The following is a 57,435-nucleotide window of genomic DNA, read 5'->3' on the forward strand; positions in this document are numbered from 1 at the left end:
CAAGGGCCACCCTTGGACAGCAGCGAAAGGTTTCCTTGGTTCTGCTCCCATCAGTGAGTTTAGACCTTTTGAAGGAATAGACGCTCTTATGGCGTCTGATTTTACGCTGAATAAGAATGATGTAGAGGTGCAGCGGGGCAATATTAAGGACATGATCTTTAGTCTTCAGGAAATCGTAGATTATGTAGCACTGCATTATGGACTTGGCGAAGGAGATCTTATATTTACAGGAACGCCTGCAGGCGTAGGACCAGTTAAGTCGGGAGATATGCTAAAAATAAACTTTGCTGGTGAAGATATGGGCAGTATTACGATTAAGTAATTAGATGTATGACAGATGATAAAAAGGAACTAAATAAGGACACGCTTTTGCGACTATCCTGAATCAGCTGGTTGCGATTGCGTGTTTTTTATATGGTCTGATTCATTAGCTGGACTGACTCGGCATGGATCCGCGTGTTATACTATTGAAATATAAAATAGATGTACAGGAGAACTGACACATATGGATTATATATGGGGTACTTTATTTGCACTCCTCGTGGCTGGTGCTGCCTACAGAAAGAAGTCACTGACAGGTTCGGGTTTTGCTGCAGCTGTTGTGATGGGTGCAGTATACTATGGAGCAGGTAATTTATTCTGGTTCGGCACATTGCTGCTATTTTTTATTACTTCAACCCTGCTCTCAAGATATAAGAAACGTGAGAAGCGTGAATTAGAAGCATCCTATGCAAAGAGCGGAAACCGGGATGCTGCTCAAGTATTTGCCAATGGCGGACTTGGGATGATAGCAGTCATTCTATATGCTCTTTTTCCGCATCCCGTGTGGATGTATGTTTTCATAGGGATCATGGCAACGGTTACAGCGGATACGTGGGCTACGGAAATTGGAAGTCTTAGCCGTAGAAGACCGAGATCGGTCATTACACTGAAACCAGTAGCTCCCGGTGCTTCTGGGGGAGTGACATGGACAGGTAATCTTGCATCGATGTCAGGAGCGCTTCTTATTGGTGTGGGAGCTTATCTTTTCTTACATGTAGCAGGGCAAGAGATGCCTTCTTCCTTATTATCATATGCACTAATTGGGCTTATCTCTGGTTTTGCTGGAGCTTATCTTGATTCTCTGTTAGGAGCGACGGTGCAGCGAATGTACCGCTGTAGGGTATGCGGTAAAGAAGTGGAAGTCCATGAGCACTGCGGTGTTAGGACGGTAAAAAGCCGTGGTTTAGGCTGGATGAGCAATGACCTTGTGAATTTATTAAGTTCCTTGTTCGGCGGAGCTCTGGCAGGTATTCTGGGGCACTTTATATTTTAAATGAGTAGATTTACAGGGTGGTGATAAGAATGGATCCAATAGACAAACAGGAAGCGATCTTGGACGCGGGTTATCATCTGTTTGGGATGAAAGGTTTTTACGAAACGAAAATGTCCGAAATTGCCGATGAGGCTGGCATTGCCAAAGGAACTATTTATTTATATTTTAAAAATAAAGAAGCTCTTTTTACAGCAGTGACTCGCAGAGATTGCGATCGTTTTCTTCAGTCAGCCAGAGCTATTTTAAAAGACTCTTCTATGAACATGCAAGATAAACTAATTGTTTTCGCACGGAATCATTTAACATACTATTATGAGCGGCGGCAGCACACAAAGCTGTTCTTTATGACGCCAAATAATGATCCTGAGCTCATAGAGTTTATGAAACGTTTTTTACAGGAGTATATGTATATTGTGCAAGAAATGCTCGCAGAGGGCGGATTACCAGATCCCGAACTGTATGCTGTTTCTTATATTGGTATTTTAGACCGGCATAAAATGGATATTATGGTCAAACCAAATTTTGGGGCAGAGGAACTGGAGAAAAGAGTGAAGTTTGCTAGCAACTTATTCATCAATGGTTGTGGTAAAGAGCTTGCAAGTTCGTACTTCACCTAATAAAAACACTTATAAGATGTATCTAAACTGAAGTAAAGTAGGGAAATTTCATAATGAATATAATGACAGTTGAACATATTTCCAAAAGCTATGGAGAGAAGATTCTTTTCAAAGATGCGTCGTTTGGTATGAACGATCAAGATAAAATCGGTATTGTGGGAGTAAATGGTACAGGTAAATCCACATTTCTTCGCGTAATTGCAGGTAAGGAACAAGCAGACGAAGGGAATGTGGCGATCGGTAATCATGTAAGGATTGAGATGTTAGATCAGAATCCCGATTATGACCCCGATATCACGGTGCTGCAGCAAGTATTTCAAGGTGACTCACCCGAGATGCAGACCGTTCGCAGCTATATGGAAATTATGGAACTGCTAGAACTAAAGCCAAATGATGAAATGCTGCTGCAGAAGCTAACTGCAATTAGTGAAAAGATGGAAGCCCATGATGTATGGCAGCTAGAGAGCGAAGCTAAGACCATTCTCTCTAAACTTGGCATTCAGCAGTTCGATGCAAAAATGGGCAGTCTATCGGGTGGACAGCGAAAAAGGGTTGCGCTTGCTGCTGCACTTATTCATCCATCGGATCTTCTTATACTGGATGAGCCTACAAACCATATTGATAACGATTCTGTCGTTTGGCTGGAACAATATTTACAAAAACGCCGCGGTGCGCTTCTTATGATCACGCATGATCGTTATTTTTTGGACCGAGTAGCGAATGTGATGATTGAACTTGATCATGGACGCCTTTTCCGGTATGAAGCAAACTATACTAAGTTTCTAGAGCTGAAAGCAGAACGTGAAGAGAGAGAAGCATCATCAGAGCAAAAACGGCAAAATTTATTACGCAGCGAACTTGCCTGGATTCGCCGAGGCGCGAAAGCAAGGACGACCAAACAGAAAGCAAGAATTGACCGCTTTGAAAAACTGAAAGATCAGGACATTCTCCATCGTTCTGGCGATCTGGAAATGTCAGTGGCTTCTGCTAGACTCGGCAAGAAGATTTTAGAAATAGAACATCTGTCTAAAAAAATCGAAGATCGCACCTTGGTAGATGATCTAAGTTATATTGCAGTTCCTGGTGACCGTGTAGGTATTGTAGGTCCAAACGGCAGCGGGAAATCAACACTGCTTAATATGATTGCAGGCCGAATTCAGCCAGATTCCGGTGAGATTGTAGTAGGACCTACTGTTAAACTGGGTTACTTTACACAAGAACATCAAGAAATGGACGAGAACCTAAGGGTTATCGAATATATCAAAGAAGAAGCAGAAGTGATTCGCACAGGAGACGGAGAAACCATTACTGCGGCTCAGATGCTCGAACGATTCTTATTTCCTCCTGCAGCGCAGTGGACGTATATTTCCCGTTTGTCAGGGGGAGAAAAGCGCCGTCTGTATTTGCTAAGAGTCCTGATGTCTGCACCTAACGTACTTCTTCTAGATGAGCCTACGAATGATCTGGATATCAGTACCCTAAGTGTTCTCGAAACCTACTTGGAAGATTTCCCTGGCGTTGTTTTTGTCGTATCGCATGATCGGTATTTCCTTGATCGTACGATTGATAAAGTGCTTGCCTTTGAAGGCGAAGGTCAGGTGAGAGTACATGTAGGGGATTACTCTGAGTACGCAGAGTGGCTTGTGAAGAATGGGCAAGAGCTCGGGAAAGAGATGAATAAAAAAGAATCAAGTGTGGAGAAAAAAGATTCTCCAGCTGCATCTGTAAAGTCTGAAGATACGCCTAAAACGAAACTAAAATTTAGTTTTAAAGAACAGCGGGAATATGAGCAGATTGATACAATGATCGAAGCTGCAGAGCAGAAGATAGCAGATCTTACTTCTCAAATGGAAGAAGCTTTTGCGGATGCATCAAGACTCCAAGAATTAATGAAGCAACAGACAGAGGCGGAGTTAGAGCTGGAACATTTAATGGAAAGATGGACTTATTTAAATGAACTAGCAGAGCAGATTGAACAGAACAAGAAGTAAATAACATGGATCATCGTAAGTCTTGGAAGTACCAGAAGGGAGAGAATGTCTGTGTATGAGGAAATGAATGAACGTCTTGCGCTACTAAAGGAAAAAGGCAGATTGCTTCACAAATGGACTTCCCGGGAAGAAAACCTGCAAGAGCTTGAAAAAAGGGGAGAAGAACTCCTTTCTGTTCGTAAAGAACATCTGCGTGCAGAACAAAAGGACGTAGATCAGCTGCTTAAGACTTCTTTGTCTTCTTTATTTTATAGTTTGGTAGGAAGAAAAGAAGAGAAGCTGGAGAAAGAGGAGAAAGAACTTTTAGAGAGCAAAGCATTGTATGATGAAGCATCCCGTGCACTTGAGGATATTCGCAGACAGCTGTCTGAGGTGAGAAGCGAGATTGCAGATTTGTATGAGTGGCAGCACTGGGAACAAGAATACGATGAACTTATGGCTGATAAACAGAAAAGCTTGGCAGAATCAGATGATTTTATTCAGAATTGTCTAGAAAATGAGGTCAAAATCAAAGGACAACTGAAAGAGATCGATGAAGCGCTGGGCGCAGGTAATCGAGTACTCGATAGTCTTGATGAGGCTGCGGAGTCTTTAAAATCAGCGGGAAATTGGGGAACTTACGATATGCTTGGTGGAGGAGTGATCTCCACACATATTAAACACAGCCGAATTGGAGATGCAGAAGATCATGTTCATGAGGCTCAGTCCCATCTTCGTAAATTTCAGGAAGAGCTTCGTGATGTCAATGTAATCCTGGATAGTGATTTTGAAATTGGAGGTATGCTTACTTTTGCGGATTATTTCCTGGATGGATTTTTTAGTGACTGGTTGGTACAAAATAAAATCCATGATGCAGAGGATCGTGTTAGCAAAGGGATGGGTGAGGTGGGCAGAGTTCTAATAAAACTCGAATCCACAAAGCAGAAACTACTCCGTGAACTTATGGATTGGGAGAATAAGCGGAAGAGAGCAGTAGAAGAAGCTTAACGATTTTTAACATTACTATTGAGGTTGAATGTATAAAGCCCTTTCAGCAGTGGCGGTGAAGTGTATTTCGGAGAACATATCGGTGAAATGTCAAGAGCAGCTAATGCCGATTTAAAGGGATATCCTCAAGTGTATGAAATCATCACCTTATAATAATAAAAGAAGACCCCGAGAGGGGTCTTTACTATTGAAGGAGAGTATTAAGTTCGATCCTTTGTTTTATCAGGATGTGTGCTAATCTAAGTTTCAATTCATCTTCATTTTGGAGTCATAAGCAGAGTACCTTATAATTATCGAAGTTGAACGCTTAGAGTAGAGAACCAGAAATTCTCCCCTCTTCGAGCTTTTATGATGTAAGTTATGCTTTTTCAATCAAAAGAAATTTAAGCAGTGATGTAAGCAGCTAACAGTCTAGCTGTATTGATTACTGCTTTTTTGTGCGTACGTTCCATAGCGTGGGAAGCATGTACACCAGGTCCGATCAAAGCCGCACGAATATTGTTACCGCCGCGTAGGGCAGCTGTAGCATCTGAACCATAGAAAGGATAGATATCGACAGCGTAGTCGATGTCAGAAGCTTTAGCCAGCTCAATCAGCCTTGATGTCATCTCATAATCATAGGGTCCTGAAGAATCTTTTGCACAAATGGATACGTCGGTTTCTTTACAAGACAGATCGTCTCCAATACAGCCCATATCTACAGCAATCATTTCATCAATATCACTTGGAATATAAGCCGTACCGTGACCAACTTCCTCATAATTGCTGATTAACAGTTTAACTTGATGTTTAGGCTTCCATTGAGTACTTTTAGCTGATTCTAGTAAGGCAAAGAGAGCAGAGACACTTGCTTTGTCATCCAAATGACGGGATTTGATATATCCGCTGGCTGTAAACTCAGCACGCGGGTTAAAAGAAATGAAATCGCCTACTCCGATTCCTAGATCCAAAACATCTTGTTTTGTTTCTACCATCTCATCAATTCGAATTTCCATATGACTTTCTTCTCGTTTGAACTCTCTAGCACCTGAATAGACGTGAACGGATGGGGCCGTAGACATAATTGTACCCGTGTAGGATTTACCGCTGCGAGTATGAATGATGCAGTATTCATTTTCGATCGAATTCATCATGAATCCACCGATAGATGTTAATTTTAGAGTTCCGTTAGAGGTAATGGAACGCACCATGGCACCCAGGGTATCGACATGAGCACTTAACGCGATCGTTCTGCTGTTGTCCTCACCTGGAAGCGTGATAATTGTGCCGCCTTTTGCATTACGTTCATATGAAAATCCCAGTCTCGACGCTTCTATTTCAATGATTTTCATAATGTGATGAGTATACCCGCTCGGGCTAGGAGTGTTAAGTAATGTATCAAGTAATTGTAAAGTATATTTCTCGTTGATTTGAATGCTCATCGTTCCATCTCCCTTGACCTGTGTGTTATCTAATTCTACTTGAAACTGCTGTAAATCATGGAGAATCCCTTACCGGTGGCGGCAAGGGATTCTAAGTACAACATCTTATTTCGTAAGTTGTTCCATTTGAGTAATTACCTCTTCAAATACAGCCATAGCCTCGCGAATCGGTTCTGGAGAAGACATATCAACACCCGCTTTTTTCAGGATATTGATAGAGTAGTCACTTCCACCGCTTTGCAGGAAACCAAGGTAACGATCTACGGCAGGTTGACCTTCTTCCAAAATCTGTTTGGAGAAGCTGGTCGCTGCAGAGAATCCGGTAGCATACTTATAAACGTAGAAGCTGTTGTAGAAATGTGGGATACGCGCCCATTCCATTTCGATATCCTGATCAACTACCATATCATCTCCATGATACTTTTTGTTCAGTTCATAGTAGATTTCGGAGAGAAGCTGAGGTGTTAAGGATTCTCCTTGTTCTGCACGCTCATGAATGATCTTCTCGAATTCAGCAAACATCGTTTGACGGAATACGGTTGTACGGAACTGATCTGCATAATAGGTGAGGAGATACAACTTCTCTTTTGGATCTGTTGATTTTTTAAGCATATAATCCATCAGCAGAGCTTCATTCGTTGTAGACGCAACTTCAGCCAAGAAAATGGTGTACTGCGCGTCTCTATATTTCTGTGCATGGTCTGAGAAATAAGAGTGAAGGGCGTGACCCATCTCATGAGTTAACGTGAACATGCTGTTCAAATTATCTTTATGATTCAAAAGTACGTATGGATGTGTACCGTAGGCGCCCCAGCTGTATGCTCCAGTACGTTTGTTTTCATTTTCGTATACATCAATCCAGCGGTCATTAAATCCTTCCTGAAGAGCATCCAGGTACTTCTCACCAAGAGGCTTCAAGCTTTCTTTAACCGTCTTCTTCGCTTCATCGTAGGAGATATCCATTTTGTACTCATCGACGAGAGGAGCGAAGAGATCATACATATGCAGTTCATCTACTCCGAGCAGCTTTTTGCGCAGTTTCATATAACGCTGAAGCAGCGGCAAGCTTTCATGGATGGTATCAACGAGGTTCGTATACACTTCGGTTGGAATGTTGTCGCCATAGAGGGACATTTCCATAACAGAAGGATATTTACGAACGGTTGAATAAAAAATGTTTTTATTTACGCTCGCGCTAAGCGTAGCAGCGATGGTATTTTTATTTTTCGCGTAAGTGCTGTAGACCGCTTTGAATGCTCTCTCACGCACTTCACGATTTGGATTCTCCAGAAACTGAATATAGCTGCCGTGAGTCAGTTCAACTTCGTTTCCATGCTCATCCTTAATTTTCGGGAATTTGAGATCGGCGTTATTCAGCATACCAAAAATCGTCTGCGGAGCTTGAGACAAGTTACCAACTTGCGCAAGTAAAGCTTCTTCCGCTTTGGATAGAACATGTGCTTTTTCGCGTTTCATCTCTACTAATGTGAATTGGTAAGGCTTAAGAATAGGATTTTCGATAAAAGCATCGAGTTCCTTGTCGGGTAAAGCAAGAATTTCCGGAGTTACAAAAGATAAAGATTCGCTGACCTGCACACTCAACTTTTTCGCCTTTTGAGAAAGTGCTTGATATGTAGGATTTGCCGTATCTTCATCATGATGCATATGAGCGTAAACATACAGACGTTCTGTTTTGAGGGAAATATCATCTTCGAGTTCAAAACAGGATTTTACAGCTTCCGCTTGACTCAGTTTGCCTTGGAATTCTGCTGCTTTTTTGGTCAAAGTTTTGACCTCTTCATATTCTTTATCCCAAGCAGCTTGATTCTCAAATAAATCCTGCAGGTTCCACTGATCTTCTAAAGGTACTTCACTTCGTTTCACTACTTTACTCATATTCATCCTCCTTTGATGATCATTAAATAAAGACGGGCCGGAACGGTCAGCTTGTGCATGAGCGGCACCATTTGCAAATATAAAACTGACTGCAAGCACTAAGAGCAATGTCTTTCGGGCATACAATAGCGGTTCCTCCTTAATGTAAGGCACTAATGCATAGTATGACCGTTCCGGTAATGAAATATTTGAAAGGAAGTAACCGCGAGGGTACCAGGTGAGCGGTTAGCTGCCCATTGTCAACAAACTGTACATAATAAGGAAGAAGGCAAACGCAATCAATAGAATAGAAATAATAGCAAGCGGTCTGCGAAGTCTTTGTGGAAGCGAATCTTTTTTCACAATAACGACAACGCCGAGCAGGAAGGCAGAAACAATAAAAATAAGTATGTTACTGCTGACATCCATATATTCTATACCTCTTTGAAAGCAGCCATGATTTCAGCCCATTCTTCTTCTCTGTCTACAAAATCTTCTTTAGGGAATCGATTCTTTGCCCACTGCATAAGAGCAGGTCTGCTCATAAATGTATGAGTATCTTCTCCCCATTGATCAGAGATTTCACGAAGCACTATATAACGACCTTGTACCTCTACAGTCATCATATTCCATTTGTCTTTTTTATATATTTGATGTTTTTTAATCATGTGCATTTCTCCATTTGCGGTTTTGGTAAAATGATACCTTACCCGAGTTCCAGAAGCAAATTATTTTATAGGTTTGATCAAAACAGGAATTGCATTGTAAAAACTTATGCAGTATAATATAGACATTCGCCATAGATGGCGGTATTTTTAGGAGGTTGTTCATTTGAAAGGTACAGTTAAATGGTTTAATGCAGAAAAAGGTTATGGTTTTCTTCAAGTTGAAGGCGGCGACGATGTATTCGTTCACTTCTCCGCTATTCAAGGAGACGGCTTCAAAACTCTAGAAGAAGGTCAAGCGGTAGAATTCGAAATTACTGATGGAAACCGTGGTCCTCAAGCAGCTAACGTAATCAAACTGTAAGAATTTTTCCGTACTTATCGGATTTCTTATACAAGTTTGTTTGAACCGTGTATTGAAAGCGCAGTTTTCCCGATTTGGGGAGCTGCGCTTTTTTTGATTGTTTCTGTGATTATATTCACACATGCTATAATGTAAATATGATAAAAAATGGGTAGAGGGCTAAAGTTTGATAATATAAATAAGTGACTTAGATTATTTGTACAAAATGGCATGTCATATTATAATGGGTATTGGTTTGAACAGGTATGAATATGTAAAGAACAAAGTGGAGGCACCGTCATTTGATTAACCAAAAACAAAGTTATCGTAATGTTCCACGGGGGCCCATTGGACTAATGAACCGGGTATACAGACATATTTTCCCCGGTGTAAGACAAGAACTTAGTCGCATTAAAATGAGAGCAGAAGAGATTCCGGACCCGGAGCTTAGAACACAGGCACTTGCCAGTATTGCAAGCAAACAGTTTCACTGCGAAGGAGGCGCTGTTTATGCAGCCGCCAATTTGTCGATGAAGGAGATCCTTATTCCGCTCATCGTATCGTACCAAACGATCAGTGATTATTTGGATAATTTATGCGATCGAAGCACTTCCATGGATGCCGATGATTTTAGGTTGCTACATAAATCGATGCTTGACGCGGTTAATCCTGACGCGAAATTAGTAAATTATTATGCACTTCGTAATGAACAAGAAGATGAAGGTTATTTGCATAGTCTTGTATCTACTTGTCAATCCTGCTTAAAGAGGTTGCCCGGATATTCGGCTGTTAAATCTCATGTCCAGGATTTGGTAGGGCTCTATGTTGACTTACAAGTGTACAAGCATATTAAGCCTGAACTTCGTGAACAAGCTTTACTCGATTGGTGGGAACTTCATAAGCAGCGCACGCCGGCATTACAATGGAATGAGTTTGCAGCAGCTACGGGTTCAACACTAGGGGTATTCATGCTTTTCCTTGCTGCTACAGACCCACATCTAGATGATGTTGAAGCTTCCTCTATTCATGCATCCTATTTCCCGCATGTGACAGGACTACACATCATGCTCGATTACTTAATCGATCAGGAGGAAGACAGACAGGGTGGAGATCTTAACTTTTGTAATTATTACGAAAGTGAGAATGAAATGATCGAACGGTTCGCTTATATTGTTGACGAGGCTCGTAACGACGTTTCGCACATTCCCGCCAGCTCTTTTCACCGGATGATTATTGAAGGACTGCTTGCACTATACTTGACTGATCCTAAGGTCAGCGAGCAGCAGGAGGTTCGTTCCGTCTCCAAAAGGTTACTAAGAAATAGCCCGCTAACTAGACGCTTTTTCTTGGTCAATACCAAATGGATTCGTAAACATATGTATGAGAAATAAGAGGAGGAAATCATAATGTCAGCAGTCAAAAAAATTGCAGTGTTAACTAGTGGAGGAGACTCTCAGGGAATGAACGCCGCTGTTCGTGCCGTGGTACGCAGCGGGCTTTACTATGGGCTTGAAGTATTCGGTATTCAACGTGGGTATCAAGGTCTCTTAAATAATGATATTCGCCAAATGGATCTTCGCAGTGTTGGAGATATTATTCAGCGCGGCGGAACCGTGCTTCAATCTGCTCGTTGTAAGGAGTTTATGACACCAGAAGGTCAACAAAAAGGTGCAGACATTCTGAGAGAGCACGGCATCGACGGTCTTGTCGTTATTGGCGGGGACGGATCTTATCAAGGGGCTAACAAGCTGAGTAAACTCGGAATTAATACGATGGCTCTTCCTGGCACAATTGACAATGATATTTCTTATACGGATTACACGATTGGGTTTGATACAGCTACAAGTATTGTAGTAGATGCCATTAACAAACTTCGTGATACCATGTCTTCACATGAACGTTCCTCCATCGTAGAGGTTATGGGTCGCCACTGTGGTGATATCGCACTGCATGCAGGACTAGCATCTGGTGCTGAGACTATTCTTGTTCCAGAAGTTCCATTTGATATGGATGAAGTGGCAAATCGAATGAGATCAAACTTTGAACACGGAAAACGTCATAGTATCATTGTTGTGGCAGAAGGTGTTGGCAAGGGAGAAGACGTGGCTAAAGAAATTATGGAACGCTGCCCAGCATATGAGCCGCGAGTAACCGTTCTAGGTCATATTCAGCGTGGCGGTACGCCAACTCCGTTTGATCGTAACTTAGCTAGCCGTCTAGGTGATTTTGCTGTTCGTAAACTGATTGAAGGTGAATCCGATAAAGCTTGCGGAATTATTAATAATCAGTTGACTCTTACAGACATTGACCTTGTAGTTAATACAAAAAAACCAATTAATATGGAATTGTATGATCTTGCACTTCGCCTTTCACAATAACCTATATAAATTAACCAAAAAGCTGCTCAGTGAATACCTTTTAGGTACACTGAGCAGCTTTTTTACTTACTTGTTAACTTTTGATTATATTTTCGTTGTATTCTAACAAGGCGCCATAACAGGGCGAATGCTCCGAAGCCAAGGCCAACGATTAAACCAATCCAGTACCCGTAAGGTCCGAGAGTTGTATAAGTAGCCGTTATAAACCCGACGGGCAGTCCAATTACCCAAAAAGCAATAAAAGTGATGATAAAAGCAGGGGAAACATCCTTGTAACCTCGTAATGAACCTTGTACGGGTGTGGCTACTGCATCTGAAATTTGAAAGAAAATAGCATATACTAAAAAATGCTGAATCAGACTAATGACCAGAGGGTCGGTAGAGTATATACCAGCAACCTGCTTGCCAAATACAATAAGCACCACAGCAGTAAGTAATGATAGCGTTACAGCACTGCCAATTCCAATGATGCTGTATTTCTTAGCATCCTGTAATCTTTTTGCTCCAACTTCAAAACCGACCAGTATCGTGAGAGCCATACTGATACTAAGAGGAATCATGTATAAGGTAGAAGCAAAGTTTAGGGCAGCTTGATGCGCTGCAATGGTTGCTGTATCAAAACTGCTCATAAGTAAGGTAACCGCTGAGAATACAGAGGTCTCAAAAAAGATCGCAAATCCAATGGGTATACCAATAGTCAAAAGCTCTTTCCATTTACGAATAGAAGGACCATGCCATTTCCGGAAGATGCCATACTCGGCAAAAGGGTGTATACGATGCACAACAACGATAGATATAAAGAATATAATCCAGTACGTACATGCGGAAGCAACACCCGCCCCAACCCCGCCTAGACGAGGGAAGCCAAGTTGACCAAATATCAGTAGATAATTCAGTAAGATATTAATTGGCAAGGAAATGAGCGTAATGATCATCGTTATTCTTGTTTGGCCAAGAGAATCCATAAAGTTACGAAGTACGGTATATCCGAAGAGCGGGATAACCCCAAATGAAATAGCGCATAAGAAATAATAAGCAACCGATTGAACCCGATCTTCAAGACTCATAAATTCTAAAACAGGGCCAATGATGAAACTTCCCACAAGAAGAATAAAAATTGCGATCGTAACAGCAAAATAGAGCGCCTGTATTACATTGAAACGCACATCACTCTTGCGACCGCTGCCGATCAACTGAGATACAATCGGTGTAATTCCCATGAGAATCCCGCTGAGCCCAGTCTGGATGGGCACCCAGAGACTAGCTCCAATCGCCACACCTGCTAAATCTTGCGGGCTGTAGTGGCCTGACATATTGGTGTCAAAAAAAGTGATTGCCGATAACGAAATCTGCGTAATGAGGATGGGGAGCAAAATGATAAGAAATTGCTTCCATTTTTGCGAAGTAGTAAATGTCTGATTCATGTCTATTCTCCATTTATTTCTTGTATAAATTTTGTGAATGCACACAAAGAAATATTTTAATAGAAGTGCCGGAGAATGAACAGAGTAATTTCTTTCTATACGAGTGGAAAAAGAGAAGAAAATTCATGAAAAAATAAAAAACCGCTATGCCAAAGAAATGGCAATAGCGGCGGCGTGCGGTTTTATTGTAAATACATATTGTCTTGCTGTTCACAAATACTGTACTGAATAATTTCCATAGCATCCTCTGGTTCCAAAATTCCGAATCCATCCCGAAGCACAATTAACGAATTGAGTTCATGTTGCCTTAGAGTGGGGAGCATTTCTGGAAACCATTTTGAGACGATATCAGACAGTTTTACCCTTTCCATTTCCACAAATAATCACCCTTTCCTCACTTAGAATCATTCAGCAAAGAATCATTCATTGCCTGGAAAAGCCGTGTGCTTGGTGAAATTACGGATAGACAAGATAAGCTCTTGAGAACATGAGTTGCAATACACGTATGCATTCATAGTATACCACAAGGACCTTAAATATTACACTTGACAAACACCCTAATTCTTCCTAAAAGAACCCATAATCCCGACAGTTTCTACAATGTTAACAAATGCCTTCGGATCGGTATCCTTGATAATTTGTTTAATTTCGTCGAGTTCATATTTTGTCGTTACCGTCATCAGCATATCTTTTTCATGTTCAGTGAAGGCACCTTGTGTTTTGATTTTGGTGACTCCTCGCTGCCTTGGCAACAATTTTTTTAGCATGGTCTCTGTCTCGTTGGTAACGATAAATAAAGTCACTTTTACATGCCCGATATGAATAAGGTCAATAATTTTGCCTGTTATATAAATGGATAATACAGAGATTAAGGCAATATTCCAGTCATCATTCAAATATCCGGCAAGCATAATGATAATCCCGTTCATACACGCCATAATCGTTCCGATAGGAAAATCTCGGTACCGGGTAATAATGGAAGCAACGATATCGAGACCTCCAGATGATCCTCCTGCCCGGTATGCAAGGCCAGTTCCTACCCCTATCAGTACCCCCCCAAATACCGAAGAGAGGAGCGGGTCTACTACGACGGCAGTTACAGGTACTAAATTTAACATCCATGTCGTCGCTATAACATTCAATATGCTAAAAGTGATAAACCTTCTGCCGAGCATAAACCAACCGGCAATAAGGAGCGGGATGTTAAGAGCGAAGTACATGAAGTTAAAATCAAGACTGGTGAAATATCCGATCAGCATGGATACACCAGAAATACCCCCACTAAGAAGCTCATGAGGGATTAAAAAAAGATTGAAGCCTGCTGCAATAATGGCACCGCCTATAAAAACAAGTGCGGATTTTGTTAGTAATTTAAACACTTTCTCACCTCAACAATAATTCATATTATAATGCTAGCTGGTAATTGTAAATCGTTTTGTGATATAATATTGTTTAGATGTTCTTGAGTAGGTCGCTTTTTTCGGAAAAAGCATGTTTTGTTTTCAGCAAGTTTCAATTAAACATCATATGTAGTTTAGTCAATAATAGAGGGAAAGTATTCTCAAAATTATTGAAAAAAGGTGAAATCGTGCAGAAAACTTCGCATGATCCAACAGCCCAATAAATGTAACGCTACTTAAGAATACAGATAACGAAGTGGATCTGTCCACATGTCCACCATATAAAAGGAGTTTGAAAAAATTTGACAACTTTCTCAGAATTTAATTTGGAACCTAAGGTTCTGCAAGCAATTACGGAACTAGGATTCGAAGAAGCAACACCCATTCAATCGAAATCAATCCCATTAGCACTTGGCGGAAGTGATTTGATTGGACAAGCACAAACAGGTACAGGTAAAACGGCTGCGTTTGGTATTCCACTCATCAGCAAAATCGACAGAGCTGACGAAAAAATTCGTGCCCTGATTATGGCACCTACCCGTGAACTTGCTATTCAAGTAGCAGAAGAAATCGAGAAACTTTCTCGTTTTAAAGGGATCCGCACTCTTCCAATCTACGGCGGTCAAGATATCGTTCGCCAAATTCGCGCTTTGAAAAAGAAACCACAAGTGATTATCGGTACACCGGGTCGTTTGCTTGACCATATCAACCGTAAAACAATCAAACTTGAAGATGTACAAACTGTTGTACTGGACGAAGCTGATGAAATGCTCGATATGGGATTCATGGAAGATATCCAATCGATCCTGAAACAAGTTCCAGACGAGCGTCAAACGATGTTGTTCTCGGCTACAATGCCTCCTAACATTCAAAAACTTGCACAACAATTCTTGAAAAACCCAGAGCACGTATCCGTTATTCCTAAACAAGTAAGCGCACCGCTTATCGATCAATCTTATATCGAAGTACCTGAACGTCAAAAATTTGACGCGCTGAGCCGTTTGCTTGATATGGAATCTCCTGAGCTTGCTATCGTATTCGGTCGTACAAAACGCCGTGTAGACGAGCTTGCAGAAGCTTTGCAAAAACGTGGATACTCTGCAGATGGTTTGCATGGTGACCTTTCTCAGAATCAACGTGACGCTGTAATGCGTAAATTCCGTGATGGAAGCATTGATGTACTCGTAGCTACAGACGTAGCAGCTCGTGGACTTGACGTTTCTGGCGTAACGCATGTAGTAAACTTTGACCTTCCACAAGATCCTGAGAGCTATGTTCACCGTATTGGTCGTACAGGCCGTGCAGGTAAAGAAGGGGCAGCTTACTCTTTCGTAACTCCGCGTGAAATTGATCATTTGCACTTCATCGAGCGTGTAACTCGTCACCGCATTCCGCGTAAACCGCTTCCTACACTTGCTGAAGCAATTGAAGGTAAACAACGCGTAACTGCAGAGCGTCTTCTTGAAATTGTTCAAGATGGTGAACTGAACGAGTACAAAGGTATTGCGATTCAAATGCTTGAGCAGTACGATTCTGTACAACTCTTATCTGCAGCTCTGAAACTCCTTACAGGAGACAAAAAAGATGCAACGATCGAACTTACACCTGAGGATCCGATTCGTGCGAAACGTCGTAAACCAGATGTTCGTTCTAGTGGACGTAAGCCTTCTGGCGGTTACGGTGGTAATCGCAGCGGCGGATACAACCGCAGCGGCAGCGGAAGCAGCAACCGAGGCGGATACAACAGTGGTGGACGTAAAGAAGGCGGATATAATCGTGACCGTGATCGTGATCGCAAACCGCGTTCTTATAGCAGCAATAACAGTGCTGGCAACAACAGCAATAACAATAGCGGTGAGCGCAGACCTCGTCGTGAAGATTCTTCATTTGAATAAGATACAAAAAGAAGACGAAGCATATGATGCTTCGTCTTTTCTGTTATTTAACAGAAGAAGGTTTTAGAAATAATGACAAGCAGGATGAATAAAACGAGAATCGTACCTATGGAGAACCATTCAAATCCACCAGTACCACATCCACCAACAACAGGACCGCAGCCGTAAGACATCGCTTTCACCTCCCTACGATCAGAAGAATGTTTTGCTCTGCTACTACACTTTATCCTATGGATGAATTAAGAAATATGACTAGATATATGCCTAAACGTCTAATAAATAGGCTTATACCTTGTTATTTCAGCAAAATATACATTTTTTTATAAATGGAAAGCCTCGTATTTGCCTGAGATGCTAGCTTTTCATTATAGTTATGCGGTATAGTTACTAGTAGAGATCACGAATAACTCTGGATTTTCTGGAGCGGTCAATTTACATTATGAATGGATATTCTTTGCTAACAGAGCTGCGTTTGCCTTGTATTCATACATAATATAAAGCACTACTCGGATTCGAGAATCCGCATCTAAGATGATACATGGGGCTGAATTTCGGAATAAATGAAATTTTTCCTGTGTGTAAGGAGGAGAAAAATTTGGAGTTTAAGGGAGCAATGGGAGGCATATATCGCCTTACGGAATGGATCACTAGATTTGCAGGGGCTAACCTGTTATGGGTACTCTGTGCTTCACCATTCTTTTTCTTTACGATTGTGAAGATTCTCGTATTGGGGCAAGGAATGACGAATGAATCGCTGCAAATGAACTGGGCCATCGCAGTTGTGGCACCGTTTACATTCTTTCCTGCGACAGCAGCCTTATTTGGTGTAGTTCGTAAGTGGGTCATGGGGGATCCTGATGTCCCTGTATTCAAAACCTTTTTTGCCGGTTACAAAGATAACTTTAAGCAAAGTATGTTAGGCGGTATTTTCTATACTATTCTATTTGTTGTAATGTATTTGGATTATACCGTATACATGACACAATTTCAGAATTTGCAGTTAATTGGCATTATTATGCTGATTCTATTACTATTACTTGGTGTTTCTATGTTTAACTTCTTTTCGATGGTGGTTCATTACCACATGTCGATTGGACTCATCATTAAGAATGCTGTGCTCATTACGTTAATCCGTCCCTTCCGCGTGTTCTCAACTCTGCTTGGAGCGGGATTAGTAACTTATATTGGTGCACAGTATCCAGCATTGTTCTTTTTCTTTATTGGCAGCATCATTGCATGGTTTGCTTTCTTTAATTTCTACGCTACTTTCACCAAAATGCAGGAACAAATAGAGAAAATGCAAGCAGATCAAGCAGATGAAGAGGGAACTCTAGAAGAACCATCCTCAGAGTCCCGCACAGAATTGAAATAAGAAGAGTCGTGATGATTAGCATATTCTGTTTTCTTATTTACATTTACATGGAATAGCGCTATAATTGTTTCTACATCCTGCGGTGTTCGTATCGGTTATTCGTTGTTTTTGAACCAATGACTATGTCTCGGGAGATCAAACGAGGTGCGGCTGAAACGCCCTGTCTATATGACATGGGGACTTCATAACCAGCTCTGAGATCACCCACCTGCTATCGCAGGTTCAGAAGACAATATAATCGGACGGCATTTGCGGGAATCCTTTTCAGGATTTAAGAAACATCTCCACGTACTCTGTAAGGGTGCTTTGAGATGTTTTTTTAGTTTTATTAGACATGGCGAATAGACGCAGCTCATTAGTCTTCCCGTTCTAATTACGAATGGATTTTATTATAATTACATAGGTTGTTCTGCTCACTTTTGTTCTGTGATAGAGAATGTTACACTAGACTAAAGAAAAAAGGGAGCGGCTATATATAAAGGGGGAAGAGACTTGTCACTCAAAAGAACACTTGTCGGTATTATCCGCAGTATGGAAGGAACAAGCGATCGAGCTAAGGATCCCAAAATGAAAACACGTTACTATAACTTGTCAAGAGATAAAGCATGGGAAGAAATTTCCTCTCTAATGAAGAAGATTCCTGGCTACAAAGTACTTCACGAGGTACCTTCTGTGGGTGAAATTACGATGGAGAAACGCACTACTTTTGGCCGTACATTAGATATTACGGTGACTTTAATTCAAGTGACACCTGTCCGTACGGCGGTTGATATTTATTCTGCTTCAAAAGGTTCATTAGGAGATCTTGGAGCGAACTATCGGATTATAATACAACTTTTTGATATTATTGATAAGAAGCTCTCCAGGTATAAAGTAACCGGAGAATAAAATAAAAAGCGAGCAAGGACAAGTCCTCGTTCGCTTTTTTTGTGTGACAGGAATTACAAAAGTTCTTTTACTGCTTGAATTGCTGCTTCAAAGTTAGGCGGCTCTGCCATTTCCGCCAGATACTCTACATATGTAATTTTGTCGTTTGCATCAATTACAAAAATAGAACGCATATCAAGTGCGAATTCTTTAATGAGAACACCATATGCTTGACCAAAGGAGTTCGTTTTGTAATCCGAAAGGGTTACTACTTTATCCACGCCTGCTGCACCGCACCAGCGAGCTTGAGCAAAAGGTAGATCTGCGCTTACTGTTAAGATAACTACATTCTCTCCAAGAGAAGCAGCCTCTTCATTGAAACGGCGAGTTTGTGCATCACATACACCCGTATCTAGGGAAGGAACGACGCTGATCAGTTTGATTTTGCCAGCATAGTCCGAAAGAGTTACTTCAGTAAGCAAGTCTTTGTTTAGTGTAAAGTTGGGAGCTGGATCTCCCGCTTTCAGTTCGGGTCCGATCAGTGTGAGGGGACTGCCTTTAAATGTGGCTACGCCACTACGTTCTTGGGACATCTATGTGTGCCTCCTTAAAATTGGTTATCTTCATACTTATCTATTATAATCGTATTAGCAAGTTTATGTCCAATGCAGGGCATTTAAGAAAGGGTGTAGTTATGATATTTTTGCGTTATGAGAACTGGAAAGGATACATAAAGTATTATCCGATAACCACGATCTTACTTGCAGCTAACGTCATTATGTTTATAGTATTAGTCTTTAATGGTGGATCGGAGAATCCTTACACCTTAATAAAATTTGGAGCTTTAGCTAATATCCCTCCATTGAATGAGGAAGTTTGGCGCTTATTCGCTTCGATGTTCCTTCATTCTGGATTTAGTCATTTGTTCTTTAATTGTTTTGCCTTGCTGGTATTTGCACCGCCGCTGGAAAGATTACTTGGTTGGTGGAAATATGCTTTTTTATACGTAGCAAGTGGTTTTATTGGTAATCTGATTACACAGGGTTATTATAATAACCTGTCGTCAGCCGCATTTTCGGTGGGAGCATCAGGTGCAATCTATGGTGTTTATGGTGCATTTTTGTATATAGCTATTTTCCAGCGCAACAAGATGGATGAAGCCTCAAGAAAAGTGATGTATACCATTTTAGGATTTGGTATTATTTTTTCATTAGGTGTAGCGAACATTAATTTAGTTGCTCATTTTGGCGGGCTGATTGCTGGCTTTTTCATATACGGGTTACTAATTAGATTATTTAAACAGAAGCATCGTTGATTCATTCGTACTTGCATGATACAGTAGAGTCAAGAAGAGCATCCTTGGAATACTTGGATGGTTTTAGTAGATTGGAGCGATTAAACGAGTGGAACTACGACAGTTGCAGTACTTTTTAAAGGTTGCACAGAAAGAACACGTGACTCAAGCTGCGGAAGAGCTTCATGTAGCTCAATCCGCAGTAAGTCGCCAGATTCATCATCTTGAAGAGGAACTCGGAGTCGACTTGTTTATGCACAAGGGAAGAAATTTGCAACTTACTCCTGTGGGACAATTATTCTGTAAAAGAGTAGAGGGGATTCTTAAGGACTTGGATCGGGCTGTTGGTGAGGTACATGAATTTTCGGACCCGGAAAAAGGGGAAATTCGTATTGGTTTCCCGCATAGTCTTGGTATTCACCTTATTCCTTCTGTCGTATCGGAGTTTAGAAAGCGCTATCCTAATGTGAAATTTAAATTTAAACAAGGGATGTACCCAACATTGATTAGAGATGTATTATCTTCAGAAGTAGATCTAGCGTTTATTTCTCCTTTTCCTGAAAAACATGAGCAGATCGGCGGGGATGTCGTTCTTACAGAAGAGTTGTATGCCATTTTACCACAAAACCACCCGCTTGCTGGAGAAGAAACCATTCGATTGGAACAATTAAAAGAAGACAAGTTCATCTTATTTAGCAAAGGTTATTCTCTAAGGCCGATCGTATGGCATGCTTGTTTAGAAGCAGGATTTACTCCGAGGATTGCATTTGAAGGTGAAGAGACAGATGCTATACGCGGTCTTGTAGCAGCGGGAATGGGTGTGAGTGTTCTCCCGGAAATGGCTTTATTTCAAACCAACCCGCTTCAACCTGCTAGAGTAAGGTTATCAAGCCCGAGAGTAACTCGTTCCATCGGACTGATTCATCGAAATGATGAGAAGTTGCCGCTGGTTGCGCAGTCTTTCCGGTCATTTTTACTTGATTACTTTGGCTTAGAAAATAACAAAACCCCAGTCAATTAAGACTGGGGTTCTTATATATTCTCTATTCACGGTTACTTGTGAAAATCGCAATGTATCTAATAAGCTCAAGTAGGGAGATAAGAGCAGCAGCTACATAAGTCAGGGCTGCGGCATTAAGAACTTTACCAACACCACGTTCTTCTTCCCTCTGAATGAAACCTTCTTGTACAATAATGTCGCGAGCACGGTTGCTGGCATTAAATTCAACAGGAAGGGTAATCAATTGAAAGGCTACTGTTACCGAGAAGAAAATGATACCAAGACCAATTAAATTAAAAGCATTAAAGATAAATCCACCCAAAATAAGAAATGGTGCAATACCGGATGCAAAGTTCACGACTGGGAAAATTCTGTGACGCAATACGAGCATTGGATAATGTTCTTTATGCTGAATCGCGTGACCCACCTCGTGAGATGCAACAGAAACGGCTGAAATGGATCTTTCGTAATACACGGGCTCTGACAGACGAACCACACGGTGAATCGGGTCATAGTGGTCAGATAGAGCGCCGCGAACAGGCTCAATCGGAACATCATGAAGTCCGTTAAGATCGAGCATGCGTCTTGCAACATCATAGCCTGTCATTCCGGTGGTGTTTTCTACTTTAGCCCATTTATTAAATGTACCTTTTACTCGGAACTGGGCCCAAAGTGACAATATAAATGCAACAATAATTAGAACATACAGAAATCCCATAAACTTACCTCCATATTATTATAAATAACTACATCATGGAGCTTTCAAGCAAAATCTTCAGTGCTTCCATACAAGCGGCACTTTTCGTTAACAACCCTGCAACGACTTTGCGCTGATGGGTTGGTTTCATGTCTTGAAGGAGAGGTTTCAGTTCGTTCATTTCTCGTTCAAGCTGCTGTACATGAATTTCCAGACTGTTAAGTTTGCTTGTAACCTGCTCATTTGAGGAAACGGAGCTCCATTTTTCTAAAGACTGTTTAATCTCTTCGAGACTATACTTCTCTAGTTTCATCTGGATAATACGTTCGAGACGAGACAAGGTTTCATGATTGTATAATCTATAGTTTTTTTGTGTACGTTGCTCTGGCGTGATTAGCCCAAGCTTCGTGTAATAGTCAATCGTACGTTCACTGACACCGGCAGCTTTCGACAATTCACCGATTCGATACAGTTTCATATCCCCATCGAGAACACTCACCTTTCCCTATTCAATAAACAATATGATACATGAAGAAGAACCGTACAGTCAAACGTTACACTTTTTAGGTCCTTATATACACTTGCTCTCATAATTAGTCAAAAAAATAAACGAAAGTGGTAACGATTTCATAAAAATATATACATTGTAATAATTATATGGTAATGATTATAATCTTAATGATAATTAATTTCTTATTGGTTGTTAATTTATATGACATATATATTTCGATTAATAAAATGTTGGATCTATGCGAAAAGGACAGGAGGCAGGAAATATGGATAACCTGGAAGATGTGGATTCCGCCTTTACACTCAAGCAAGCTCGCATGAAGAGACAAGAGGAGTTACAAAAGGAAATAGATCAGATAAATATTCTGGAATGGTATCAACACGTTAATGATTTGCATGATGCCATTGCCAAAAAAGCGATCGAGCTTACAGAAAAAGAAATGCGTGAAGAGGGTTATGGCCTGGCACCCGTTCCTTATGCTTTCGTTGTATTTGGCAGTTCTGGAAGAAGGGAAGCTACGCTGTGGAGTGATCAGGATAACGGACTTATTATTAGTGATGAAGAGCATCCAGACAAAGAACGTTTTTTCAAAGAGTTTGGTATAAGACTAAGTAATATGCTGGAGTCAGCAGGTTATGCGAAATGTGAAGGAAAAGTAATGTGTTCTGAAACGTTATGGGCGAGAACGCTCTCTTCCTGGAGGGAGCAGCTCAGTGAATGGTCGAGTGACTTACAATGGGAACCGGTACGCTACTATATTATTGCTGCTGATATGCGGCATGTTGCGGGAGATCTCACGCTATCTCATCAGTTTCAGGAATATTTCTCTTTCCTGTTTGAATCCACACCTGATTTAGCTGCGGCTGTATTACGTAACACGGTAAGGCATAAGGCTACTTTAAATATCCTTGGCCAAGTTGTGAAGGAACGTTTTGGGGAGCATGCTGGAGGATTTGATGTGAAATACGGTATGTATATTCCGCTTGTGAACAGCGGACGCTATTTTTCTTTACAGCACAGTCTGAAAGAGACAAATACACTTCAGCGCTTAACGAAACTTTCGACTCTCGAAGCAGCCCCGTCCAGCCTTATTGAACCTTGTGAAAAAGCATTCTTGATTACACTGCATTTAAGAAGAAGCGCTCAGATGAAGGAAGATCATGGTGTGCTATCAAGCAGCGGATATATTGACCAAGATCAGTTAAGAGATAAAGACACGTTATATAAACTGAGAATAGGACTGTCTGCTGTGAAGAAAATTCACCGGAATCTGCAAAGACAACTTCGGTTTGTCGAGAGGGGCCGTCTATGAAAGAGCCAAGCAGGGGAAATAACGGTTTTTGGAACTCGTTTAGACAAGGCGGAGTACCGTCTGCAATCGCTTCTATGATGGGGACTCCTACGGCACAGCACATGGCTTTTTTACGATCTCTCATGAGAGAAAATCGGCGGCCGGAGACCTTGCGGACACCGCTTCATGAACTGGACGCTGTTGTATTTGATTTAGAGACGACAGGTTTTGCGCCCCAGCATGGAGATGAAATTTTGTCTTTTGGTGCTGTGCGGGTTATCGGGGGGAAAGTAGTAGAAGAGGAACAGTTTTATACTCTTGTTAAAACGAAGAACCGTATTCCGGAGCACATTGCTGAGCTTACTGGAATCACAACGGAAATGTCCCAAGATGCTCCTCAGCTGTTGAATGGACTGCATGATTTTATGTCTTTTGTAGGGGGGCGGGTTCTTATAGCCCATGCGAGTGCACATGACAAATCTTTTCTGAATGCTGCCTTATGGAAAACCTCAAAAGTGAGACTAAGCCACCGCGTCATTGATACCATGATGCTGGCGAGATGGCTTGAACCGCAGCGATCTGGTTATGGACTTGATGAACTCCTTCAATCAAGAAATATTGAAATTAAGGGGAGACACCATGCGTTAGAAGATGCGATGATGACAGCCCGTTTATGGGGAGCTTATCTCGATGATATTTCAAAAATGAATGTGGTAACCTTATCTGATCTTTATCATCATCTAAGTCACGAATAGTGCGGCATGCCTAAGGCTGTATCCATGTTCTTGCTTTACTACCTCGTAAGCTTTAACTTCTAATCGCTGCTCGTTGGGATCGATTCCTGCAATAAGATAGACTTTCATCAATTGTCCGTATGACTGCAAGTCCTGAAGATCCTCAGCTGAGGGAAGCGGAACGGAAATAGGATGCGTATGATATAGACCTACTAAGTCAGGAGATGTCAGCAGATGATGGACCCATACTTCAGGTTCAAGCTCAAAGTGATGATTGGGCTTTGCTGCCACGTTTTTGACAGGTATTATGGAATGGATGTCAACAGAATCGTCAATGGACGAAGTTCCTAGCAGTAAACCGCATCCTTCAAAAGGCGTGGATGTATGGAATTGGTTTTTTATTTGTTCGTTCATTGCAGCCGTCATTCGGATGATCATGTTAAGGGGCTCCTTTTTATTCTTGGGATAAGGATAAGATTGAGATAGGATCATGCGGCTCCTTTTTAGAAAAGGAGTTTTTTGTGATATAATGAACCAAAATTAGGGATAAAATGAGATCAATAGGAAATCAATAATGAAAGCATATATAGTCTATAACATGGAAAAAGGATGGGCAAATGAAACGTAACTTGTATATATGGGCTGGAATTCTACTGCTGATCGGTTTTGCGTTTTGGCAAACAAGTAATAAAGAAGGGGGGGTGTCCATTCAAAATGTATTCCAACCGGACAAACCTCTTCCTACAGAAACGGGGGCGAAAGCAGGACTGCTTGCTCCACCTTTTGAGTTAAAGGGACTAGAGAATAAAGAAGAAACTTATAGAGTAGGCGGGACAAGAGAAAAAGCACTCCTGCTTAATTTTTGGGCATCATGGTGTGATCCTTGTAAGATGGAAGCTGCCTCGTTAAATTTGCTTGCGAAAAACTACAAAGATAAGCTTGATGTATACGGAGTTAATGTAACGAAATATGATACGGAAAAAGACGCCAAACAATTTGTTGACACATTTAAACTTCAATTTCCAATCCTAACGGATGAAGATGGAGCAGTTTATGATTTATATAAAGGAATGGCATTTCCAACGAACGTTCTGATTGATAAAAACGGCGTGATTCAAGAGATTATTCTGGGCATTCTGACAGAAGAAGAACTAGAGAAGAAAGTTGAGGCGCTTGTGAAAAAATAAAAAGAGGCTGCAGATGATGAGATCTGGTCATAGCCCCGTCAAGTAGACATTAAAAAAAGAGGATTTTCCATTTACGCGGCGACTTTTTCCCGGAATTCGATTGGGGAGAGGTCGCCGAGTTTGTTTTGGAAACGTTCCTTATTGTAAAATGAAATATACTCCGTAATTTGGCTTCTTGCTTGTTCCAGATTATTAGGCTTTTCCAAATACAGCTTTTCCGTCTTTAAGTGGGAAAAGAACGACTCGATACAAGCATTGTCATAGCAGTTTCCACGTCGGGAATGACTCCCTGTCAACTGCTTCTCTTCAAGCAACTTAGCATAGCTTTTCGAGGTATACTGAAACCCTTGGTCCGAATGGAGCAAAGAGGGTCCATCTTTTAGTTGCTGCACAGTGTCCATAACGAGTTTTAGGTCATTGCGCTCGGAGAGTTCCCAGGCTACTATTTCGTTGTTATATAAATCCATTACAGCCGAGAGATAAGCAAATTCATGCCCAATCCGGACATATGTAATATCTGTCACAAGCTTCTGCACAGGAGCAGTCGCAGAGAATTCCCGATTTAAGACATTAGGGAACAAGGCCGATGGTTTGCGGCCACAAAACGGACGTTTCTTGCGAATAACAGAACGAATCTGAAGTTCTCTCATTAAGCGACGGACCTTCTTGTGATTCACAACGAAGCCTTCTTTTCCTAAAGCAGTACGCATTCGCTTGTAACCGAAATACGGACGAATTCGATGAATGCTCAAGATGTGTGCCTTTAGATCTGCATCACGATTTGCTCGTTTCTCTCGATGAACTAAATTCTTCTTCCATTTATAGTAGCCTGCACGTGATATTTCAGCGATTCTACATAGCCAAACTACGGGAGCCACTTTGCTTATTTCTCGAATGGACTGGCACCGGGCTTCGAAATCCAGCTTCCCTCCCCGTGCAAGTTTGGATTTAGCTTTTTTAGATATTCTACCTGCGCTTTCAGATATGCATTTTCTTCTTCCGCACTACTAAAATGCTTCTTCGCCCAACGTCCCCGGTAATCCTCAAACCCCTCACCATTTTGGCATTTACGAACCCATGTGATAATCTGGCTCTCACTTTTGATTCCAAACTTCTCCATGATTCGACTGTACGTCCACCCTTCTTCTACTCGCAAACGGACAGCCTCTTTCTTCGTTTCTTCACTATATCGATTAAAAGTTTGACCTTTCTTCGCTGACATAACAAAAATCCCCTCCGGTTTTCCAGTGTTTGAGTTCATTGTAACATGTTCTCTTTTTTCACTGTCTACCATGAGGGGATAATACCAATCTGCAGCCTCTTTTTCATAGATAAGATCTGCACTTAGCGCTTAATGGTTAACTAATCCTTGGTGCGGTAAAGCATCCGGTTCAATGAATTCAGAGGGATCTTCCTCAAGAAGTGCATACCGGAAACTGTGTACGAGTGCTTCCCAGCTCGCTTCAATAATATTCTCAGAAACCCCTACGGTGTTCCAGGAATCGGTGAAGTTTTTGGATTCGATAAGAACTCTAACTTTGGCAGCTGTCGTATCTTTATCATCAAGGACTCTAACTTTATAGTCGGATAAATGCATGTTTTTTAAAGATGGATAATAAGTAATGAGTGCTTTACGAAGTGCATTATCCAGTGCATTCAGCGGACCGTTACCTTCTGCGGCAGTATAGTGACTGCGTCCGCCAACGTTGATCTTGACAAAGGCTTCGGATACAACCGGTTTGCCGACGTTTTTCTCAACTAACATCTTAAAAGACTCAAAGGTAAACAGCTCTTGCATTTCACCGTTTGCTTCCCGAATGAGGAGTTCAAGAGAAGCATCTGCTCCTTCAAACTGATAGCCTTGATGTTCGAGATCTTTAATTTTGTTAATTACGTTCTTTGTCTGTTCACTGGTTGGATCAAATTCAATTCCCATGTCTTTGGCCTTGGATACAATGTTGCTCTGTCCTGCGAGCTCAGATACGAGTATTCTTTGTTTGTTACCGACTTGTTCGGGAACAATATGTTCATAAGTACGAGAATCACGCATGATGGCTGATACGTGAATGCCGCCTTTATGTGCAAAAGCAGCGTTACCTACATACGGCTGATTTACCGGCATATTGACATTGGCAATCTCACTGATATATCTAGCTACATTGGTTAACTGTGCCAGTTTTTCTTCTTCAACGCATTCATAACCGAATTTAAGCTGTAAATTAGGAATGACGGAGCACAGATTTGCATTACCACAACGTTCCCCGTAGCCATTGATTGTCCCTTGAACTTGTCTTGCCCCGCTATTGATGGCTGCCAGTGCATTGGCTACAGCCAGCTCACAGTCATTGTGGGTATGGATGCCAAAGTTTGCATGTGGCAGTTGCTCTGTCAGGGACGAGACCACCTCATGGACTTCATGCGGCATCGTTCCCCCGTTCGTATCACACATTACAAGCCAGTCAGCGCCGGCTTCATATGCTTTTTTCATGACAGAAACGGCGTACTCCGCATTATTTTTATAGCCGTCAAAAAAATGTTCTGCATCAAAAATGACCTCTAGTCCGCTTTGTTTCAGGTAACGGATGGAGTCATAAATCATTTCTAAGTTCTCTTCCAGTGTCGTTTGGAGTGCAGTATGCACATGAAAATCCCAAGACTTGCCCACGAGCGTAGCTGCATCTGCACCTGATTCAATAATACGATTTAGATTCGCATCTTCAGAAGCAACACTGCCCTTACGGCGTGTACTGCCAAAGGCTACGATTTTTGCAGAAAGTCCGAGCTTCTGAACTCGTTTGAAGAATTCAATGTCTTTCGTGTTACTGCCTGGAATGCCGCCTTCAATATACTGTACTCCAAGGAAATCAAGCTTCCTCGCAATATGTAATTTGTCGTCTACAGATAAACTGATTCCTTCACCTTGTGTGCCATCGCGAAGTGTAGTATCAAAGATAGAGATGGACTTAGACATGATATGTTATCCCCCTTTTAAGAAGTCACCCTTAACTTTATAATTTTACTATTATATCAGTTCTTACCTAGAAAGTAAGATGTTATTTGTAATTATTGTAGATGAATCCATTTATTTTAGACGTATTCCGGTATACTTAAGGAGATATTAACGGTAAAATAAAATTTTGATGAATTGAATTATATCTATTTTTTAGTGAGTAAAGAGTAAAGAAGGTATCCGCATGGAGAACGTAAAGGATTATTATCCAGTGAAGGGCCGTGTCATTTTACATGTAGATATGAATGCTTTTTATTGCTCCGTTCATGCTGCGGAAAGGCCTGATCTATATGCAGGAAAACCAACCGCCGTTGCGGGCAGCAGTGAAAAGCGGAAAGGTGTTATCGTCACCTGTTCTTACGAAGCACGTAAACTAGGGATCAGTACAGGAATGGTCGTAAATCAGGGACTTCGAAAATGCCCTGAACTGATCGTTATTACACCGGACTTTCACCTATATCGTAAATACTCCAAGGCATTTATGAAGATCGCCTATGAATATACGCCAGAACTAGAGGCCACTTCTATTGATGAATGTTATCTAGACATTACAGGATCAAAACAATTCGGTACGCCGATCCAGATTGCAGAAGAAATTCAGAGAAGAATTAATGAAGAACTGGGGATTCCTTGTTCTATAGGGATTGCTCCTAATAAATTGCTGGCAAAAATGGGCTCAGATATGAAGAAGCCAAACGGGATTACCGTTCTTCGGTTGCGGGATGTTGAAAAAATTCTATGGAGTAAGCCGTGCGCGGAATTGTTTGGGATTGGACAAAAAACAGCAGAGAAACTGCGAAAACTTAACATTATGACCATTGGGCAGCTTGCGAAGGCAGATGAACAAATGTTAAAAGATTATTTTGGCGTGCTTGGAACATGGATGAAGCAAGCAGCAAATGGAATCAGTCATTCACCCGTACTCGCTAATCGTGAGCCGAATAAGTCAATCGGTCACACCACAACGCTACCTGAAGATATTTCGAATGAAAGCGACATTAACCGGGTACTGCTGAATATCAGTGACCAAGTGGGACGGCGTTTGAGAAGACAAGGGATGATGGCAGGCGGGATACAGCTTACCATTCGCACACCTGATATGAGAACCATTACTCGGTCCCATGCGCTGCAGGCACCTACTGACTTCGACAAGGATATTTATAAAGAGGCTGTAAACTTATTTTACCGGCAGTTTGGTGCAGGCAAACCGATTAGGCTGCTCGGGATTACGCTTCAAAATCTAATTCCGAAGAGTGAATCTGTAGTGCAGCTAGATCTATTCGATTATCAAGAACAGCCGAAAAAAGAGTCTCTTATTAAGGTAATGGACACATTAAGAGATAAATTTGGAGAAAATGCGGTGGTAACTGCAGGGATGCTTGGAGACGATCCATCGACGCTGATTCGTAACTATAAATCGCGTGGAACATCCTTACAAAAGGATAATCTTTCTCTCCCAGAATAGGGACTTGACAATGTCCTAAGTACAGTTCAAAATGATTTGTGTTTGTTATCAGTTTGTATTAAACTATTGGTTAGTATAGGTAAAACCTACTGTTTGTTGTGTTTAAATATAGGAGGCAGAGAAAAAATGGCTAAGTATACTTGGGTAGAAAAAGATACATGTATCGCTTGCGGTGCTTGTGGTGCCACAGCACCTGATATTTACGATTACGATGATGAAGGTCTTGCAGAAGTGATTTATAGCGGGGATGCAAACCACGGTAACGTTGAAATCCCAGAAGATCTTCATGAAGATATGCAAGATGCTTGTGATGGATGCCCTACCGATTCCATTAAAGTTGCAGATACACCATTTAACATGGAAGGTTAATTTCATCCATTTCAGACGCCTTGGTGCCGATTTTCGGTGCCGGGCGTTTTTTTATGGAAATAGATCTACACTTTCCGGCACAGGCCGAGGACGGAACTCGAGCAAGGCTTGTCCACGGCCAAACGAATCCGGATAAACGTATTACTGCTGCATTAAGGGTTTGTTGATTCGCCGATAATGACGAAGACCGCAATTAAGATAATTAGGAGCAAAACGCTTAGTGCAGTCCAGTATAAGGCTTTCCGGTTTACTTCCTCTTTCTTTTGCTGCAAGCTTGGTTTCTTCCTCTTTTGAGACATGTCAGATGCTCCTTTCACGACAAAAGTTAGGTTTTATCATAAGCTTTCTCTATTGTATTCAAACTGGGATAAATTATCAAAGTATTATATCTATCCAGATCTTCGTAAAAGGGTAGGAGTTGGGTCTCTATCCCTTTTCTTTTGCAACAAAAAACGCTAAACTGGAGAGTAGAGGGGAAGCTGGTGATATCAAAAAGTAAGCTGTATTCATACTATATGTTGTTAGTTTACATACGATATAGCTAGATATAGCAACCATGTTTTGATACATTTGTAAGCTCCCATAAATAGATCTAGTAAACGGAGTGGATGATTTGCTGTATCGTAATTTCGGAAAACCTTTTTTCTTCGCAATGGACGCTGAAAAAGCACACCATCTTGTAATAGGCAGTCTAAACAAAGCAGGCCGAATACCAGGAGGAGTGAGTTTGCTTCGCTCCATGTATCGTGTACGTGAAACAGCGGATCTAGCCACCGATTTATTCGGTCTCCATTTTCCAACGCCGATAGGTCTTGCTGCAGGACTGGATAAGAATGGGGAAGCTGTTCCTGGTTTTTCTTCCATTGGATTTGGATTCATGGAAGTGGGAACCGTAACTCCTGAACCACAACCAGGAAATGAACAGCCTAGACTGTTCAGACTCCCTCAAGATGAAGCTCTTATTAACCGAATGGGCTTTAATAACCAAGGTGCAGCAGCAATGGCAACGGTTTTATCTGGGATAAAAGAAAGACCCATACCGGTTGGCATTAATATTGGAAAAAACAAGATCACTGCGAATGAGGATGCTCCATTAGATTATCGCAAGTGTATCGAAAAGTTGTATTCGCATGCTGACTTTTTTGTTGTAAATATCAGTTCTCCAAATACACCGGATCTGCGCAGCTTGCAGCACGGAAGTGAACTTAGTGATTTGCTTGCTGCAGTTATGGATCAGATGAAGAAAGAATCTCAGAAATCAGGTGTAAAGAAGCCTGTTTTAGTTAAGATTGCACCGGATGTAACTGAGGTTGAACTAAAATATATGGTGGATACGATTTCAAAAAGCGGTGTTTCGGGTATCATAGCTACGAATACAACAATAAGCCGCGAAGGATTGACTCATGAGAATGCGAAAGAAACAGGTGGACTGAGCGGTAAGCCGCTTCGTGATCGTTCAACTGAAATCATCAGCCAGATTTACCGTCAAACGAATGGGCAGCTCCCTATTATCGGATCGGGAGGCATTTTTACAGCAAAAGATGCTTACGACAAAATTAAAGCGGGGGCAAGCTTGGTTGAGATTTATACCGCACTTATTTATGAAGGTCCTGAGATTAATCAACGTCTTCATGAAGGACTCAGAGAACTGCTTCGTAAGGATGGTTATCGTCACATTTCCGAAGCGGTCGGAGCAGACCATAGATAAGTGGCTGGTACTATAATGAGTAAGATTTAGGTATGAGCATAAGACAGGAGGCATAGGCAATGGACGGAAGAGACTGGGGGACATTTTTGCTTCCTTACGAACAGACCGTAGAGGAACTTAAGGTTAAGTTTAAAACAATGCGGGCGGAACTTAAAAAACGTGAAGAGTATGCACCTATCGAATTCGTAACCGGTCGCGTCAAGAAAATTTCAAGTATCTTGGATAAAGCCAAACGGCTTTCCGTGCCCATGAATGAAATTGAAACGGGGATCGAGGATATCGCAGGTATTCGGATCATGTGTCAATTTGTAGAGGATATCCGCAGAGTGGCCGAGTACATTCGGGAACGAAAAGACTTAAAAGTTCTTTATGAGAAGGACTACATTACCAATTTCAAGGAAAGCGGTTATCGTAGTTTCCATATGATTGTTGAATACCCTGTCCAGACAGCGCTTGGTCAAAAGCATGTACTTGCTGAGATCCAGATTCGAACCCTGGCGATGAATTTTTGGGCAACCATTGAGCATTCCTTGAACTACAAATTCAGAGACAACCTGCCTGACATGGTCAGAGAACGACTGAAGAAAACGTCTGAAGCCGCCTTTATCCTGGACAATGAGATGTCTGCAATACGGCTTGAGATTTTGGAAGCTCAAAAGACGTTTGAAGATGAGTCCAGTATCATTTCCAAGACACTTGCCATCATTCATCAGTTATACTTCTATCACCTTGTGGATGAGGCAATTGATGCCCAAGAGAAATTTAATACGTACTGGCAGGCACACGATATCGAGGCGATTAAGCATTTATCCGGAGAAGTTAAGGAGCTGCTTAATAACGCAAGAAAAAGCAGTGAAACTGATGAGTTCTAAATACGATCCGCTTTATGTCGATTACCTGGTCTATTTTAACCGGGATCAGGACTATTTCGAGTGTCATGAAGTACTTGAGGAATTGTGGCTTGCTGAGGATCGTGAGCCTGTATATAAAGGATTATTGCAAGTCGCTGTAGGGATGTATCATTATCGGAATCAGAATCTGCGCGGTGCACAGTTAATGCTTACCAGCGCGATTCAGATTCTTGAACCGTATCCCGAGCAGTTCCTGGGTATAGAACTTGGACTCCTTCTCTCATCTTGCCGTAATGCCCTTGAGAAACTGCAGCATTCGGACCAGATTCCAGTACCTTATCAGGATTATACAATCGTGATAGGGGATGATGAACTCGAAGAAGCGGTATACCAGAGATCGAAGGAATTAAAACCGAGTATACCTCAGCGGAGAAGCCCGACACGGGGGAAAGTGTACGAGGAACGAATGAAAGCAATGGGTAAAAACGGATTCACATCCTAATCATATAAACCCCCGACTCTTCACTGACAAAGTGAAAGAAATCGGGGGTTTATATGATTATATATTTAGCTTTTTGGCAGGATTAACCGGGATGTACTTCGCTAGAAGAAGGAGCACCTTCGGGAGCATATTTATCATCAATAAAGGTCTGGATTTCCTCTATCGATTTCCCTGCTGCACTGAGTTCTACGGTATCTCGCAGTTCTTCTAGACAAATACCGCACTGGGCTCCGTGATCGGTCCAAGTCACTTCACCGTTCTCTTCAGAGGCGATAAAGCAGCGGTAAAGGGAATCATGAGCTGATTCATAATCCATACATCCACAGTAACAGTTGAGCATTTTCAGCTTCTCTTTAACTTGTCCAACAAGAGCATAGGTCGCTTGTGTGTTATCTGTATATTTTGTGAGGAATTCAGGCATTTCAGTGAGAGAGGCACTTGCCTCATACTGTTCGCTTTCTTTGCCATGCATGGTGTGGTCGTGTCCTGCTTCTTTTTGCCCACAGGCACTTAGTGCAAGGCTGCCGAAGATGAGACCGGCGAAGAGGGTTCCATACCATTTGGTTTTCAATTTGCAGCCTCTCCTTTATATTTCGTAAAGAAAGTTCTGATATCTTCTTCCGTATAACCGGTATTCGTGCCTTCTTCTTGAATACCGCCAACAAGACGCTCTTTCTCTACACCTTTCTCAAAATAAACAAGGGTTGGTGTGAATTCAATATTGTATTCTCTCCAGCCGCTGTCAAACTCCCTTAGATTAAACTGGGGAAGATCGATACCTAAGTCGTCGGCAATCGGCATGAGTTTCGGAGTCGTTGCACGGCAGTGAGGACAATCAGAAGCAAAGAAATATACGAAAAAGTCCTCTTTGTTATCAATTTTCCCTTTGAGTTCTTCCGGGAGGATGATATTCTGATAATTTGGGTCATCTAATATTTCAATTGTTGAGGCACTCAGCTTCGACTGAGGAAGCCCGTATACTTCGTTAATATCTTTGTTATTGATCATATTCATGGTGATAAGTGCGCCGATCAGTATGACAAATGCAGCAATAAAGGCAATAATAGCAGTGTTCGATTTTTTGTTTTTCTTACCGGTATAGCCTGTCTTCGTTTTGGTTTGTGTTTTAGAACTCATTGTTCATCCCCCGTCAATATGATAAATTATGGAACTGGTTTAATGCCCTTCATTATACAACATTACGCATTGTAGTGGAACAGGAATACGGGGATGGATTTATTAAATAAGATACAGACTGCGACAGATATTCTAATAACAGAACAGCATAATCGTATTCTTATAGCGTTACAACTGCCTTTACGCTCTATAGAACGTATGTAATCTTTGTATTTTACGTAATATGAACAATTTGTGAAGTCTTATTTGAAAATAAGATCCGGTAGGATGGAGGTGGACTTTAGTATGAGTCAGCAAATGAATCAAAAGAAAACGGTGAAAAAGTTGCGCATTGATAAAATTTTAAGTCATATGGGATATGGCACTCGTTCGGAAATTAAGAAAGCAGTAAAGAATGGGTATGTTACGGTGAACGGGAAGCGGATCAAGGACAGCGGGATGCAAGTGGATCCATATAAAGATCTGATAGAAATTGACGGTGAAACGGTGAAGTATAGAGAGTTCATTTATCTGATGCTTCATAAGCCGCCAGGGGTAATATCAGCTACAGAGGATGTAAGGGAAAAGACGGTAATTGATCTTCTTGATCCGGAATACGCATTGTTCCAGCCATTTCCGGTCGGACGTTTAGATAAGGATACTGAAGGGCTGCTGATTCTCACGAATGATGGACAACTCTCACATAACTTACTATCTCCGAAGAAGCATGTACCCAAAACATATGAAGCCGTTGTCTCAGGGGAGATGGGAGAGAAAGAAATTCATGCTTTTCAGCAGGGCGTAACCCTGGATGATGGATACACAACGAAACCGGCAGTTCTAGAGATTATCTCTGTCGATCCTAGTGAAGAGGGAACTACCTCTCGCGTGCTGGTTACGATTCATGAAGGGAAATTCCATCAAGTGAAACGGATGTTTGAAGCAGTTCAGTCGAAAGTCTTATATCTGAAGCGCATCTCGATGGGAGCTTTGCAGTTAGATCCACTGCTTCCGATTGGATCTTTTCGTGAGCTAACGGAGGAAGAACTGAATATTCTCACCGAGACAGAAATTACAAAATAATAAAGAAATAAGGATGGTTAGCATATGAATTATAAACTGATTGCACTAGACGTAGATGGAACTCTCCTCCATGATAATCATGAATTATCGGAAGAGAATAAAGATAGTATCAAGGCAGCGGTGAGTCTCGGGGCTGAGCTGGTGCTTTGCACCGGCAGAGGACCGGTAAGTACGATGCCTATTATGGAAAAAATGGGACTCAGCGGTTATGTGATCACACATAACGGAGCCGTTACCGTTGACTTAAAAACGCAGAAAGTAATCGACCAGTTCCCAATGGATGCAGAGGGTCTGCAGCCTTATGTAGATTATTGCCGGGAGCATGGGATTCATTTTGATGTGAATACGGCGTTTGGTTTGTATATTGATAAAGCAGATCAAATGACCCCGAAAATGCGCAGTATGTATGATGAAGTTTTTCTTGAACCTATGAACTTGCCGCACTGGTCAGAATTAAAAGAACCGGTTGTGAAATTCTCGGCTTTTGGCGATCTAGAAACGATGAATGAGCTTGAAAAAGAGTGGAACACTTGGAACAGCCCGTTTTATATGGTCCGCAGCGGCGATTTCTTCCTGGATCTTATGCATAAGGATGCTTCTAAAGGAGAGGCACTGAGACGTCTCGCAGCGAGCAAGGGAATTGCTCGGGAGAACGTTCTGGCTATGGGAAACTACTATAATGATATTACGATGCTAACATTTGCAGGTAAGGGTATTGCGATGGATAATTCCCCTGTTGATGTAAAGGCAGCAGCTGACGAAGTTACCCTGTCTAATAATGAAGATGGAGTTCATCATGCCCTCGAAAAATTTGTAGTCGGTGTTAAGTAATATTCTTCCTTGTCCCAGGGTACTACTATGGATATCAAATACTCTTCAACCAAGAGTGAAATGGTCTACAGGAGGTTAACATAAGATGAGCTATCATATTCGGCTGCGGCCCGATTTGCGAACAGCAAATGGAGAAGTTCAAGATATTTTAATTGAAGACAGGTATGCCGGCACGCTTATTCTTGTCTTCCGGGAAGGCCATCGGCTTGCAGGTAGTGTTCAGCTGGATGCCAAAAGCGTCCCCTTGAAGGCCAAAGAAGAGATTGTTACTTATATCGAGCAATATTTACTGCAATACCGTGATGCGGTAGATGCCGAACATATTGATATTTTGTTAACCTGGGGCGAGGTGGAAAGCGTCCTTGAAGATGAGGAAGGTTACGAGGAAGATACACCGCCGCCTGCATCAGAGTCTATTATTCCTGAGCCATCGCCTCTTTTCCTATATGAAGATGAGAGCGGTGAAATGCAGATTGAGCTGATCTCTGCCGGACGATTCGTGTCTTCCTTTGAACTGCAAAATGGGAAGGGAGAGACGATAGCCCATGCGGTTCTAAAGCAGTATGGTACAGACATCCAGGGAAAAGTAGACTGGCTGAAGGAACCGCTGGAGGAGGAACTTGAATCCGCGGAAGAACTTTTAGTTGCTGAAGTGGATGATGGGGAGATTGATACCATTACCATTGAGATGAAATATAAAGATACAATGATTACCATCCTTGAACTCGTTAGACAAGATCACGCCCCTTCATCAGATGAGGCAGAGGGTCCCGATTGGGATGAGGATGGAGTAGAACTGCAGTCTATCTTAGATCAGGATGAAGAGGAAGTGGAAGAATCCTGCTACGTGAGAATGATTCGTCACGATCAGGAGATTGTATCTTACGATCTGTTTCTTCAGGAGCACGGGGGATTACCTGTCGCTTCTGCTACCGTAGATATAAGTGAAGCAGTAGTCTCGGGATATATGGATTTCTATATAGAACCTTCGGAGGAACAGCGGCACGACCTTGTCTTGGTCCTTTCCAAAGAAATTGAAAAAGAGGTCGATATAAAACAGCTGCACATTACCATGTTATATCGAAATGTTGTTATTGATGAAATGCTGCTGACTTCGGATGAAGATTAAAAATAAATAAAGCTATAAGTTAAAAGGCATCCTTGTCGGGATGCCTTTTTCTTATGTATTTACAAGGAAACAGACACTTAGCTGTCCTCTGTGATGTCCTCTGCTTTTATGAAAAGAATGGGTACCTTCTTTACTAATTTACATAAGCTAAGATATCATGATGAAAGAATTACTTGATAAGATGACTACGAGAAAGGGGCTCTAATACATGCGATTGCTCCAAGCGTTATTTTTCCCTCCTGAACAGCCGGGCGGGGTATCCTCCATGATTCCTTATATGCAAGAACGTTTTAGCAGCCCAAGATGGGAGATGGAATTGTTCTCCTTGCCAAAACGGATTCGGAATAAAGGCAGTGAGGAAGTTGTATTTGATACGTTTGATTGGACTCTTTATCAGGACAGTCCTGTGGTCACCAAATACATTCAAACATACCGTGATTACTTATGGTGGGTGAAGCTCCGGCTACATAAAACTTATGATCTTATTCATGCACATCATCCCATTGCCGGACTTGCCATGAAAGAAGCATATCCTGAGGTTTCTCTTATTCAAACCATTCACTCAAGTTACGAGAGAGAACTCATACTCAACGGAAGAATCAAAGAGGGGGGATTGGAACATCAGTTCCTGACTTCGCTCTATAAAGAATTAGAAGCTAAAGCAGATTGTCTCCTTACGGTTTCTGAATCATTTAAAGACTATTTGAGACCTTATATACAGCATCCTGAGAAGATTGATATTATTCCTAATGGATTTGATGAGAAGCGTTTTAAGCCTGTCCCTCATGAAAATGAAGTGCCTCAGCTTGTCACTGTATGCCGCCTTGTCCCAGCAAAAGGGATTGATACGCTGCTGAGGGCTTGTTATGAGCTCAAAAAGAAAGGGCATGACTATGTCCTTCATATTATTGGGGATGGTCCGATCCGTTCCGAGCTTGAGAAGTTGGCACAGGAGCTTGGCATATATAACGAAACGATATTTTATGGGTACACGCTTCATCCCGAGGAGTTTATGCCGTTCTTTGATATCTTTGTTCTTCCCTCGAGAGCAGAAGCATTCGGTTCGGTATTTGCAGAAGCAGCACTAAGCTCACTTGCACTAGTTGGGACGGATATCGGAGGGATTGCAGAACAAATCGAAGATGGAGTAAATGGACTGCTTGTTCCCGAGAACAACCCTGTTGCGCTTGCTGATGCACTGGAAAAAGTCATTCTTGATCCAGCGTACCGATATGAACTGGCCCGTACGGCAAGTGAGAAAGCAAAATCAGAATACTCGCTCAGCCGTTCTGTTAATTTGCTCAAGAAGCTGTATTTACAGTATGAAGTATGCAGTTAAGAAGAAGAGTTACGATTTACTGCGAAAGGAACCGAGCGGGCTTTTGATTAGATGAAAAACCCAGACGATCGCAAGCAGCCCGTAAACGGGATATAAGATGGATAGTAAGGAACTGAATCCAAACTGGCTTACTAAATAACAAGTTGTCATGATGAACAAGGTAAGAAGTTTTGGCGACACTTGGATATGCTGACGCACTTGCAGTGTAATTCCATAAATATCGGCAACAAACGTACTGAAAATTTCCATGAAGATAAGAATAACATAGATGATCTGTATGGCGGCTCCCAAAGCGAAGGCAATACTCCCCATTGGAATCTCGAATTGCCGAATTCCTGGCATATAGGCGGAGATCGCGAAGTGGGCCGTCATTAGCATGCAGCCAATCCCAATTCCTCCAATGATTCCTCCATACTTAATAACATTCCTGTCTTTTAGCTGACTGCCAAGAGGGACAAGTATAGCTTGAGCCATAGCTAGGTTGAAGGACGTATACAACAGCGGAGACAGCCAAGTAGCAAACATGCTGCGGTCGTAATCCAGACGGATGAAATTAAAAGCTGATGGATGATGAATTGTATTGATGAGAATCATGAGCGATAACAGAAGCATAAAAGGTACAATGACACTGTTCAATTGCAAAATCGCTTTTATTCCTCTTCCAAGCAGTATATAAGTACCGATGAGAGTGATGAGAAGACCGGTTTGATAAGATAGATGAAGATTTTCTACGAAGACAGAACCTGCACCTGCCAGAATTACACTATTGACCCCAATCAGAACAAATAAAGTGAAAAAACTGATCCATTTCCCTGCTTTTTTGCCAAAAAGCTCCGCGTTTAAGTCCTCATATGAATTCGCTCCGGTATCATGTGCGATCAACATCATTTTCGTACCCAGCCATACAAATAGCAGGCTCGACAAGACAATGGTGAGACTGGCCCATTTTCCATACTCGGTAAAAAACTGTAAGATTTCTTGGCCTGTGGCAAAGCCAGCTCCGACAATTGTGCCAATATAAGTGAATGCAACCTGTAAGACCTTGAAACCCTGTCTCATGCGTATCCTCCTTGTCCGATCTGTGTAACAACCGCTTATAGTCGTCCAAAAAATAACTACTCGTACAAGGTATGCTCTTGTCCATCTGGACATGACAAAGAGTAAGATTAAGAAAGTGTAAGGTAGATATAGTTACAGGGAGTGGAAGAAATAAACTTTCATATTGAAAGCCACCCATATTTTATGATACTTTTACGTCATAGGATGGGCTGGGAGGTCATAACATTGGAAGTACTAAAACAAAAAATCAGAGAACAGGGCGTTGTTATTTCAGATCAGGTTCTGAAGCTTGATGCATTACTGAATCACCAGATTGATCCTGCACTTACCATGCAGATGGGCCGGGAGTTTGCGGCAAAATTTAGTGAAGATGGAGTCACACGTATCGTTACCGTTGAATCATCAGGAATTCCGGTTGCTTTTGCTGCTGCTGTGGAAATGGGAGTGCCTCTTGTTTTTGCTCGAAGAAAGAAAACATTGCTGGCTGACCCGGATGCATATTGTGAGCGTGTACCTTCGTTTACGAAGGGGATTGTAACGGATATTATGGTTTCTCGCGAGTTTCTTGGTCCAGAAGATCGGGTTCTATTTATCGATGATATTATCGCAAATGGGGATGCAGCCAAGGGTGTCATTAAAATTATCGAGCGCTCTGGAGCAGAACTCGTCGGATTCGGAGTTGTAGTTGAGAAGTGTTTCCAATCGGGTGCGAGCACCCTTCGTGAACAAGGGATTAGAGTAGAATCACTTGCGAAGATCAAGTCGCTGTCTGATGGCGAAGTCCACTTTGCTTAATCTTAAGTAAACCTCATTTCTCTTTTTGATTTATATGATGATTGCCTAATTTTGCTTAAATGCCTTTGCATCGCGTTTCGTATGGATTATAATATAAGTAGGTTAGGGAGAGGAGGCAACACCCATGGGGAAAGAACCAAACGAACAGTATTTCCTTGATAAGTTAGCGCAGTCCAAAGTTCATTTTGAGCGTGCCCTTGATTGTAAGCATACGGAGTTTGATGACCTTTATCCCTATATGCTTGAACATCCACAGTTCTTCTGGTATAAAAGGTATGTTGCTTGGTCTGAACTTCTCACTATTGTAAACCTGTGTGAAGAATTGTCCTTCTCATGGAAAGATGAATTTACACCTCACCAGGTCGAATATGTTGAACAGCGTGTGATGTCGGCGAAGGTGCTTGATTTCTGGTTCGAGAAGAACGACAGTAAAGAGCATGCTTCACGTTGATTTTTCTAGTGATTAGCCTAAAGACCTAAATGCATGCATTTAGGTCTTTTTTTGCATGTTAGAAGAGACAAGCTGCGAAGAACGCAGAAGCCGTAAGGAGGGGAACTAATAATGATAACAGATGAACGATTAAATGAACTCCGTGAGTCGGGTGAACGTGTTCGTGTCGTCAGAGACAATTTGGAAGTTAACGATGTGGTGGGTATCATCGTGGCTTGGAGTGATGAACAGATTATGGTTCGGAAACGGAATCGTCGTATTGTAAAATTAGATCGGAATTATCTGATTCAGCTGGAAAGCGAGCCAAGACAGAGTCCTACAGACATATAACTAGCACGGTATCGCCGTTCTTATTCTTATCCTTTTCATAAAAAGGGCATAAGAGAGAGAACGGTTTTTTTATTATATTTCGATATTCATTCCACCAAGGTAAACTCTCATTCTTGAGTATAATTCATTTTTATACTGAGATAAGGGAAAAACAACGCGCATCTCTTTTCCTCTTATTTTGGCATCTGCCCATAATCCTTCCTTATTCGATTTGATATTCGTAATCCGTATATCTTTTCGGGCGAACTCCATTTGTATTTCTGACAACAGCAAAGTGACACGCTCTATTCCACTGGACAGCACTTCGATATAAAGAATCGGTGTTCGAAGGAACGGTTGGTTTGTTAATACCCGCAGATCGCGGTGAAAAATGCGGTCAACGAGCAATAACTGCAAATAGCTGCATATCAGGTTTTGTTCTTCATATGATGTGTCTGCCTTCAAGTGAATCTCCCCTTCCATCATAAGAACTTATGTTCTTATTTTATGCTGTATTCCACAAATTAATCAATGAATCGTTTACTAAATATAAGAAATGAGGTTTCTATAAAAAATCACATATTTTTTTGGATCTAAACCAATAATGTATATATCCTCAATAATAAGAAAAAATTCACATCAGAAGGAGGGGGAATCATGGCAACTCGTAAACAAAAACGAAGACAACTTAAGAAAAAAGTGCTGACTTCTTTTCGGTGGGGGAGTCAAGGCTTAATCGTATGGTGTATAGCGTTAAGTATAATGATATCAGCGACGATAGGAGCGGTTCCGGTACATGCTGAGCCTGTGAAGAAAATGGTTATCATCATTGATGACCTTGGTAATGGGATGAAAGGGACGAATGAAATGCTGAATATGCCGACAACAATAAGTGTCGCGATCATGCCTTTCTTGCCGACGACGAAAAGAGATGCAGAACTTGCTCATCAAAAGGGCATTGATGTGCTTGTTCATATGCCTATGGAACCACGTAAAGGAAAAAAGGAATGGTTAGGTCCCGGTGCAATTACGACGGATTTGTCCGATGAAGAGATTCGCAAACGAGTGAATGCAGCCATTGATGAGGTTCCTTATGCAGTTGCGATGAACAATCACATGGGATCTAAAGTCACTTCGGATCGGCGTATCATGTCCATTGTGCTGGATGTATGTAAAGAAAGAGGACTCTTTTTTGTGGATAGTAAAACTGATCCAAATTCGGTTGTGGCCGAACTTGCCGCAGAAAGGGGCATGCCGCCCGTAGAAAATGATATCTTTCTGGATGATCAGTACACCATTAGCCATATATCAAGGCAGATGAGACTTGCTGAAGAGAAATTGAAGCAACAAGATATCTGTATAACGATTGGGCATGTCGGAGTGCCAGGGCTTATGACGGCTGGCATCATCAGAGATGCTATTCCCCGATTAACGGGGAAGGTCGAACTAATCAGCATCAGTGATTTGGTGAAACAAGTATGGAACTGGAATCCAGATCCTATAGTACCGACAAATAATAAATAATGCCTGCACTGATAGCTTCGGCTATTTTCTTCTGTCCACGGTTTGAGCGAAGCATCTCCCGATCTTGTAAGTTACTGATAAAACCGGCCTCAACGATGACGGCTGGTTTCTTTACATAATTGAGTAAATAAAAAGGTTTACCCCATTCTACCTGGCGATCCGTTTGATACATCGTATTCAGTGAACTTTGAATCGATTCAGCAAGCATATAACTTTTTCCTTCCCGCTGATGAAGGACGACAGGACCATGTGATTTTTCTTTTTTGCTCCAGTTCACATGAATACTGACAATAAGATCAGATGGAAGTTCATCACTAAGTCCTTTTCGCTGTGCCAAGTCTTTTAAATGCCGGGAATTGCTTTTAAGCCAAGTATTGTCATCGCTGAGTGCGTAGTCTCCATTTCGATTCAGTACGACAGCATAACCTTTTGATTTGAGCATTAAGTACACTTTTTGGGAGATCGCAAGATTAATGTTTTTTTCAAGTAAATCATCAGCAGATGTTCCTCCGTCAATCCCCCCATGGCCTGCATCAATAAGGATAACGGGGTGACGAAATGCAGCATGCGATACGTGATCTTCTTCCACTTGCGGGACAGGCGCTGCTGCTCCGTTCACAGATCCGATAAGGAAAAGAAAAAGTACAGAAAAACACGTGATCATTCGTTTTAGCATCTAAACTAAACCTTCCTTCCCGTGTATTGCTTAGCTTCTCATTTCAAACTCTTTACCATAGGCTGTACAAATTTCAATGTTTCATTCAGTAGTAAAAATAGAAATGTTTATTTATTTAGTTTCCGTACACACTAAGAATAAGAACTTCAGGTTATAAGGGAGTGAATGGACATGGCTAAAGGAAATGATTTAATTAGATATATAACCGAGCAAGTGGTTGATTATATGGAAAAGCCGAAAGAGGAGCGTAAATCCCAAAGAAAGAGAAAAGAACCTTGGCAGACAAAATGGTTTGGAATGCTTCCGCTCGGAGTATCCATGTGGGCAAAGGATAAGAAAAAGGAAAAAAGTTCACAAAAAAAAGAATCAGAATACCGCATCTGATTCTTGAGTTCAAAAGCCTTATTCCATTACATAAAGGGATAGGGCTTATTTTATGTTCTCGTAAAATTCTCCATTTCCAATCAGTTTGTTCACGGGAATATACCTAACTAGGGATGGATCTGTGCCAATACGAACGTATGAGACGTTCGTTGTACCAGGGCTGGTCCATGTTGTATATCCTGAGATGGAAAGTGGACCGCTAAACCACATATTGAAATCAGAAGAACGAAAGATGAGCTGTTTTGACGTATCTAACTCTTTTAGAAGCATAAGGTCAGATGTAATAGGTAACGAATTTGAAACTCGCCACTTCAAATTTTCCGAAGAATCAAACAGGGGAGAGGTCAGTTGTATCGTTTGAATGGTATGGCTTGTCCCAATTGAATCGGATCGGTCATCTACAATAAGCGGCTTAGCGAGCCTTTCCGGGTTATCAGGAAGCACATCGCCATTACTGGCATCTACATAGATCGTTTTCGCTTCTTTTTCGATCACCCAATAGGGTAATCCCCCTGTATACTCCATTTCATAACGACTTGAATGTACCGGACTCTGTTCTTGACGAGAAAGATTTCCTAGTGAATATAACAATTCAGGATCGAAAACGGAGGAAGTTCCTACCCCATATTCAGTAACTAGATATTTGATCTCTGAAGCCTTCGTTTCTTCGATAGATGATTGTTCTGCTGTAATGATGAGGTAACCCACGATCTCTTTTCCTTGATAAACATGCACAAGAAAACTGTGCGTTCCGGGACCAAGCGGCATAATCTGAAGACGGGAGTTAATAAAGTCAGCAAATTCGCTCGTTTGCGAAAGCTCTTTTATGGTATGCTCTGCAACCTGAAAGACGGAGGCAGGAGCGGTATTATGATGAGAAATAGAGCTTTGACCAGCGTAGGATGGAGTATGGCCAGCGAAAGAAAACAATACGGCACACAACAAGCTCAGCATATATTTTGTTCGTTTCAAGGATAGGACACCTTCTTTTCTGCAAGCATAAAACGGCACCTGCTGTTCTTATCTACATTTTACCGAGGAAAGAACGAGAAAGGTGCTGTTTACTGGAGTGGACTTTAAGAAAGACACGCACTAGTTTTGACGAAAAAAGTGATGTTTCCTTTTCCTGTGCCGAAGATTGAGGAAACAGCTTTCACTCTTTACCTTAGATGCATAATTCCACAGCTAATTGTACTTACGTTAATTTTAGGTTCATATTGCCATTTCATTTCGCTGCGCCTGCGGTTATATTGTTCCTGAATAGGGAGTTTTTGCTCTTCATCCGGTTGTTCTTTGAGTAAATCTTCATAATAAGTATCCAGGACAGCTAGTTCTTCTTCTAAGCGGTTCTTTGCAGCATCTGCCCAGCTGTAATCAAGTAACCGAAGTTTACCCTGGATATGTTTTTCCAGTGACTCAGCTGCTTGCTTAAGCGGAATTCGTCCTCCCTGAACATGCATATTATCGGGGAGCCTTGGACTGAGTTCTCTTTTATCCAGTACGAGGCCAAAGTCTTCTGCAATTCTGCCCGTCAACAGTGAAATGCCTAGAAAGTGAAGTTCCTCTCGTTTAAGATCGCAAGATAATTCTACTTTAAAGCAGACACTAAGCCATGGTTCGTAGGCTTTTGGAATGGAACCGCTGGCCTGCCTCTTAGAAGGGAGCTCAAACAAGTTAACGTAAGCTCCACCTTCACGAGAAGCCGTGAAAATTTGCTTAAGTCGCGGGCAGCCATAGACGATCTGTTCACGAAGTACTCGCCCCGGGCCAAGAACAGGGAGGGAAGGAACGTTTCCAAAGTAGCGTCCCAGTACTGTGTCCTGATTGGTTCCAGTTGTACCAAGTTCCGCAGCTGACTCTAAACTGGCTTGCTGTTTCTGTATTTGCTCAGCCTTTTCATGTGCTTCTTGGTCAAAAATAAACGTAAAAGACATCGTCTCCGCAGGCGTGCCTGTCCGGTCTACAAATCCCCAGTAATAAGGACGATTGGTGAGTGCTTTATCTGCTTCTACTGATAACTTAACAGTTACATGAGCTGGAGACTTCTCAATCACTTGGCAATCCATTGCTTCAAGATATGTCATAACATAAGATTGTACCTCGTCTTTAGACATCGTCATAAAGAGCTCCCCCTTTTGCGGCTTTTAGCGGAAGAACGAGCTTGCTGCTTCATAGGATCCAGAACGCTGCCTACGGCATCTTTAACAAAAGAGGCGTTAGGATGCTGTTTGACCTCTTCTTTGAGTGAATGAATGTTATGAGACAGGGCATTCATTTTTTCATTGATTTCGTCTTCACTTGAAGATTCAAGTATGATTTTCGTGAGACTTTTCTCAATGGATTCTTGTTTCTCAAGACGTTCAAGGATGACGTCAAGTCCGCCAATGACCATCTCGAACATATTAATTTTTTCATGTAAGAGGTGCAAGATATGCTCTTCAATGGTGCCGCGCGTTGCTAAATTATAGATATTTACGTCATTTTGCTGACCAAGCCGGTGGACACGACCAATCCGCTGTTCAACTCGCATCGGATTCCAAGGCAGATCAAAGTTAATCATGTTATGACAAAACTGCAGATTAATTCCCTCACCGCCGGCTTCTGTAGCGATCATAACTTGAACCCTTCCGCGAAATAGATCCATCATCCAGTCTTTTTTACCCCGGTTCATACCACCCCGGTAAGGTACCGCTGTTAGACCGCGGTCGCGGAAATAGTTAAGCAAATACTCCTGAGTAGCTCGGTATTCCGTGAAAACAATCACTTTCTCATTCATTTCACGAATAAGCTCCATCGTTTTCTCTGCTTTCGTGTTCGCTTTGATCGCCTTAATATTGGCCACAAGATCCCAAATACGGTCACGCCACGGGGAGTCTGGGGCCAGTTTCTTAGATAGATTTACAAGAGTAACGAATACAGCATCACGACTGCTGCATACTTCTCGTTGTAAAGTTACCATCGAGAACATACTGGTCATATTCCCTCCCGCCGAGTGAAACTGATCTTTTACAAAAGCGGTAACTCCATCATAAAGAGCTTGCTCTTCCGGTGAGAGGGTGAGATTAATATTCGTAACTTTACGTTTCGTAAATTGAACAGGACCTTCGCCTCTTCGATTACGGATCATGACTTTAGCCAGCTCATCCTTCAGCTGATCCTCATTTTTCGCCATTCGTTTATCAACGACGAAATTGGCGGCAAAGTCGCCTTGACGTCCTAGCTGTCCTGGTTTTAAAAGAGTAATGAGATTGAATAACTCGCTTAAATCATTTTGGACCGGCGTTGCGGTTAACAATAGACAATACTTTTTACGAAGTTTCAGCATAAATTGATAATTAGAAGTTTTTTTGTTTTTTAATTTATGAGCTTCATCGACAATAATCATATCGTAGTCCGTACTCATGAGTATTTCCTGATGGGGGTCGCGCTTGGCTGTATCCATGGAAGCGACAACAATATCATTTTGCCAGGAGTATGCTTTTTTCTGTGCGACCGCCGGTATGCCAAATTTAGAATTGAGTTCTCTAACCCATTGCAGTACAAGTGATGCAGGGACAAGAATAAGGACTTTAGAGACAAGACCGCGAATTAAATATTCTTTTAAAATAAGGCCCGCTTCAATCGTTTTCCCAAGACCTACTTCATCTGCAAGAATCGCACGCCCTGACATTTCAAAGAGCACTCTGCGAGCAGTGTCAATCTGATGCGGCAGCGGTGTAAGCTCAGGGATATGTTTTAAGCACTGCATATCATCAAAACTTGGTATGAGTCCTCTTTCTTCAGCCTCCACGGCAAGCTGAAAAAGACGATAGTCGCCCCATGGTCCGCCTTTGTCTAGTCTATTTGTAAGTTCATCAAGCCAAGTTTGATCAAAGTGAATTGGAACGGGCAGTGGTTCCGGCTGAAAGGTTGCGCGGTCGGGTATTATTTTTCTATTCACTGGTGTTATTGCCTCCCCTGTCGTCTCATAAGTCTTCATAGTATGGACGAAAGCGAAGAGATTCATAACTGAGCCTGTATTTAACGATAGAAGCGATAGAATAAAGATCATGAAATTAATTTGACTTACCATAGGCGCGTATACATAATGGCTACATACAATATAATTGTATATAATGGTTAGACATCATGAAGCGATTTTGTTTTGTACAGCAGTAGGAGGGACACAGGTGAATAAACAATTCATACAAAGTAATGCAGATTTATCAGCTTATTCTACTTATGAGATCGGAGGCAAAGCTAAATACCTAGCTGCGCCTGCCACAATAGAGGAATTAACTTCTGTACTAGAATTTGCAAAAGAAAAAGAATTAAAACCATTTTGGTTTGGCATGGGATCGAACATCCTATTTCCGGATGAGCCTAAAGAAGATATGATCTTTATCAGTCTTAAAGGACTGAAAGAAACTCATATTGATGAGAAGGGCTGGTTTGTTTCTGCCGGTATGCCAATGTCGCATCTATCGCTTATTGGTCTGGCTTCAGGAACAGCTGACTTTGACTTTTGCTTCCTGCTTCCGGGTACGGTTGGCGCAGGAATCTATATGAACGCGAAATATTATAACAGACAGATTTGTGACATTCTTGATACGGCCTTTTATATTGATTTGAAAGACCCGGAATTCAAAGTACAGAGCATTCATGTAGATGGATGCGGGTATAGTTACAAAAATTCGATCTTTATGAACAATGATTGGATTATTGTGGGTGCATACTTACACCATCCTGACTTTAACGCGCTTGAGAAGGGTATACGTGAAGTGGAAAGACTCGAGCAAATCGTAGAATATCAAAACCCTTCTGTCTTGCCTAATTTCTATAAATATTACACGGCCATGGCCGAGACTTGGGCACAGGATCATGGAGCAGAGGTTCCTGAATCGTTCAAAAGCGTAATTCAAGACCGGGGAAGTAAGTTCCATTTTGATTATCCTTCTTGCGGATCTGTTTTCAAAAACAACTATGATTTTGGTGAACCGATGGGTAAAGTGGTCGATCGGCTGAACATGAGAGGGACGGTGCACGGGGGTGCATCTATTTCATCGTGGCATGGAAATATGATTGTAAATCAAGGGAATGCAAAAGCAGAAGATATCGTACATTTGGTTGAACAAGTGAAAAAATCAGTGAATGAAGCCTTTGATTTTATCCCAGAAGAAGAACTTATTATTGTAGAAAAGAAATGAGATTATATCGTTAGTCCATGATAATTAAAAAACCAGGTCTGTTCCTTTTGTTGAATTGCAACCTATTGTTAGATACAACTAACAATAGGGTACAGTTTATATTAGGAATCTTAACCTGGTTTTTTGATATTTTCTTTCCTTTTCTTTGGTTCGTAAAGGCAAGCTAGCAGTTCACAAAACTTGTTATGGTTCATAAGTTTATGATAAAGTTAACATAATAAATCGCTATTTTCGGGCAAAAAAAGCTGATTTTGTTCGTTTAGGTGCTGAATGTGATGATAAGAATTTCTATATCTGAGAGTATAGACTGTGCTTGAATGATCTATTTTCTATTTTCAGAAAGGTGAGAAATTCGGGTGGTAAATAACAATGAGCTGCAGGCAGAAGAACTAGAAATGTTTGACCAGTTTTTAATGGCGTTTATTCGGTTTAAACACAAAATATATGCAGAACAGCAAAAAGAACTTAATCACAAGTTAAACCCCACAAAGATACGAATCATATACATGTTATCTCGTGAACGTCTCATGGCAGTTGATATTGTAAAGCGGCTCCAGCTTACTTCGGGGGCAACCACGGTCATACTTAACCAATTGGAAGCAGAAGGATACATTATCCGGGCTCGAAGTGAGGAAGACAGACGAATCGTGTGGTTATACCTAACGGAGGAAGGGCAGCACGTTGCAGATAAGCTGCGTGAAAATCGAGAACGTATGAATAAAGAGATTCTAGGGCTTCTATCAAAAGAGGAAAGAGTACCTTTTCTGGATATCGTTAAAAGAATCGAAGAACGAATCCTTGCTGCTCTTACATAAAAAGAACCAGACTCTTGAAGCCTAGGGCTGCCCTTGAGTTTGGTCTTTTTTTATAATTTGAATCTTTGAATATGGTCATATCGCTTTTCTTGTAATAGAATTTCTTTTTGCCTTGACCCCAGAAGATCAAAGTGCGGGAATGGTTCTCGGTGATGAATATATTTGGGATTAAGTTCATGCTCTTTGCACCAGCGCTGTAATCGCTTGAGATCAGAGCAACCTACCTTTGTAACGCTGGTTATACCAGGAAAGCGGGGGTCAATCCAGTAATGAGTCAGATAAGCAATTTGACCTTCTCTCACTTTTTCTTTCCACTCACTGAGTTCACTTCGTGTAATGCCAAAAGCCATGTTATTCATCCTTTGCTTCATTACGTTTAGACGATCTATTCTCATATTTTACCTCATAAATGAGATAGAAGCGAACAGGATATGGAAAAACCATGCTGTATTCATCAGAATATAAAGCCCATAGGAAAGAAGCAAGAGAGGAATTGATGAAGAGATATGGAGCTTTTTATAACCATACTTATTATGCTCATAATTATCGGCTTATCCAACGTAATTAATCGGTTTGTTCCCTTTATTCCGGTGCCGCTTATTCAAATTGCGCTTGGAGTAGTCTTTGAAGTTGTTCCTTTCGGGATCCATCTCGATTTAAATCCAGAACTATTTTTTGTGCTGTTTATCGCTCCGCTGCTCTATAACGATGGACGTAAAACACCGCGAGATGAACTGTGGAGTCTTCGTACTCCAATTTTGCTGCTTGCACTAGGACTTGTCTTTCTCACCGTACTTGTTGCAGGTTATGGTATTCATATGCTGATTCCAAGCATACCGCTTCCCGCAGCGTTTGCGCTTGCGGCCATATTATCTCCAACGGATGCTGTAGCCGTAGGAGCCATGGCTGAGCGTGTTCATCTGCCAAAGAGTATACTTCGGACGCTTGAAGGTGAAGCGCTTATGAACGATGCTTCTGGTCTTGTTGCTTTTAAATTTGCGCTTGCTGCAACGGTAACAGGTGTATTTTCTTTAGCAGATGCCTCTATTAGTTTTGTAATTATTGCGGCCGGCGGACTGCTCCTTGGGGCAGTGATGTCTTTTCTCATTCGTAAAATCGGAGTGCTGCTTCGAAGACTCGGCATGGAAGACGTAACCGTTCATATGCTGATTCAAATTATTACGCCGTTTATTATTTACCTCGTAGCTGAGGAACTTGGTTTGTCAGGAATTTTAGCGGTGGTTGCAGGCGGAATTATCCATGCGATTGACCGGGACCGAGCGGATACGATTCAGCCCAAATTGCAAATTGTGGCAGAAAGCACTTGGTCTGTAATAGTATATATACTAAATGGACTTGTCTTTGTTATTCTCGGTTTACAGCTCCCGAATGTAATCAGTAAGATTTGGGATAATGACGCATTCAATCATGTACAGATTATGACCTATATTTTCATCATTACGCTGATGCTGTTTGTTCTGCGTTTTCTATGGATTTATGCATTTGAGACGACAGCATGGAAAATGAATAAGCAGGAAAAACCGCTTTTGAAACATATCATATTAACAACCTTATCTGGTGTACGCGGAGCTGTAACGTTAGCCGGTGCCTTTTCCATTCCTTTTGTGCTGATGGATGGATCCCCGTTTCCTGAACGAGATCTCATCCTCTTTATATCTGCCGGGGTGATTCTGCTTACCTTGATTACAGCGAGTGTCACACTTCCGCTTATCGCAGATAAAGAAGAGAAGACCGGCGCAGATGTCGCCCAAATTCGTGCATTAACCAAAATATTTAATCGTTCCATCCAAGTGGTTAAAGACGAGATGAATGATGACAATAAAGCGGCCGTGTTGTCCGTGATCGCGGACCTCAACAAATACTTGAACCGCTATTCAGCTCAGGACGATAAGAAAAAATGGGGAAGCCATTACCAAAAACAAGAAATGTCCATTCGTATGAAAGCCATTCATGCGGAGCGAAAAGAAATTGAGCATCTCCTGAAAACAGGAGAAGTCAATGAAGAACTGGGGATATTCTATTTAAAGGTTCTGGATCGACGTGAAATTGTCATGTCCAGCCGAATGAAATCGCAGATTTGGTCTTCTTTACGCAGTATTGGGCGAACGATCGGAAGAGTCTTTATGAAGAAACAGCTGGATCCAAGCAATCCAATGAGAGAAAGAGTCAATGCATCTCGGAACCTTCGTATTCAAACCTGTGAAAGTGCAATTACAGCGATCCGTAATCAAATGAACGATGAAAACAGAGCTGCATCACTGACGATTATTTCTCATTATGAACGGATTTTATTCATGCTTCGTGCAGGTGCTACCGAACTTGATGATAATGCATTTAATGAGAAGAAATTGGAGCTGCAAATTAAAGCGATTCAGGAACAAAGGAATGCCGTTCAAGAGTTGTTTGAAACCGGCGGTATCCAGCGGAATACAGCTGCTTCTTTACGCCATTATATAAATAGTTTAGAATCTAATCTTCTTAGTGAAGAATAAAGAAATCGTTTAATTAAAAGAGTTATCCTGTTGCCGCACTGGTGATGGGATAACTCTTTTTTGAGTTGAAACTCATGCTTCGATGTATTTTTTTACAAAACAGAAAATTATATATTTCCTGAGCGCTTGTGGGATACTACGGAGCAGTTATGTACACAAGACAAATGTAAGGTGAGGATGATATGACAATAAGAAAATGGTGCATGGCACTAGCATCCGCTATACTTGTATGTTCGATGATCGCCTCCGAGGCAAAAGCTAGTCAGCCCATATTAAAGGACAGAACGTATTATGAAAAAAGAGGCGATATTGTATGGGAAGCTCCAATTTCTAAAAAACAGATTGCTCTTACCTTTGATGACGGACCAGATGAGCTGGAAACGGTACAAATTTTAGATCTGCTTAAAAAATATGACGCGAAAGCTACCTTTTTTGTAGTGGGCCAGCAATCAAAAAAGAAAGCGCATCTTATTCGCAAGGAGATTGAAGAAGGTCATGAAGTGGGAAATCACACCTATTTTCATACCTTTGCAGATAAAATCAAGAATAAAGAAGATTATTTAAAAGAACTGGAAGACACAGATCGTTTAATTGAGGAAGCGGGTGGACCCAAACCAACCCTTTTTCGCCCGCCGGGCGGTGTATATAACGACATTGTGCTAGACAGTGCTAAAAAAAGGGGATATACAATTGTGCTGTGGTCTTGGCATCAGGATACAGGGGACTGGAGCAGACCAGGAAAACAGCGTATTATTAATAAAGTACTTCGTAATGCCCGTAATGGAGATATCGTTCTTTTTCATGATAATGTACATGGGCAAAGTCAGACGATAAAAGCACTAGAGCGAATATTACCCGAACTAAAAAAGCAAGGGTATCAGTTTGTGACAGTATCACAGCTGCTGAAGACGAAGGAAAAGGAAGTCATGGAATTACCTTAAATCATGGGATGACTAGAAGAGAAGGGGAGAAATAAAGGGATGAATGGAAACAGCAGATCCGATATCCGCGCAGGAATTGAAGTTGATATTGTACTTAAACAGGATCAAAGAACAGGGAAATTAACGAGGGGAATGGTCAAAGATATTTTAACCAATTCTCCGTCACATCCGCATGGCATCAAGGTTCGTCTTGAAAACGGTCAGGTAGGCAGAGTAAAGCATATTATACAAAAGTAAATATAAAGTTGCAGTATTATAATCAAAATGATGAAAAGGACTCCGGATGCGCAGGAGTCCTTTTTTTGTTTTAATGAACCAATTTTCCTCACCAGTTCTTTCAGAAGTTTGATTCTTTTTACTTTTTTGTTGAAAATTTATTAGAAAATGAGTACTATAACCTGTAAGTGACTCATTTATATATTTATAAATCGATTTACATTTGTTCAAACCAAACGTTTATTTACATAGGAGGCAGAAGAATGAGCAATTTTAATGAAAAACTCATTGCACACTATAAGTTCGATAATTCAGCACATGTTGGGGAAGACAGCTCAGGAAATGGACATGATGGCAAAGCAATGGGCACGTTGAAACCTGAAATTACACGGATCGCCGGCAGATCCGCAGCTCAATTTCCAGGTGGAGCAAATGGAACTTCTTATATACAGCTTCCATCTAATTTACTAGCAGATGTAAGCGATAACACGGGTCTGACCGTGACAGCATGGGTTAATCTTGGTAAAGGTTCGAACGTTTGGGAACGAATTTTTGACTTTGGTAAAGGTGAACAAGGGCCTTATGCCTTTTTGACGCGTCAGCTAAGAGGGACTCTATATGCTGGAGATGATCTAGTCGTAGACCCAGGCCGGGGATTTACTGCCGGTGAATGGATGCATATTGCATTCTCGGTGACAGGTACAGAGGGTGGTAAACTGAGCAGTGCTGGTCCGGTTGTCTATGTGAACGGAGAAAAAGTCGCAGATGGTTCCATCAGTCAAACTTCCAGTGGAACGTATGCTAAGCTGCGCAGCTGGTTTGATACGTTTACCGAATCTTCGAATTACAGCCAAAATTATATTGGACGTTCTCAGTATGCAGCCGATGTGGACTTTACGGGTTCACTATCTGATTTTCGGATTTATCGGGATGGTCTGACGATCGATGAAGTGATTGAAGTTATGTGCGAATCATTGACGGATGAAGAGATTGTAAAACTTGCCGGAGATAAATATTTATCTTTTCCAACGAAGATTGTTACAAAAGACATAACACTCCCTGCTAGTTTACTAGGCGGTAAAGTACAAGTCAGCTGGAACTCAAGTAATCCCGAATCTCTATCTCATACAGGTAAAGTTCAGTCCATTACATCTGCTGAGGAAATCACACTCCGCGCGGTATTAAGTAAAGGAGAAAGTACGCTGAGCAAACATTTTGAGATTTCGGTCGTACCGGGGCATCTTCCGCCCTATACAGTAACGATTCACGGAGATCAAAAAGTCGCAGATATCAGTGAAGTGATGTATGGACTCTTTTATGAGGATATCAATAACGCAGCAGATGGCGGAATTTACGCTGAGCTGGTACAGAATCGTTCGTTTGAATCTTTTGCCTTCGATACGTATTCACCAGAATCAGGGGAATGCGGTTGTTCTACAGGCCGAAATCGTGATCCTTTGTTTGCGTGGTCCGGAGACACCCATCTGATGAACCCGCAAAATAAAGGCGGATTAAATGAACACTTTGGAGCCAGTGATCCAGAAGTGAACGCTTATTATGTAACAGTTCAAAATGGAGCAACGATTCGCAATCGTGGATTTTCGGATTCTAATCACCATTGTGCGATGTCGATTAAGCAGGGAGAAAACTACAACTTCACCATTTGGGCAAAAGCAGATGCTCCTGGTAATATAACCGTTCAATTGCAAGATGCGGATCATAAGCCGATCAGTGAACCGTTCACACTGCAAGTAGAAGGCGGGGGCACATGGAGAAAATACGGTGTGCAGGATCAAGAAAGCATTGTTCTTACAGGTACGGGAACGGCTCTTGGTCAGCTGGTTCTTACCTTTGAAGGTGATATTTCCATTGATATGGTGTCACTTACGCCGCAAGATGTGTGGGGAGCAGATCCAGAGGAGCAAGGGATATCCGCTTCAGCACACGCGAACTATACAGGAAATCCAAATTACCGATTGAGAAAAGATCTAATTCAAGCACTAGCTGACCTGCATCCTACATTTTTACGTTTTCCTGGCGGCTGTATCTCCGAAGGGTCTTTTATATGGGAGAATGTCTATGACTGGAAGGACTCCGTAGGCCCAGTTGAGCTGAGAAAAGAGAACTATAATGTCTGGGGTTATATGATGACGATGGGGCTTGGCTATATGGAATACTTCCAATTGGCTGAGGATTTGAATGCTCTTCCGGTTCCGGTTATGGCATGCGGTGTTCTGTGTCAGGCACGTTCTGATTATGCGCATCCGGCAGGCGGAGCTTTAAGGGAGTACTATATTAAGAACTTTACAGATTTAATCGACTTTGCGCTAAGTACCGATACGGAGCATAACGAGTGGGCACAAGTACGCAGCAGTATGGGACATCCAGAGCCTTTTGATCTTCGCTACCTTGGAGTGGGAAATGAGAACTGGGGAAATGAATTTTTCGCCAACTTTGAAGTGTTTAAAGCCTCAATTGATGAATATATGAAACAGAACTATCCAGATCATGAACTTCATATTATCTCTACGGTTGGTGCACAGGCCGATGATGATGCATACCAGCAAGGATGGAAATTCCTTAGCGGGAACCTTACCGGCTCAGCACAGGTGGCTTTTGCAGATGGTAAAGAGGTAATTGAGGAGACGGTAACCTGGTATGAGAATCAGAAGGACTACATGGATACCATTGCAGATGAGCACTACTATAGATCGAATGAATATCTCTTGAACAATGCGGATCGTTACAACTACTATGACCGTGCCTACAACGCGGATGGAAGTGTAGACTTTAAAAAGACATCTAAGGTATTTGTCGGGGAATATGCATCCACGGATAAAAATACACTGGCAGGGGCGATCGCTGAAGCTGCGATTATGACCAGTTTTGAAAACAATGCAGACGTTGTCCGCATGGCAGCCTATGCGCCGCTGTTTAATAAGGTGCTGACAGACGGTACGTACCGCTGGACCCCGGACTGCATCTGGTTTGATGATGAGACGGTGTGGTTTACACCGAATTATTATGTTCAGCAGATGTTTGCTAAGAGTGTAGGTGAAGAGGTGCTTCGCACATCGTTTGGTACCTACAGCAAAGGTAAGCCGGTAGAACTCATTCCGCATGGCGGAATCGAAATTGCTACTGGCAATGCCGATATTCTTGTGAAGAAAGTGGTTGTTATTTCGAACAAGGATGGCCGTGTTCTTTTTGAGGAAGATTTCCGGGAACAAGAGGGACCAAGTGAAGCATGGAGTCTCATTCCTGGATCGGAAGGCTATACATCGATGCCTGGCAAAGGATTGCTTCTGAAGGCGCAGAAGAGCGGCCTGAACGGGTTGTACCTGATGAATGATGAGTGGACCAACTACAAGGTGCAGGTAGAAGCAAGCCGGATGAAGGGTGAGGATGGATTCTATATTGGTGTAGGACTGACGGATATCTCGCCTGAGAAAAAAGATGTCATCGAGTATGCGATTAATTACGGCGGAGAAGCCACAGGAGTGAAAGTGTATAAACAAGGAATCGAAGGGTATACACTAGGTGATTATTCGTCGAGTACAGCAGCCGGGAACCTCAGAGCGGCAAATTATGAACCACTGGATAATGAGAAGGACTATGTAATTACCGTGAATTACGGCGGAGAGAATGGAAAAAATCTAATCTGCTCTTATACAGACGGAGAGTTCACTAGTAAAACGCTGGATTACAAGCTCGAAGCATATAATCGGGAGGTATTCCATTCGGTTACGAGAGATGCACAGAATGTATATGTGAAATTGGTAAATGCAGATGGTGTCGATAAGGCGACACGGATTAACTTGCAAAATCTAACCGTTCAGCCAAATGCAACACTGGTAACGCTAAACGGAGAAGAAAGTGTGCTTCATGTTCCGAATGTA

General features: G+C 41.7%; 60 protein-coding genes and 1 other RNA gene (2 of these 61 running past the window's edge). 37 read left to right on the top strand and 24 right to left on the bottom strand.

From position 1 onward, the window contains the following. From QPK24_RS08095 to QPK24_RS08115, 5 genes are all read left to right on the top strand, one after another. Positions 1–322, top strand: the 3' portion of a protein-coding gene (locus tag QPK24_RS08095; RefSeq protein ID WP_285747713.1) for a fumarylacetoacetate hydrolase family protein. It extends 302 nt beyond the left edge of the window; 322 of the gene's 624 nt are visible here — the last part of the coding sequence; the start codon falls outside the window, past its left edge; its stop codon occupies positions 320–322. Between the two features lie 183 nt (positions 323–505). Beyond that, positions 506–1,315 (top strand): DUF92 domain-containing protein, encoded by an 810-nt coding sequence (locus QPK24_RS08100; protein ID WP_285747715.1) that lies wholly within the window; start codon positions 506–508, stop codon positions 1,313–1,315. A 29-nt stretch (positions 1,316–1,344) separates the two neighbouring features. Then, entirely contained in the window at positions 1,345–1,932 is a 588-nt protein-coding gene (locus QPK24_RS08105) for a TetR/AcrR family transcriptional regulator (RefSeq protein WP_285747717.1), read from the top strand. Positions 1,933–1,985: 53 nt separating this feature from the next. After that, positions 1,986–3,923, top strand: coding sequence for an ABC-F family ATP-binding cassette domain-containing protein (locus QPK24_RS08110; RefSeq protein WP_285747719.1), 1,938 nt, complete (start codon positions 1,986–1,988; stop codon positions 3,921–3,923). Between the two features lie 45 nt (positions 3,924–3,968). Then, positions 3,969–4,910 carry a hypothetical protein gene (locus QPK24_RS08115; RefSeq protein WP_285747721.1) on the top strand — a complete coding sequence of 314 codons (942 nt, stop codon included), beginning with the start codon at positions 3,969–3,971 and terminating at the stop codon, positions 4,908–4,910. Positions 4,911–5,293: 383 nt separating this feature from the next. Here the strand turns inward: QPK24_RS08115 and QPK24_RS08120 are convergent, their stop codons facing one another. From QPK24_RS08120 to QPK24_RS08135, 4 genes are all read right to left on the bottom strand, one after another. Continuing rightward, positions 5,294–6,331 carry a M42 family metallopeptidase gene (locus QPK24_RS08120; RefSeq protein ID WP_285747723.1) on the bottom strand — a complete coding sequence of 346 codons (1,038 nt, stop codon included), beginning with the start codon at positions 6,329–6,331 and terminating at the stop codon, positions 5,294–5,296. A 105-nt stretch (positions 6,332–6,436) separates the two neighbouring features. Continuing rightward, positions 6,437–8,227 carry an oligoendopeptidase F gene (gene pepF / locus QPK24_RS08125; protein WP_285747726.1) on the bottom strand — a complete coding sequence of 597 codons (1,791 nt, stop codon included), beginning with the start codon at positions 8,225–8,227 and terminating at the stop codon, positions 6,437–6,439. 225 nt (positions 8,228–8,452) lie between these two features. After that, complete coding sequence (locus QPK24_RS08130; RefSeq protein ID WP_160033008.1) at positions 8,453–8,635, bottom strand: hypothetical protein; 183 nt, start codon at positions 8,633–8,635, stop codon at positions 8,453–8,455. Between the two features lie 5 nt (positions 8,636–8,640). Further along, a complete protein-coding gene (locus QPK24_RS08135; RefSeq protein ID WP_160033009.1) occupies positions 8,641–8,874 on the bottom strand; it encodes a hypothetical protein in 234 nt (77 codons plus the stop codon). A 163-nt stretch (positions 8,875–9,037) separates the two neighbouring features. Here QPK24_RS08135 and QPK24_RS08140 point away from each other — a divergent pair, with 163 nt between their 5' ends. From QPK24_RS08140 to pfkA, 3 genes are all read left to right on the top strand, one after another. Continuing rightward, a complete protein-coding gene (locus QPK24_RS08140) occupies positions 9,038–9,235 on the top strand; it encodes a cold shock domain-containing protein (protein ID WP_160033010.1) in 198 nt (65 codons plus the stop codon). 335 nt (positions 9,236–9,570) lie between these two features. Beyond that, positions 9,571–10,605, top strand: a complete 1,035-nt coding sequence (locus QPK24_RS08145) for a tetraprenyl-beta-curcumene synthase family protein (protein WP_285749183.1) — start codon at positions 9,571–9,573, stop codon at positions 10,603–10,605. 15 nt (positions 10,606–10,620) lie between these two features. Beyond that, complete coding sequence (pfkA, locus tag QPK24_RS08150; RefSeq protein ID WP_213532191.1) at positions 10,621–11,592, top strand: 6-phosphofructokinase; 972 nt, start codon at positions 10,621–10,623, stop codon at positions 11,590–11,592. A 62-nt stretch (positions 11,593–11,654) separates the two neighbouring features. On the opposite strand, the gene QPK24_RS08155 is transcribed toward pfkA, so the two are convergent. The 3 genes from QPK24_RS08155 to QPK24_RS08165 all read right to left on the bottom strand — a co-directional run bounded on the left by QPK24_RS08155 (position 11,655) and on the right by QPK24_RS08165 (position 14,395). Further along, positions 11,655–13,016 (bottom strand): MATE family efflux transporter, encoded by a 1,362-nt coding sequence (locus QPK24_RS08155; protein ID WP_285747732.1) that lies wholly within the window; start codon positions 13,014–13,016, stop codon positions 11,655–11,657. A 182-nt stretch (positions 13,017–13,198) separates the two neighbouring features. After that, positions 13,199–13,387, bottom strand: coding sequence for a hypothetical protein (locus QPK24_RS08160; RefSeq protein WP_201450707.1), 189 nt, complete (start codon positions 13,385–13,387; stop codon positions 13,199–13,201). 186 nt (positions 13,388–13,573) lie between these two features. Beyond that, entirely contained in the window at positions 13,574–14,395 is an 822-nt protein-coding gene (locus QPK24_RS08165) for a YitT family protein (protein WP_285747734.1), read from the bottom strand. Between the two features lie 323 nt (positions 14,396–14,718). On the opposite strand from QPK24_RS08165, the gene QPK24_RS08170 reads away from it, so the two are divergent. After that, positions 14,719–16,311 carry a degradosome RNA helicase CshA gene (locus QPK24_RS08170; RefSeq protein WP_285747736.1) on the top strand — a complete coding sequence of 531 codons (1,593 nt, stop codon included), beginning with the start codon at positions 14,719–14,721 and terminating at the stop codon, positions 16,309–16,311. A 47-nt stretch (positions 16,312–16,358) separates the two neighbouring features. On the opposite strand, the gene QPK24_RS08175 is transcribed toward QPK24_RS08170, so the two are convergent. After that, positions 16,359–16,484 carry a YjcZ family sporulation protein gene (locus QPK24_RS08175; RefSeq protein WP_285747739.1) on the bottom strand — a complete coding sequence of 42 codons (126 nt, stop codon included), beginning with the start codon at positions 16,482–16,484 and terminating at the stop codon, positions 16,359–16,361. Between the two features lie 422 nt (positions 16,485–16,906). Between QPK24_RS08175 and QPK24_RS08180 the strand changes: the two genes are divergently transcribed. The 3 genes from QPK24_RS08180 to QPK24_RS08190 all read left to right on the top strand — a co-directional run bounded on the left by QPK24_RS08180 (position 16,907) and on the right by QPK24_RS08190 (position 18,571). Continuing rightward, positions 16,907–17,683, top strand: coding sequence for a YesL family protein (locus QPK24_RS08180; RefSeq protein WP_285747740.1), 777 nt, complete (start codon positions 16,907–16,909; stop codon positions 17,681–17,683). Between the two features lie 71 nt (positions 17,684–17,754). After that, positions 17,755–17,945, top strand: a non-coding RNA gene (gene ssrS / locus QPK24_RS08185) — 6S RNA. A gap of 230 nt (positions 17,946–18,175) precedes the next feature. Further along, entirely contained in the window at positions 18,176–18,571 is a 396-nt protein-coding gene (locus QPK24_RS08190) for a DUF1499 domain-containing protein (protein ID WP_285747742.1), read from the top strand. A 53-nt stretch (positions 18,572–18,624) separates the two neighbouring features. On the opposite strand, the gene tpx is transcribed toward QPK24_RS08190, so the two are convergent. Then, positions 18,625–19,143 (bottom strand): thiol peroxidase, encoded by a 519-nt coding sequence (gene tpx / locus QPK24_RS08195; protein ID WP_285747744.1) that lies wholly within the window; start codon positions 19,141–19,143, stop codon positions 18,625–18,627. A 101-nt stretch (positions 19,144–19,244) separates the two neighbouring features. Between tpx and QPK24_RS08200 the strand changes: the two genes are divergently transcribed. Next, positions 19,245–19,865 (top strand): rhomboid family intramembrane serine protease, encoded by a 621-nt coding sequence (locus tag QPK24_RS08200; RefSeq protein WP_285747746.1) that lies wholly within the window; start codon positions 19,245–19,247, stop codon positions 19,863–19,865. An 88-nt stretch (positions 19,866–19,953) separates the two neighbouring features. Beyond that, on the top strand, positions 19,954–20,865 hold the full coding sequence (locus QPK24_RS08205) for a glutamate biosynthesis transcriptional regulator GltC (RefSeq protein WP_160033024.1): 912 nt from the start codon (positions 19,954–19,956) through the stop codon (positions 20,863–20,865). A 22-nt stretch (positions 20,866–20,887) separates the two neighbouring features. On the opposite strand, the gene QPK24_RS08210 is transcribed toward QPK24_RS08205, so the two are convergent. Both QPK24_RS08210 and QPK24_RS08215 read right to left on the bottom strand, forming a co-directional pair. After that, complete coding sequence (locus tag QPK24_RS08210; RefSeq protein ID WP_285747748.1) at positions 20,888–21,562, bottom strand: zinc metallopeptidase; 675 nt, start codon at positions 21,560–21,562, stop codon at positions 20,888–20,890. A 28-nt stretch (positions 21,563–21,590) separates the two neighbouring features. Next, complete coding sequence (locus QPK24_RS08215; RefSeq protein WP_285747750.1) at positions 21,591–22,019, bottom strand: MerR family transcriptional regulator; 429 nt, start codon at positions 22,017–22,019, stop codon at positions 21,591–21,593. A gap of 298 nt (positions 22,020–22,317) precedes the next feature. Between QPK24_RS08215 and QPK24_RS08220 the strand changes: the two genes are divergently transcribed. Together QPK24_RS08220 and QPK24_RS08225 are read left to right on the top strand one after the other, a co-directional pair. Continuing rightward, complete coding sequence (locus QPK24_RS08220; RefSeq protein WP_285747752.1) at positions 22,318–23,364, top strand: DUF294 nucleotidyltransferase-like domain-containing protein; 1,047 nt, start codon at positions 22,318–22,320, stop codon at positions 23,362–23,364. Further along, positions 23,361–24,098 (top strand): exonuclease domain-containing protein, encoded by a 738-nt coding sequence (locus QPK24_RS08225; protein ID WP_285747754.1) that lies wholly within the window; start codon positions 23,361–23,363, stop codon positions 24,096–24,098. The genes QPK24_RS08220 and QPK24_RS08225 overlap by 4 nt, the downstream gene beginning before the upstream one ends. On the opposite strand, the gene QPK24_RS08230 is transcribed toward QPK24_RS08225, so the two are convergent. Continuing rightward, positions 24,084–24,515, bottom strand: a complete 432-nt coding sequence (locus tag QPK24_RS08230; protein ID WP_285747756.1) for a Mov34/MPN/PAD-1 family protein — start codon at positions 24,513–24,515, stop codon at positions 24,084–24,086. The two genes, QPK24_RS08225 and QPK24_RS08230, sit on opposite strands and share 15 nt — an antisense overlap. 179 nt (positions 24,516–24,694) lie before the next feature. Between QPK24_RS08230 and QPK24_RS08235 the strand changes: the two genes are divergently transcribed. Then, a complete protein-coding gene (locus QPK24_RS08235; RefSeq protein ID WP_285747758.1) occupies positions 24,695–25,264 on the top strand; it encodes a TlpA family protein disulfide reductase in 570 nt (189 codons plus the stop codon). Positions 25,265–25,335: 71 nt separating this feature from the next. Here QPK24_RS08235 and QPK24_RS08240 read toward each other — a convergent pair. Next, a protein-coding gene (locus QPK24_RS08240) for an IS3 family transposase (protein WP_407082915.1) occupies positions 25,336–26,486 on the bottom strand; the annotation gives its coding sequence in 2 pieces (ribosomal slippage) (positions 25,336–26,225 and positions 26,225–26,486; 1,152 coding nt in all). Between the two features lie 129 nt (positions 26,487–26,615). Then, complete coding sequence (gene cimA, locus QPK24_RS08245; RefSeq protein ID WP_285747760.1) at positions 26,616–28,235, bottom strand: citramalate synthase; 1,620 nt, start codon at positions 28,233–28,235, stop codon at positions 26,616–26,618. Between the two features lie 223 nt (positions 28,236–28,458). On the opposite strand from cimA, the gene QPK24_RS08250 reads away from it, so the two are divergent. After that, positions 28,459–29,739, top strand: coding sequence for a DNA polymerase IV (locus tag QPK24_RS08250; RefSeq protein ID WP_285747762.1), 1,281 nt, complete (start codon positions 28,459–28,461; stop codon positions 29,737–29,739). Positions 29,740–29,865: 126 nt separating this feature from the next. After that, positions 29,866–30,108, top strand: coding sequence for a ferredoxin (locus tag QPK24_RS08255; RefSeq protein ID WP_160033042.1), 243 nt, complete (start codon positions 29,866–29,868; stop codon positions 30,106–30,108). Positions 30,109–30,260: 152 nt separating this feature from the next. On the opposite strand, the gene QPK24_RS08260 is transcribed toward QPK24_RS08255, so the two are convergent. Further along, positions 30,261–30,407, bottom strand: coding sequence for a hypothetical protein (locus QPK24_RS08260; protein ID WP_285747767.1), 147 nt, complete (start codon positions 30,405–30,407; stop codon positions 30,261–30,263). A 314-nt stretch (positions 30,408–30,721) separates the two neighbouring features. Here QPK24_RS08260 and QPK24_RS08265 point away from each other — a divergent pair, with 314 nt between their 5' ends. Genes QPK24_RS08265 through QPK24_RS08275 form a run of 3 tightly spaced genes read left to right on the top strand, consistent with a single transcriptional unit; the run spans position 30,722 to position 33,169 of the window. Next, positions 30,722–31,816, top strand: coding sequence for a quinone-dependent dihydroorotate dehydrogenase (locus QPK24_RS08265; RefSeq protein ID WP_285747769.1), 1,095 nt, complete (start codon positions 30,722–30,724; stop codon positions 31,814–31,816). Between the two features lie 59 nt (positions 31,817–31,875). After that, positions 31,876–32,688 carry a GTP diphosphokinase gene (locus QPK24_RS08270; protein WP_285747770.1) on the top strand — a complete coding sequence of 271 codons (813 nt, stop codon included), beginning with the start codon at positions 31,876–31,878 and terminating at the stop codon, positions 32,686–32,688. Beyond that, entirely contained in the window at positions 32,678–33,169 is a 492-nt protein-coding gene (locus tag QPK24_RS08275) for a DUF309 domain-containing protein (protein ID WP_285747772.1), read from the top strand. The genes QPK24_RS08270 and QPK24_RS08275 overlap by 11 nt, the downstream gene beginning before the upstream one ends. An 82-nt stretch (positions 33,170–33,251) precedes the next feature. Here QPK24_RS08275 and QPK24_RS08280 read toward each other — a convergent pair whose 3' ends face one another. Both QPK24_RS08280 and QPK24_RS08285 read right to left on the bottom strand, forming a co-directional pair. Continuing rightward, a complete protein-coding gene (locus QPK24_RS08280; protein ID WP_285747774.1) occupies positions 33,252–33,740 on the bottom strand; it encodes a PCYCGC motif-containing (lipo)protein in 489 nt (162 codons plus the stop codon). Beyond that, entirely contained in the window at positions 33,737–34,306 is a 570-nt protein-coding gene (locus tag QPK24_RS08285) for a thioredoxin family protein (protein ID WP_285747776.1), read from the bottom strand. The genes QPK24_RS08280 and QPK24_RS08285 overlap by 4 nt, the downstream gene beginning before the upstream one ends. A gap of 285 nt (positions 34,307–34,591) precedes the next feature. Between QPK24_RS08285 and QPK24_RS08290 the strand changes: the two genes are divergently transcribed. From QPK24_RS08290 to QPK24_RS08305, 4 genes are all read left to right on the top strand, one after another. Continuing rightward, positions 34,592–35,368: a pseudouridine synthase gene (locus QPK24_RS08290; RefSeq protein WP_285747778.1), complete on the top strand. Its 777-nt coding sequence runs from the start codon at positions 34,592–34,594 to the stop codon at positions 35,366–35,368. 24 nt (positions 35,369–35,392) lie between these two features. Further along, complete coding sequence (locus QPK24_RS08295; RefSeq protein ID WP_285747780.1) at positions 35,393–36,199, top strand: Cof-type HAD-IIB family hydrolase; 807 nt, start codon at positions 35,393–35,395, stop codon at positions 36,197–36,199. An 85-nt stretch (positions 36,200–36,284) separates the two neighbouring features. Further along, the gene (locus QPK24_RS08300; protein ID WP_285747782.1) at positions 36,285–37,328 is read left to right on the top strand and encodes a hypothetical protein; all 1,044 of its coding nucleotides are present in this window, start codon (positions 36,285–36,287) and stop codon (positions 37,326–37,328) included. Positions 37,329–37,536: 208 nt separating this feature from the next. Next, entirely contained in the window at positions 37,537–38,667 is a 1,131-nt protein-coding gene (locus QPK24_RS08305; protein ID WP_285747784.1) for a glycosyltransferase family 4 protein, read from the top strand. 9 nt (positions 38,668–38,676) lie between these two features. Here QPK24_RS08305 and QPK24_RS08310 read toward each other — a convergent pair whose 3' ends face one another. After that, positions 38,677–39,726, bottom strand: coding sequence for a YkvI family membrane protein (locus QPK24_RS08310; RefSeq protein ID WP_285747786.1), 1,050 nt, complete (start codon positions 39,724–39,726; stop codon positions 38,677–38,679). 225 nt (positions 39,727–39,951) lie between these two features. On the opposite strand from QPK24_RS08310, the gene QPK24_RS08315 reads away from it, so the two are divergent. The 3 genes from QPK24_RS08315 (at position 39,952) to QPK24_RS08325 (ending at position 41,302) form a co-directional block, all read left to right on the top strand. Continuing rightward, entirely contained in the window at positions 39,952–40,521 is a 570-nt protein-coding gene (locus QPK24_RS08315) for a xanthine phosphoribosyltransferase (protein WP_285747787.1), read from the top strand. Between the two features lie 124 nt (positions 40,522–40,645). Continuing rightward, positions 40,646–40,972: a hypothetical protein gene (locus QPK24_RS08320; protein WP_160033066.1), complete on the top strand. Its 327-nt coding sequence runs from the start codon at positions 40,646–40,648 to the stop codon at positions 40,970–40,972. Positions 40,973–41,083: 111 nt separating this feature from the next. Further along, positions 41,084–41,302, top strand: a complete 219-nt coding sequence (locus QPK24_RS08325) for a hypothetical protein (RefSeq protein ID WP_160033068.1) — start codon at positions 41,084–41,086, stop codon at positions 41,300–41,302. A gap of 72 nt (positions 41,303–41,374) precedes the next feature. Here the strand turns inward: QPK24_RS08325 and QPK24_RS08330 are convergent, their stop codons facing one another. Further along, positions 41,375–41,746 (bottom strand): YhjD family protein, encoded by a 372-nt coding sequence (locus QPK24_RS08330; RefSeq protein ID WP_285747790.1) that lies wholly within the window; start codon positions 41,744–41,746, stop codon positions 41,375–41,377. Positions 41,747–41,938: 192 nt separating this feature from the next. Here QPK24_RS08330 and QPK24_RS08335 point away from each other — a divergent pair, with 192 nt between their 5' ends. Next, positions 41,939–42,805: a divergent polysaccharide deacetylase family protein gene (locus QPK24_RS08335; RefSeq protein ID WP_320416913.1), complete on the top strand. Its 867-nt coding sequence runs from the start codon at positions 41,939–41,941 to the stop codon at positions 42,803–42,805. Here the strand turns inward: QPK24_RS08335 and QPK24_RS08340 are convergent. Then, on the bottom strand, positions 42,780–43,481 hold the full coding sequence (locus tag QPK24_RS08340) for an N-acetylmuramoyl-L-alanine amidase family protein (protein WP_285747792.1): 702 nt from the start codon (positions 43,479–43,481) through the stop codon (positions 42,780–42,782). The genes QPK24_RS08335 and QPK24_RS08340 overlap by 26 nt on opposite strands. Positions 43,482–43,652: 171 nt before the next feature. Between QPK24_RS08340 and QPK24_RS08345 the strand changes: the two genes are divergently transcribed. Continuing rightward, positions 43,653–43,865 carry a YqzE family protein gene (locus tag QPK24_RS08345; protein ID WP_285747794.1) on the top strand — a complete coding sequence of 71 codons (213 nt, stop codon included), beginning with the start codon at positions 43,653–43,655 and terminating at the stop codon, positions 43,863–43,865. A gap of 45 nt (positions 43,866–43,910) precedes the next feature. Here the strand turns inward: QPK24_RS08345 and QPK24_RS08350 are convergent, their stop codons facing one another. The 3 genes from QPK24_RS08350 to QPK24_RS08360 all read right to left on the bottom strand — a co-directional run bounded on the left by QPK24_RS08350 (position 43,911) and on the right by QPK24_RS08360 (position 47,805). Then, positions 43,911–44,837, bottom strand: coding sequence for a hypothetical protein (locus QPK24_RS08350; protein WP_285747796.1), 927 nt, complete (start codon positions 44,835–44,837; stop codon positions 43,911–43,913). Between the two features lie 188 nt (positions 44,838–45,025). Beyond that, a complete protein-coding gene (locus QPK24_RS08355; RefSeq protein ID WP_285747797.1) occupies positions 45,026–45,985 on the bottom strand; it encodes a YqhG family protein in 960 nt (319 codons plus the stop codon). Next, complete coding sequence (locus QPK24_RS08360; protein WP_407082963.1) at positions 45,982–47,805, bottom strand: DEAD/DEAH box helicase; 1,824 nt, start codon at positions 47,803–47,805, stop codon at positions 45,982–45,984. Before QPK24_RS08360 ends, QPK24_RS08355 begins: the two co-directional genes overlap by 4 nt. A 229-nt stretch (positions 47,806–48,034) precedes the next feature. Between QPK24_RS08360 and QPK24_RS08365 the strand changes: the two genes are divergently transcribed. Together QPK24_RS08365 and QPK24_RS08370 are read left to right on the top strand one after the other, a co-directional pair. Beyond that, positions 48,035–49,051 (top strand): UDP-N-acetylmuramate dehydrogenase, encoded by a 1,017-nt coding sequence (locus QPK24_RS08365; protein WP_285747799.1) that lies wholly within the window; start codon positions 48,035–48,037, stop codon positions 49,049–49,051. A 356-nt stretch (positions 49,052–49,407) separates the two neighbouring features. Beyond that, positions 49,408–49,866: a MarR family winged helix-turn-helix transcriptional regulator gene (locus tag QPK24_RS08370; protein ID WP_160033086.1), complete on the top strand. Its 459-nt coding sequence runs from the start codon at positions 49,408–49,410 to the stop codon at positions 49,864–49,866. Between the two features lie 50 nt (positions 49,867–49,916). Here QPK24_RS08370 and QPK24_RS08375 read toward each other — a convergent pair whose 3' ends face one another. After that, a complete protein-coding gene (locus QPK24_RS08375) occupies positions 49,917–50,216 on the bottom strand; it encodes a hypothetical protein (RefSeq protein WP_285749190.1) in 300 nt (99 codons plus the stop codon). A 156-nt stretch (positions 50,217–50,372) separates the two neighbouring features. Here QPK24_RS08375 and QPK24_RS08380 point away from each other — a divergent pair, with 156 nt between their 5' ends. The 4 genes from QPK24_RS08380 to QPK24_RS08395 all read left to right on the top strand — a co-directional run. Further along, on the top strand, positions 50,373–52,379 hold the full coding sequence (locus QPK24_RS08380; protein WP_285747801.1) for a Na+/H+ antiporter: 2,007 nt from the start codon (positions 50,373–50,375) through the stop codon (positions 52,377–52,379). 203 nt (positions 52,380–52,582) lie between these two features. Then, positions 52,583–53,320: a polysaccharide deacetylase family protein gene (locus QPK24_RS08385; RefSeq protein WP_407083000.1), complete on the top strand. Its 738-nt coding sequence runs from the start codon at positions 52,583–52,585 to the stop codon at positions 53,318–53,320. Between the two features lie 39 nt (positions 53,321–53,359). Then, the gene (locus QPK24_RS08390) at positions 53,360–53,557 is read left to right on the top strand and encodes a YwbE family protein (RefSeq protein WP_285747805.1); all 198 of its coding nucleotides are present in this window, start codon (positions 53,360–53,362) and stop codon (positions 53,555–53,557) included. Positions 53,558–53,799: 242 nt separating this feature from the next. Continuing rightward, positions 53,800–57,435, top strand: partial view of an alpha-L-arabinofuranosidase C-terminal domain-containing protein gene (locus QPK24_RS08395; RefSeq protein WP_285747807.1) — the 5' portion only. 117 nt of this gene lie beyond the right edge of the window; only the first 3,636 of its 3,753 coding nucleotides appear in the window; it begins with the start codon at positions 53,800–53,802; its stop codon lies off the right edge, out of view.

The organism is Paenibacillus polygoni (assembly GCF_030263935.1).
GTDB lineage: Bacteria > Bacillota > Bacilli > Paenibacillales > Paenibacillaceae > Paenibacillus > Paenibacillus polygoni.

What these genes read in the sequence shown, in the direction of transcription:
- QPK24_RS08270 (WP_285747770.1), top strand. Translation starts at nt 31,876, where the DNA reads ATGGACGGAAGAGACTGGGGGACATTTTTGCTTCCTTACGAACAGACC.
- QPK24_RS08380 (WP_285747801.1), top strand. Translation starts at nt 50,373, where the DNA reads ATGGAGCTTTTTATAACCATACTTATTATGCTCATAATTATCGGCTTA.
- QPK24_RS08120 (WP_285747723.1), bottom strand. Translation starts at nt 6,331, where the DNA reads ATGAGCATTCAAATCAACGAGAAATATACTTTACAATTACTTGATACA.
- QPK24_RS08250 (WP_285747762.1), top strand. Translation starts at nt 28,459, where the DNA reads ATGGAGAACGTAAAGGATTATTATCCAGTGAAGGGCCGTGTCATTTTA.
- QPK24_RS08130 (WP_160033008.1), bottom strand. Translation starts at nt 8,635, where the DNA reads ATGGATGTCAGCAGTAACATACTTATTTTTATTGTTTCTGCCTTCCTG.
- QPK24_RS08300 (WP_285747782.1), top strand. Translation starts at nt 36,285, where the DNA reads ATGAGCTATCATATTCGGCTGCGGCCCGATTTGCGAACAGCAAATGGA.
- QPK24_RS08215 (WP_285747750.1), bottom strand. Translation starts at nt 22,019, where the DNA reads ATGAAACTGTATCGAATCGGTGAATTGTCGAAAGCTGCCGGTGTCAGT.
- QPK24_RS08310 (WP_285747786.1), bottom strand. Translation starts at nt 39,726, where the DNA reads ATGAGACAGGGTTTCAAGGTCTTACAGGTTGCATTCACTTATATTGGC.
- pfkA (WP_213532191.1), top strand. Translation starts at nt 10,621, where the DNA reads ATGTCAGCAGTCAAAAAAATTGCAGTGTTAACTAGTGGAGGAGACTCT.
- QPK24_RS08160 (WP_201450707.1), bottom strand. Translation starts at nt 13,387, where the DNA reads ATGGAAAGGGTAAAACTGTCTGATATCGTCTCAAAATGGTTTCCAGAA.
- QPK24_RS08200 (WP_285747746.1), top strand. Translation starts at nt 19,245, where the DNA reads ATGATATTTTTGCGTTATGAGAACTGGAAAGGATACATAAAGTATTAT.
- tpx (WP_285747744.1), bottom strand. Translation starts at nt 19,143, where the DNA reads ATGTCCCAAGAACGTAGTGGCGTAGCCACATTTAAAGGCAGTCCCCTC.
- QPK24_RS08355 (WP_285747797.1), bottom strand. Translation starts at nt 45,985, where the DNA reads ATGACGATGTCTAAAGACGAGGTACAATCTTATGTTATGACATATCTT.
- QPK24_RS08335 (WP_320416913.1), top strand. Translation starts at nt 41,939, where the DNA reads ATGGCAACTCGTAAACAAAAACGAAGACAACTTAAGAAAAAAGTGCTG.
- QPK24_RS08255 (WP_160033042.1), top strand. Translation starts at nt 29,866, where the DNA reads ATGGCTAAGTATACTTGGGTAGAAAAAGATACATGTATCGCTTGCGGT.
- QPK24_RS08105 (WP_285747717.1), top strand. Translation starts at nt 1,345, where the DNA reads ATGGATCCAATAGACAAACAGGAAGCGATCTTGGACGCGGGTTATCAT.
- QPK24_RS08285 (WP_285747776.1), bottom strand. Translation starts at nt 34,306, where the DNA reads ATGAGTTCTAAAACACAAACCAAAACGAAGACAGGCTATACCGGTAAG.
- QPK24_RS08320 (WP_160033066.1), top strand. Translation starts at nt 40,646, where the DNA reads ATGGGGAAAGAACCAAACGAACAGTATTTCCTTGATAAGTTAGCGCAG.
- QPK24_RS08325 (WP_160033068.1), top strand. Translation starts at nt 41,084, where the DNA reads ATGATAACAGATGAACGATTAAATGAACTCCGTGAGTCGGGTGAACGT.
- QPK24_RS08225 (WP_285747754.1), top strand. Translation starts at nt 23,361, where the DNA reads ATGAAAGAGCCAAGCAGGGGAAATAACGGTTTTTGGAACTCGTTTAGA.
- QPK24_RS08135 (WP_160033009.1), bottom strand. Translation starts at nt 8,874, where the DNA reads ATGATTAAAAAACATCAAATATATAAAAAAGACAAATGGAATATGATG.
- QPK24_RS08305 (WP_285747784.1), top strand. Translation starts at nt 37,537, where the DNA reads ATGCGATTGCTCCAAGCGTTATTTTTCCCTCCTGAACAGCCGGGCGGG.
- QPK24_RS08115 (WP_285747721.1), top strand. Translation starts at nt 3,969, where the DNA reads ATGTCTGTGTATGAGGAAATGAATGAACGTCTTGCGCTACTAAAGGAA.
- QPK24_RS08220 (WP_285747752.1), top strand. Translation starts at nt 22,318, where the DNA reads ATGGATAACCTGGAAGATGTGGATTCCGCCTTTACACTCAAGCAAGCT.
- QPK24_RS08340 (WP_285747792.1), bottom strand. Translation starts at nt 43,481, where the DNA reads ATGCTAAAACGAATGATCACGTGTTTTTCTGTACTTTTTCTTTTCCTT.
- QPK24_RS08145 (WP_285749183.1), top strand. Translation starts at nt 9,571, where the DNA reads ATGAACCGGGTATACAGACATATTTTCCCCGGTGTAAGACAAGAACTT.
- QPK24_RS08385 (WP_407083000.1), top strand. Translation starts at nt 52,583, where the DNA reads ATGGCACTAGCATCCGCTATACTTGTATGTTCGATGATCGCCTCCGAG.
- QPK24_RS08100 (WP_285747715.1), top strand. Translation starts at nt 506, where the DNA reads ATGGATTATATATGGGGTACTTTATTTGCACTCCTCGTGGCTGGTGCT.
- QPK24_RS08290 (WP_285747778.1), top strand. Translation starts at nt 34,592, where the DNA reads ATGAGTCAGCAAATGAATCAAAAGAAAACGGTGAAAAAGTTGCGCATT.
- QPK24_RS08230 (WP_285747756.1), bottom strand. Translation starts at nt 24,515, where the DNA reads ATGATCATCCGAATGACGGCTGCAATGAACGAACAAATAAAAAACCAA.
- QPK24_RS08295 (WP_285747780.1), top strand. Translation starts at nt 35,393, where the DNA reads ATGAATTATAAACTGATTGCACTAGACGTAGATGGAACTCTCCTCCAT.
- QPK24_RS08175 (WP_285747739.1), bottom strand. Translation starts at nt 16,484, where the DNA reads ATGTCTTACGGCTGCGGTCCTGTTGTTGGTGGATGTGGTACTGGTGGA.
- QPK24_RS08235 (WP_285747758.1), top strand. Translation starts at nt 24,695, where the DNA reads ATGAAACGTAACTTGTATATATGGGCTGGAATTCTACTGCTGATCGGT.
- QPK24_RS08345 (WP_285747794.1), top strand. Translation starts at nt 43,653, where the DNA reads ATGGCTAAAGGAAATGATTTAATTAGATATATAACCGAGCAAGTGGTT.
- QPK24_RS08390 (WP_285747805.1), top strand. Translation starts at nt 53,360, where the DNA reads ATGAATGGAAACAGCAGATCCGATATCCGCGCAGGAATTGAAGTTGAT.
- QPK24_RS08275 (WP_285747772.1), top strand. Translation starts at nt 32,678, where the DNA reads ATGAGTTCTAAATACGATCCGCTTTATGTCGATTACCTGGTCTATTTT.
- cimA (WP_285747760.1), bottom strand. Translation starts at nt 28,235, where the DNA reads ATGTCTAAGTCCATCTCTATCTTTGATACTACACTTCGCGATGGCACA.
- QPK24_RS08260 (WP_285747767.1), bottom strand. Translation starts at nt 30,407, where the DNA reads ATGTCTCAAAAGAGGAAGAAACCAAGCTTGCAGCAAAAGAAAGAGGAA.
- QPK24_RS08110 (WP_285747719.1), top strand. Translation starts at nt 1,986, where the DNA reads ATGAATATAATGACAGTTGAACATATTTCCAAAAGCTATGGAGAGAAG.
- pepF (WP_285747726.1), bottom strand. Translation starts at nt 8,227, where the DNA reads ATGAGTAAAGTAGTGAAACGAAGTGAAGTACCTTTAGAAGATCAGTGG.
- QPK24_RS08155 (WP_285747732.1), bottom strand. Translation starts at nt 13,016, where the DNA reads ATGAATCAGACATTTACTACTTCGCAAAAATGGAAGCAATTTCTTATC.
- QPK24_RS08375 (WP_285749190.1), bottom strand. Translation starts at nt 50,216, where the DNA reads ATGGCTTTTGGCATTACACGAAGTGAACTCAGTGAGTGGAAAGAAAAA.
- QPK24_RS08210 (WP_285747748.1), bottom strand. Translation starts at nt 21,562, where the DNA reads ATGGGATTTCTGTATGTTCTAATTATTGTTGCATTTATATTGTCACTT.